This is a genomic window from Streptomyces nodosus (genome assembly GCF_008704995.1).
In the GTDB taxonomy this organism is placed as follows: Bacteria; Actinomycetota; Actinomycetes; order Streptomycetales; family Streptomycetaceae; genus Streptomyces; species Streptomyces nodosus.
In genome coordinates this window covers 1,083,275-1,139,613 of sequence record NZ_CP023747.1, presented here as the reverse complement: position 1 = coordinate 1,139,613, position 56,339 = coordinate 1,083,275, and the positions used below count along the sequence as shown (strand labels likewise).

Below are 56,339 nucleotides of genomic sequence, written 5' to 3'. Positions count from 1 at the left end.
TGAGGTCGGGAACTGGCACGACGACGGACAGGTCGCCTGGCTGGACGGCATCGGAGCCGATCTGTACCGGGGACACGCCCGGCTGGCCGGGCCGCGCACCGTCACGGTGACCGGCCCCGACGGCGAACAGCACGTCCTCACCGCCCGGCACGCGGTCGCCGTGTGCACCGGAAGTGGTGCCCGGCTGCCGGACCTGCCGGGACTCGCCGAGGTGAAACCGTGGACCAGCCGCGAGGCCACGGGCGCCAAGTCGGTGCCCGGCCGGCTGATCATCGTGGGCGGCGGTGTGGTGGCGAGCGAGATGGCCACGGCCTGGCACGCCCTGGGCTCCGAGGTGACCGTTCTGGTCCGCGGCAAGGGCCTGCTGCCGCGCATGGAGCCCTTCGCCGGCGAACTGGTCGCCGAGGCGCTCGCGGAGGCCGGGGTGGACCTGCGCACCGGGACCTCGGTGGAGTCGGTGCGGCGGGAGGGCGACACCGTCGTGGTCGTCACGGACTCCGGGGACCGCCTGGAGGCGGACGAGATCCTCTTCGCCACCGGCCGGGTGCCCCATACGGACGACATCGGACTGGAGACCGTCGGTCTGGAACCGGGCTCCTGGCTGGAGGTCGACGACACCCTGCGGGTCACGGACAGCGACTGGCTCTATGCGCTCGGCGATGTCAACCACCGTGCACTCCTCACCCACCAGGGGAAGTACCAGGCGCGGATCGCGGGCGCGGTGATCGCGGCCCGCGCGGCGGGCGTCCCCCTGCTGGAGACCGATCCCTGGGGCGCCCACGCCGCGACCGCCGACCATGCGGCGGTCCCGCAGGTGGTCTTCACCGACCCGGAGGCGGCGGCCGTGGGTCTCTCCCTGGCCGAGGCGGAACAGGCGGGCCGCCGGGTGCGCGCGGTGGACGTCGACCTGACCTCGGTCGAGGGGGCGATCCTGTACGCGGACGGCTACCGGGGCCGCGCCCGAATGGTCGTCGACCTGGACAGCGAGACCCTGCTGGGCGTCACCTTCGTGGGCCCCGGCGTCGGCGAACTGATCCACTCCGCGAGCGTCGCGGTCGCCGGCGAGGTGCCGATCGACCGCCTGTGGCACGCGGTCCCGTCCTTCCCGACGATCAGCGAGGTCTGGCTGCGCCTGCTGGAGGCGTACCGGGGCTGACGGCTGCGGCGTCGGTCGTACGGGGGGGAAAAACAGACGGTCCCCCCGTACGACCGCACACCGGGCCGGGCCCGCCCGGAGCCCGGCAGCGCGAGTGGGCGCCGGGGCGACCGCTGCCGGTGCCCCGGACCCCGGCTCAGCCGGGCAGGGGGAACCCCAGTTCAGCGGCGGCCCGTTCAGGTGTCGGCTGGGCCCAGCGCGCCGCCACCGCCTCATTGGTCGACAGCGAGCGCACCTCCGCCCGGTCCAGATAGAGCGTGCCGTCCAGATGGTCCGTCTCGTGCTGGACGATACGGGCCGGCCAGCCCGTGAACTCCTCGTCCACCTCTGCCCCGTGCTCGTCCAGCGCCCGCAGCCGCACCCGGGCGTGCCGGGCCACCACGGCCTGCCAGCCCGGCACGCTCAGACAGCCCTCGAAGAACGCGGCCCGTTCGGTGCCGACCGCCTCGTACGAGGGGTTGACGAGCACCCGGAAGGGCTGCGGCACCCGTCCCCGCACGGCCCGGATGTCCTCGGGCACGGGCGCCGGGTCCTCGATCACGGCGATCCGCACCCCCACCCCGACCTGCGGGGCCGCGAGCCCCACCCCGGGCGCGGCGTGCATCGTGGTGCGCAGCGCCGCCACGAAGCGGGCCAGCAGGGCGGGCGACAGCTGCCCCTCGAAGGGTTCGGCGGCACGGCGCAGCACCGGATGACCGGCGGCCACGATCGGCAACGGGCCGCCTGCCGCGAGGAGTTGCTCGACACGCTCGGCGATCGGGAGGGCGTGCGGGTCGGTGCGGTCGACTTCGGATGCCATCGCGCCAGCATGACAGGCGGATCACGGACGCGCACGGCCCGCCGGGGCCTCCGCGGCCTCGGGCCGGGGCGCCTCCGGGACGTGCCCGCCGGGCGTCGCGGGGCGGACGGTCCCTTCGGAACACGCCCCGAGGCGGCCGCCGGGTAGCGTGGTGCGGCACGCAGCACGCGGCAGGCACGCCGGAGGGAGACGGTCATGGCACAGCGCGAGCAACCGCGCCACGGATCCCGGCGGCGGGCACAGGGGGAGCTGGAGGGCCAGGTGCTCGGGGCGCTGCGCCAGGCCGACGCCCCGGTGACCGCGGCCTGGGTGCAGCAGCACCTGGGCGGGGATCTCGCCTACACCACCGTCGTCACGATCCTGACCCGGCTGCTGGCCAAGGACGCCGTCTCCCGGGAACGGCAGGGACGTTCCTTCGTCTGGACACCCACCGCGGACGTACCGGGGCTCACCGCGCTCAAGATGCGCCGGCTGCTCGACGGCGACCGCGACCGCGAAGCCGTCCTCGCCAGCTTCTTCACCGCACTGTCCCCGGACGACGAGCAACTGCTGCGCGCCCTCCTGGACGCCACGGACACACCGGACGCAGCGGACATGGCGGACGGCCGTACGGAGGGCTGACGTCTCATGGGGATCTTCGCCCTGCTGCCGCTGGTTCTGCCGCTCACCGCCTGGCCCGTGGCACGGCTGGCCGAACTGCATCTGCACCCGCGCACGGCCACCCGGCTGCTCACCGGTGTCGCCTCCGTCATGGCCGTGTGCAGCACCCTCTGTCTCGCGCTGCTCATGGTCGTCGGCACCGCCCGGCTGCCGGGCAATCCCCTGCCGGACGGCTGGTCCGGCCCCGAGGTGAGGAACGCCGTGCCGTACGACGAGATCGTGGGCACCGCGGCGATCCCGGCACTCGCCCTGGTCGTGGCCGGCTGCGCACGGGCGCTGTGGCGTCACCGGTGGACCGTCCGCCGGGCGCACCGCACGCTGGCCGGGCTGCCGGGCCGCTCGGTGGCCGTACTGCCCGAGACCGAGCCGTACGCCTATGCGCTGCCCGGAGGGGGGTCGCAGGACCGGATCGTCGTCACCACGGCCCTGCTCGACGGGCTCACCTCCGCAGAGCGCCGGGCTTTGTTCGCCCATGAGCGCGCCCATCTGACGGCCCGTCACCACCGTCATCTGCTGGCCGTACGACTCGCGGCCCGCGCCAACCCCTTTCTCGTCCCGCTGCGTACGGCCGTCGTCTACACGGCGGAACGCTGGGCCGACGAGGAGGCGGCCCGCGCGGTGGGCAGCCGCCGGGTGTTGGCCCGGGCGATCGGCAGGGCCGCGCTGCTGTCCCGCGGCACCCCGGCGCCGACGCTGGCGGGGCTGGCGACCGCGGGCCCGGTGCCCCGCCGGGTGGCGGCCCTGCTCGGTCCCGCGCCCGCGCCCCGCACCTGGCCCTCGGTGTTCACCTCGGCGGGACTCGCCGTCTGGGGCGCCGCCGCCGGCACCCTGCTGTCGGCGATGTCCTCGGCCAACTCGGCGGTGACCATGTTCCTGGTCCTGTGCGCGGCGGAGAGCCTCTGAGGAGCCGGATCCCGTGGGCCCCCTTCCGCGCGAGGGACGGCCCGTGCCCGAACACCGGGCACGGGCCGTTGACGTCCGTGGGCGTCCGTCGGCATCCGCCCTCAGCCGTCCACGAAGTCCCCCGCGAGCGCCGCGGCGATTCGCAGATGCGGCCCGGCCTCGTCGTCGCGGCCCTGACGCTGGAGCGTGCGTCCGAGCAGCAGCCGGGCGTAGTGCTCCACCGGCTCGCGCTCCACGATGGTGATCAACTCGGCCTCGGCGCGACCCAGTCGGGCCGAGTGGTAGTAGGCCCGCGCCAGTAGCAGCCGCGGCGCGGTCTGCTCCGGCACCTCGTCGACCAGACCCTCGAGGACCTGTGCCGCGGCGTAGTAGTCCTTGGCGTCGAAGAACATCCGCGCCCGCTCCCAGCGCTCCGCGGGCTCCCCGTGGTCGTAGTACGTCGTCTCCACCGAAGACCTCCTCACGGCGCCGTCAACCGGGGCGGACGGGTGAATATTCCATGGCCCCGGGCACGCCGGCGGCCGTCCGCGCGGTGGACGCCCGCCGCGCGGGCGAGCTTTGTGACGGGCGCGTGGATGGACTGACGCGGCTGCCCGCGCGGGGCTAGGTTGAGCGGTATGAGCAATCTTGATCGCGAGCCGGTGCCTTCCGAGTGCGGCGGCCGCGGGTTCGTGGTGGCGGAGCCGGTGCGTGAGCTGCTCAGCCCCCGTCGGGTACGGCTCGGCGAGTCGACGGAGGTCCGCCGGCTGCTGCCCAACCTGGGCCGCCGGATGGTCGGTGCCTGGTGCTTCGTCGATCACTACGGTCCGGACGACATCGCCGACGAGCCCGGTATGCAGGTCCCGCCGCATCCGCACATGGGGTTGCAGACGGTGAGCTGGCTGCACGAGGGCGAGGTGCTGCACCGTGACTCGACCGGCAGCCTGCGGACCATCCGCCCCCGGCAGCTGGGCCTGATGACCTCGGGCAGGGCGATCAGCCACTCCGAGGAGAGCCCCAGGCCGCACCAGCGCTTTCTGCACGGGGCGCAGCTCTGGGTGGCCCTGCCCGACACCCACCGGCATGTCGAGCCGCACTTCGAGCACCATCCGGAACTGCCCGTGGTCACCGCGCCCGGACTCCGGGCCACGCTGATCCTGGGCGAGGTCGACGGCGCCAGGTCGCCCGGCACCACCTACACACCGATCGTGGGCGCCGACCTGGCCCTGAGCCGCGGCGCGGACGTACGGCTGCCGCTGGACCCGGACTTCGAGTACGCGGTCCTGGCGATGTCCGGCGAGTCCCGTGTCGACGGCGTCCCGGTGCTGCCGGGCTCGATGCTCTACCTGGGCTGCGGCCGCACCGAACTCCCGCTGCGCGCCGAGTCGGACGCGGGCCTGATGCTTCTGGGCGGCGAGCCGTTTGCGGAGGAGCTCGTGATGTGGTGGAACTTCATCGGACGGTCAGCGGAAGACATCGTACAGGCGCGCCAGGACTGGATGGAAGGCCGCCGATTCGGCGAGGTACAGGGATACGACGGCGCTCCGTTGCCCGCTCCGGAGCTGCCGACGGTGCCGCTGAAACCCCGGGGGAATCGCCGCTGACCTGCGAAGGCGCCTGCCTGTTCGGTCGCCGGATGGGCCGGCTGCTCGTAAGGTCTTGCCTCTGTTCTGGGGGTGCTCGACAAAGCGGCGGCTGACTGGTCGGAGGGGCTGACCGAGGTGACCGCCGATCCAAAGTACCGCCGTCTGTGGGTAGCTGTAGGAGTCCCTATGCTGACCCAATGCTGATCTTTCTGACGCTGAGTCAGCTTGCATCAAGGCTTGCCCTCTGTAGTTTTAGCGCCTGCAGCGGGGTTTCGCTGGCTCGGCGGCGACCGAACCGCTGCTGACTCTGGAGGCGGCGGGCTGGGACTACATGTGGAAGTGGGGCGCCTGGCGACACGTTGTGGGGAGTCAACAAGATTCGGACCTCCTCCCTCTGCTTGCCGAACGCGGCATCACGCTGTCCACGAGCCAGGTCTACCGGCTCGTCGTCGAGCGACCGGAGCGACTGAGCCTGAAAATCCTCATGGCTCTGCTCGACATCCTCGACTGCACCATGGACGACCTCATCGAGCCGATCGCGGCGGCCGGGGCAGTGAAGAAGCCGAAGAAGGCAGCCGCCCGTGGCTCGGCGCCCGACGCGGAGGGGCTCGGCGGACTGCGTCCAAAGCGTGCTCGCATCAGAGGAGTTGATCGGCCTTGACCACGGCTGACCAGCTGGATCGCGCCGTCGCGGACCCGATCGGCCTGATCACAGACCTCGTCACCGATGTCGAGAAGGAACTCGGCGCCGAGAGGATCCGGGCCGTGGCCACCGTGGTCGCGGGTGGCCGCGCGAAGTCACGGAGCCTGGCCAAGGCCCTGGCGATGCGACCCGCGCTCCTGACCGACGGCCGGTCCCCGGCACCCCGGGCGATCGGTGATCTGCTCATCGCGCTCCGCAAGGCCGGCGCCTCGGCGATCGCGGCACCGGTCTGCGCCGAGTGCGGCAAGAAGCTGCGAACCCTCCAGCGCAAGGGCCAAGACTGGTACTGCGGAGTCTGCGGGCAGGAGAGAGCCGAGTGCACCGCCTGCGGCAACGTCCGACGCGTCAGCTTCCGCGACCGCAAGGGCCCGCCCCGCTGCAAGATGTGTCCCGACAACGACGACCGTGATCCTGCCGCGGTCGTCCACGAACTGATCACCGCGATCGCCCCTGGTGCCGACGGCGATGCGGTCGCCGAGGCCCTCCGCCGGTCGGCACCCCACCGACCTCACCATCGCCAGAGAGTGGTCTGGGTCCTGGAGGAAAACCCTCGCCTGCTGACAGGGGAGGGACACCTGGCGCCACACCGCGCCATCCTGCGGTTCATCGACCTGCTGCACGAGGCCGGGGTCGCCGGGATCGTCCGGCCCGGCTGCCCTCGCCGCCACCGGGTGGTCCGCATCGACAAGCCACTGGACGGGCAGCGCGTCTGCCGCAACTGCATCGCCAAGTCCCGCATCGAAGAATGCGTACGCTGCGGCGCCCGGCGGGAACCGGCCACCCGCGACGCCGACGGGCGACCACTGTGTCCGAGCTGCCTGGTCAAGGACCCGGCGAACCTGGAGACGTGCATCGTCTGCGGCGAGTCACGCATGGTCAGCAACCGCACCGCGGACGGGCCGATCTGCCCGAACTGCCGTCCCCTGCCCATCCTGCTCTGTTCGATCTGCGGTCGCACCGCACCCTGCATGCTCTCGAAGCTCACCGGCCTGCCTCGCTGCGGCGGCTGTGACAGGCGCCAAGCTCACTGCACCGGTTGCGGACGAATGCGCGGCATACACTCCGGCACCGCCGACGCCCCCGTCTGCGGCCCCTGCACCACGCCGGACGCCGAGCTCTGGCGCCCCTGTCCCACTTGCGGACAAGCCGAACGGCTGCACGCACCGGGACCGTGCCCCCGCTGCAGCCTCAAGCAGCGGCTCCACGAACTCCTCGCCGATGGCACCGGCTCCATAAACCCGAAGCTACAGCTCCTTCACGACGCCCTGGGCGACACCGAGCGGGCCGGCACCGCGATGCGCTGGCTCTCCAAGGGCATCGTCTCCACCGTCCTGTCCGATCTTGGCTCCGGCCGCCGGCCTCTCACTCACAAGGCCCTGGACGAGCTTCCTGAAGGCAAGGTCGTCGAGCACATCCGCAGCGTCCTCGTCGCCACCGGAGTCCTGCCCCAGCGAGATGAGCAGATGGTCCGTCTCGAACGGCACGTGAAGGACCTCGTCTCCTCCCACGCGACGGCCGAGGGCCGGAAAATCCTGCACCGGTACGCGACGTGGCATCTCCTGCGCCGGCTCCGCCGACGCAGCCGCGGCAAGGACATCACGCACTACCAAATCACGGTCGCCCGCCAGCATCTGCGGGCGGCAGTCCACCTCCTGGACTGGCTCGAAGAACATAACCTCACCCTGGCCACCTGCCGCCAGGCCGACCTTGAACGCTGGATGACCAGCGACGACGCCCGCCACCGCCGGGAGGCAGGCCACTTCGTGCGCTGGACCCTGGCCCAGAAGATCGCCCGCGATCTCAGCTTCCCGGCCGTCAGATGGAACGGCCCCTCCCAGGCGATGGACGACGAAGCCCGCTGGGACACCGCCCGCCGCCTGCTGCACGACGACACCCTCAAACCCGAAGACCGCTTTGCAGGGTTGCTGTTGCTCCTCTATGCCCAGTGGCCCGCGGCGATCTCCCGGCTCACCATCGACCACATCGAGGAGACGGACGGAGCCGTTCGCATCCGCCTCGGCGCCGTCCCAGTGGAGCTTCCCGCACCCGTCGCTGACCTGGCCCTGCAACAGGTCGCGGTTCGCCGCAGCCATGCTGTCCTCGCCCAGACGGACTCACCCTGGCTCTTCCCCGGCGGCCAGCCCGGCCGGCCGATCAGTGCCTGGGCCATGGGCGAACGGCTCCGCAAACTCGGCATCCGCCTCGCGGAAGCCCGCTCGACCGCGCTGTTCCAGCTCGCCACCGAGCTGCCCGCCGCGGTCCTCGCCCGCACCCTCGGCATCGACATCACCGTCGCCGTCAAGTGGCAGCGAGCCGCCGCCGGAGACTGGGCCGCCTACGCCGCTGAGGTCAGCCGCCGCACTTCACCACAACCTCCCATCCACAAACCAGGAGCACCGACATGAGACTCGACGATCACCGCGTGGTCATCACTGCTGCCGGACGCGATTTCGGACGCACCTTGGCCATCCGTCTCGCGGACCTCGGCGCCGAGGTCTTTCTCTCCGCGCGCACTCTTGCCGCCGCTGAACGTGTCCGCGACGAGGTTCACGGCCGGGGACACCAGCAAGTCCACGCCTTCGCTTGCGACCTGACGGACCCGGCCTCGATCCGCGACTTCGCTGTCGACGTCGCCCGGCACACCGACCGCGTCGACGTGCTGATCAACAACGGCTCCCGCTACCTCGAAGGACCGGACCTCCAATCCGCCTCCGACGCCGACGTCGTCGACACCATCGCATCCGGAGCCACCGGAACCGTCCTGACCGTGAAGAACTTCCTCCCTCTCCTGCTCAACTCGGATAAGCCGGACGTGGTGACCATGATCTCCGCCTGCGGAACAGCCGGTCATCACCGCTCGGACGCGCACGACGCCTTCTACGCGGCCAAGAGCGCCCAGGCAGGGTTCGCCGAGATCCTCTCCAAGCGCCTGCGGCCCCAAGGAGTCCGGGTGATCTCCCTGTACCCGCCCGACTTCGACAACCCTGACCCGTTCTCCGAGCAGTGGGAGAACACACCCCGCGAGGCCAATGACGCCCTCACCGCGCAGTCACTCGTGGAGTGCATCCTCTTCGCCGTCACCCAGCCCCGCGACTGTTTCATCAAGGCGTTCCACTTCGAACAGGCCTGACCGATTCCCGGCACGTCCACGCACGGCGACTCACACCGCGGTCCGGGCGGCACATGAGCCCCGGACCGGGGGCATTCAGACAGTTCCAATACCCGACTCCACCATTACATGTCCAGCAGACCCGGGTCGAGGACGCCTGGGTGGCCGGGCAGCAGCGGGCCGCGAAGCGGCTGGAAGGACTTCTGCGATGAAGTGGAACCTGCGGCTGACCGCCGCGAACAAGGGGATCTGGAAAGCCTCCGAGCTCCAGCGCAGCCTGGCCGAGCACGGCCTGGTCATCTCGGCCGGGAAGATGTCCGGGCTGTGGTCCGGCCAGCCGGTCTCCCTCAAGCTGGAGGATCTGGACGTCATCTGCGTCGTCCTCGGCTGCGAGATCGGCGACCTCCTGATCCCCGAGCCGGAGTAGGTGCACCGCCCCGGCCAGGAGGAGACGGTCCGGGCAGCTGTCGGCTCGGGGACCGCCGCGCCGAAGGTGATCCCCAAGCGCCGGGACGGCCGGTCGCTGCCGCCGGAGTGAGTCGGTGGCACGCTTCCCGAAGGGCTACGTCAAGCTGACCAGTTCCTGCCCGGGCTGCCTGGCCTGGGGCGACTTCCGCGGACGGCTCTGCCACACCTGCTACATGTTCGGCCGGGGGCACGACGCGGCGCAATGCACCGGCTGCCGTGCGTCCAGCCGTTGAAGTGGGATTACTGCCGTTTGTGCCGGTGCCAGGCCCGCCTCGGCGCGAAGACAGTCGACGGCCAGCCGGCGGAAGGGGCAGACGTGCGGGAGCGGCTCGCCGCCGTCCGGCACCATGTTCTTCGTCGGGATGCACTACCGCAGAAGACCGACGCCTCCACCCGGCGGAAGGCAAGACGGCGTGGCCCCCGCGCAAACCGCCTCCCGCGCCGGACCCCGGCTGGCGGCAGCCGCCGCTGTTCGAGCAGATCCCCCGGCACTTCGGTTGGCTCGACCCGGCCGATGCAGACCTGGCCAGCCCGTGGCTGGCCTGGGCGAAGTACCTCGCCCACCGGCTCGCCGAGGCCCGCGGCTGGGGACGCAACATCCGCTTCGCGGTCAACCGGGGCCTGGCCGTCGTTCTCACCGGTCACGTCGAAGGCGACGCCATCCGGCACACGGAGATCTTCTCCCCGCTGCGGGCCCTGGACCTGCCCGTCGGCCACGTCGTCGCGGTCCTGGAGGAGATGGGGATCTTCGAGGACGACAGCGAGCCGTCCTTCGAGCGCTGGCTCGTCGGACGCCTGGAAGGGCTGGCAGTCGGCATCCGTTCGGAAGCCGAGCGCTGGACGCGAGTCCTGTGCGACGGCGGCCCCCGCAGTCTCCCGCGAAGGGAGGGCACGGCCTGGCTCTCCCTCAACCAGTCCGTCCGGCCTTGCTGGAGTGGTCGAACCGCTACGACCACCTGCGGGAGGTGACTCGCGACGACGTCCTCGCCCACATGAAAACCGTGGAGGGCCGCCATCAACGTGATCAGCTTGTCGCTCTGCGGTCCCTGTTCACCCGGGCCAAACGGCAGGGGCTGATCTTCCGCAACCCCACCAGCCGGATCAAGGTCGGGCAGCTCCTCGTCCTCCCAGCCCGTCGAGAGCGCCGTGCGCGCCCGGGTGACGTCGGGCCCCTCGGGCTGCCACACCTCTTCGAGCACCGCCAGTCCGGCGGCTCCGCCCCACCGCCAGGCCTCGACCGCCCGGTCCAGCTCCTCCGGCCGGTCGCAGGAGTCCCGCAGCCGCGCGGGCACCCGGGGTGCGGGGTGGGTGGCGGCGATCCGCACGGTGTCCTGCCACCGGCCGAGCGGCCGGGGCGGCTCGCCGCCCGCCCCCAGGATGTACGCGAGGAGTTCCCGGGCGCGTACGGCGGCGTCGGCGACCAGCTGCTCCAGCGGGTCCGCCTCGATGCCGGTGACCGGCTCTGTGTCGTCGTCCGGCGGTTCGGGCAGCGGCGGGAGTGCCGGAAGCGGGGCGGCCGGGCGGGTGTACGCCTCGGCGGCGGGGATCCCCGCAGCGGCCGGACTGTCCGTCAGTTCGTCCGGCTGTCCGCCTGCGAGGTCCGCGCCCTCGCTGGTGTCCTCCGCGTCCCCGGCGTCCGGGACGTCGTCGGCCTCGGTCCCTTCGGCCAGGGCGCGCAGAAGGAGGACGGACTTCAGCTCCTCCAGCGCGGTCGGCCAGTCCCGGCCGCGGACCAGCAGCAGGAGCTGTGGTTCCTCGTCGAGCAGCCAGGAGAACTGGTAGCCGAGCGCGACCGCGTGCGCGCACGGATGGTCCGGTTCGTCGCAGCCGCAGTCCGGTTCCAGCTCGCCGTAGCCCGGAAGCAGCCCCAGCCGGGCGTCCTCCGCGGCCTCCAGGAGGTCCGGCGGCAGCTCCCCGGCGAGCAGCGCCTCCGTCTCCGCAGGCCGGTCCGCGGTCCGTTCCCAGAGCGCGTCCCACTGCTCCTCCGCCGGTTGCGGAAGTCCGAGGACCACCGTGTACGGCTCGTCCGCGCCGTCGTAGACCTGGGCGGCGATGCGCCCCGGTCCGACCGCGAGGGGCCCGAGGCGGCCGGAGCGGGCGACGGTCCGCCCCTTCTTCAGCGGCTCCTCCTCGGGCCAGGCGTCCTCCATCGACTCCACCCAGGCCCGGTGTTTCGCAGCGGGGGCGTGGGTCTAGAACGTTCTGCCTCAACTCCGTAAGAGACGAGTTCGGGAAATGTCTTGACGCTCGGTCGACGCTGTTTCTGACGGAGCGTGAGGTGGTCGTCCTGGATCAGATGGCGCGGGTCAATCGACTTGTCGGGCTCAACCCGTCGAGCAGCGCGTTAGGGCTGTTCTTTGGGCTCGGGCCATACGGCGACAGGTCTCGGGTTGACGTGTGCTGATTGCGCTGGCCTCGTTACCTTGTGTCGTAGGGAGTGCCGAGGTATGCGGGGGCAGGGATGAGCACGGGGGATGCGGTGCATCGAACAGCCGCGGTGGAGCGGGGGATTGCGTCCGCCGATGCGCTCTTCTCTCTGGAGGGCATCCCAGAAGGAGCCGTCGTACCAGAGCCGGAGGGCTTGGCTGCGACTGAGGCAGCAGTCGAGCGACTCGGTAGCCGGTTTGCCGGACTGGACGGTCAAGTACGGCACGCGCTGAGACGTACCCGAGATCACGCAGGCAATCTGTCCAGCGACCGTCTCCAGGGACTCTCGGAGATCGTGCAGAATGCCGAGGACCTTGACGCCACGGACGTACGCATCCTGACAAAGGAAATAGACCACCGCGCGAGCCGGGAGAAGCCTGCGGCGGCGCTCGGCTCTTCCGGTCAACTCCAGTACTTCGTCGACTACTTCAGGTGTGATCTCCTCGGTGAGTACGCCGAGTCGGATTCGGTCGCCGAACTGCGGCTCCAACCGCTTTCGGGGGCTTCGAGGTGGCACCGGCCGGACCGCCGTGGTGACGGCTGGGGCAACAGCGATGGCAGACTGAGCGCCCAACAGGGCTCCCTCGCAGACAAGCGCCCAACAGGGCTCCCTCGCAGACAGTCGGATCTTGGTCGATCTTCTGTCCTACTGGAGCCCCGTTGCCCCGTCCCGAGATCACCTGGCACATCACCAGATCGTGGCGGGCCGCCTGTGCATCCCAGGGTTCTACTCACCCAGAACAGTCGTCATCGCGCGCTCTACCTGCGCTGATGCGCTAAATCACCGGCATTGCAGGTCAGGGGCACTCTCCGCGATTCTGATCACCCACTGGACGCCCTGCCGCGTGAAAGCGCGAGGCTAGATCACCGCTGGCCCCCTTTGTCAGCATCGGGCGCCAACGGCCGCCGTGGCCGTGGGCCGTCTCGACACTCGACGTTCGAATCCGTCTTGACTCCCGCCGCCATTGCCGAGGTCGAGGCGCAGTTCGGTGTCGCGCACCCCGACGAGACCGCACGTTTCTGGCAGAGGTCGGAGCCGGCGGCCCCGGACCGGCGTTCGAGCCCACGTCATTCCGCCGAATCGAGGGAAAGTGAGGATGGGCCTGGGAGAACGACGAGGAGCATCCCTGGCTGCCGGATCCGAGTGCGTTCGTCGAGACAGAAGACTGGGCCGACCAGCAGATAGCGACCCTTCGCGCCGCCGGGTACGAACCCGCCACACGTGACGAAGACGAGGACTACCTGGACGACTACCGCAAGGTCTTCGTGACGCCGGCGACGATGCCCGGTTCCTGGAATGCGGGCGCGGCGCGATGCGACAACGGATGCGGGATGACCGGCCAGCTCATCATCGTCCCCCGCGCCGCGGGGATGACTGGGACAGCGGGGTCACCCGCCCTTCGAGCCGTACGTCGATGCAAAAGGAAACCGTCACACCTTCCGCAGCTGGTACCTCGAATGGCTTTTAGCAACGCGAGAGGGCAGCTCGATGATCAAGGGTTGGTGACCCAGGCCCGCCCACGCGCAGCGGCCAACTCTACCCTTCCCTCCAAAGGAACTGCACCCAATCAGCTTCGCCCCTCGGGTCATGCGGCAGGCCCTGCCGCATGGTGGTGCTCACGGGCAGGGCCTGGCGGTGGCGATGACGAGGTGTTGCGGAAGCGCCTCGCCGCTTGCTATGCGAGGCCTTCCAGACCGTGGGCGCGGGTCCCCAGAACGCGTCGCGACACTTCTGCTTCCATCGTGCCGTCGAACGGCGTTGCCGATGCTGCTTCGCGGGCCTCGGTGGCACGTCGGGCGTCTTCGAGGATGAGGTCCATATTGATGGCGCCACCTGCGGTGTTTCCGGCGCCGGCGGACTGGGGCACGGCAGCGAGGACGTCGCTGACGTTCCCGGCGGCCCACACGCCCTGGACGCCGGTGAATCCGGAGGGGTCGACGGCGACCTGGACGCCGGGGACGGCGGGGTGGGGGTTGAGTGTGAGGCCGAGGTCTTCGAGGAAGCCGCCACGGGCGGAGAAGGCCGGCGCGACGACAAGGGTGTCGAGGGGGATGACGGTGCCGGAGGCCAGGCGGGCCCCGGTCAGCTTGTCTTGTTCGGTGTCGGTCTCGAGGGCGGTGACGGCGCCGTGGATTACTTCGATGCCGAGGGCGGCGAGCTGTTCCCACTGTTCGTCGGTGAGCTCTGCCTGTGCGTGGTGGGCGAAGAGGGTGACCTGGTCGGTCATCTGACGGAACAACAGAGCTTGATGGAAGTTACCCAGGACGCCGACCTTGGTTTCGCGGGCTTCCCAGCCGTGGCAGTACACGCAGTGGATCACGTCGTGGCCCCACCTCTCGGCCAGGCCGGGGATGTCGGGCAGTTCGTCGATCAGGCCAGTGGTCACCAGGACGCGCCGGGCACAGGCGCGCTGTCCGTCCTGGGTGGTGACGGTGAACGTGCTGTCGCCTCGCTCGACGCGCTCGACTCGGCCGTTGACGACTTCTCCGCCGTAGGAGGCGACTTCCTCACGGCCTGTGCGAAGGAGCTCCAGGGGGGAGATGCCTTCGCGGCCCAGGATGTTGTGGGCGCCGACTCGCGCGGCGGGGGCGTTGCGGGGTTCGCCTGCGTCGATGACGAGGACGGAGCGCCGTACGCGAGTCAGCAGCAGGGCGGCGGACAGGCCGGCGACGCCCCCGCCGACCACGACGACGTCCCAGGTACGGCCTTCGGTGCTCTTCAGCTCATTGGTGTCCATATCGGCACTGTCACCCCGCGCTACCGTCTACGGCAAACAGCCTTGCTATTTCCGCAAAGTATCGGTTCACCCGGTTGCAGCCGGGTCGATGAACTCATCTGCCGCGCTCTCCCGGCAATCAGGCCCTGCGCCAAACAGTCTGGTAGCCGCACTCCTCGAACAAGGCGACGGCCGGCAGCAGGTGGACCACACCCCGGCGGGAAGCTTCCGCAGCCGCTGCTGGGTCGCACCGGTCTTGGCAAGAGCCTCATCGACCATGTCGAACGGGGCGATCTGGGTGAGTTGTCCCAGATGAGTAGGGCGAACAGGCCATTAGTTACCGTGATTTCACGTGTGATGACTCACTATCGGACAGCGGAGCTCCCGGGTTGGAATGATGAGTCTTGGTCGACACGTCGTCCTACCGGGGCTCCGCTTCCAACGTCGGCGTTCACGCAGATCAGGACGCACTTGCGTGCAGCCTGCGACCGTAACTTCACAGCCTTGTGCTCGCAGGCATCAGTCCACCTCAAGGAGGGTGAAGCCGGACGCGCTTCGCGCGCTCACCTACTTGCGACAAATCTCGCCCTCGAAGCGGACAACGCCGACAGCGTGCTGGTCTATCCCGTTTTCGCCTTCCCGCATGCTGAGCCAGCCGCGACTGCGAAAGGCGCCGCCGTAACCCGCGAATCTCCCCGTGGCCTCAACCACGGTGTACTCCACCTCCAAGGTACTGACTCCGTCTTCCGTGGAAGTCTGCAGGACGGCACGGTCCTGCGTGCGCAGCTTCGAGCCACACTTGTCGAGAAAGACATGACACATCGTGTACTCGAACCTGCCATTGCCGACGCTGTTCAGGTCGCTGGTGTTCTCCCCGTAGGCCGCACCGTCAATCGTGCCCGTCATGGCACCGATGCCAGACCTCTCGGTCATGGTGAAGAGGTTGGCTGTGCCGCCCATGCTGATGCAGTCGGGCGCCTCGGTATGACGCTGGATCGCCATGTGGTTCGTCCTTTCCAGGTATGGAAACGCGCGTCAATCGCCTGGCCATGGTCAGCACCAACCCAGTCAACGGACAACAGACGTTGCGGTACCGGCAAAACGAACTGGACCGATACCCCGGGGTCAGAAGCCCCACGGCGGTGCCTTCGTGCAGCGGAGCTCGCAGGTGACGACCTTGCCGTGCACCTGTTGGTGACCTCTTCTGCAGCCGTACTTCCTCAGGCCTCCTGACGACACCCTCCCTCCCCGGCTCCCGCCGTTTGCAGGATCAGCAACGCAGCTTGCCTACGGAGCGGCGGGTGAGGACTTTGGCCACGAGGGGCCGCCTTCCGCGCTTGTAAGGAGATCTTGATGACCACACCCGACAGCATCGAGCCGGCCCGGTTCTGGGAGGACCGCTACCGCAAGTGCGGACGCATCTGGAGCGGTCAGCCGAACGAGCTGCTGGTCCGCGAAGCGGGCGATCTGGCACCGGGAAGTGCACTCGAGCTGGGCTGCAGCGAGGGCGCGGACGCCTTGTGGCTGGCGTCCCGGGGCTGGCAGGTGACCGCTGTCGACATCTCCACCACAGCCTTGCGACGGGCCGCCGCCCAGGCGATCGAGCTGGGCCTATCCGGGCAGGTCACCTTTCAGCACCACGACCTCGGACAGACGTTTCCCGGCGGCAGCTTCGACCTCGTCGCCGCGCAGTACCTTCAGTCACCAGTCGCTTTGGATCAGACGGCCATCCTGCGGCTGGCGGCCCGTGCCGTCGCACCGGGCGGCACATTGATCATCGTCATGCATGCCGGATGGCCGACCTGGAGCACCGCCGCGCAGCAGCCCGCCGATGTCGTCTTTCTCACCCTTGAGGGCCTGCTGACCACCCTTGCCCTGCCTCCCACCTGGAAGGTGGACACCCTCGCCAGCGTCCAGCGGTCCGCCCCCTCATCCGAGGGGCGCCCCGGCACGCGCACCGACCATGTGTGGCGCCTGACCCGCACCACCTGAACCGCCCCGCCCCCGTACTCCCGCAGCGAGCGGAGCCCCCACCACCCCGCACGACGAAGAAGAGAGCCATGCCCACCACACCGACCGACGACCAGCTCGTTCACGACACAGAGGCCGTGCTCGGCTCGGTCGGGCCCCATCTGCGCGACGCCCGCCAAGCCCGCCAAATGACGCTCTCGGACGTCGCCGAACGCACCGGCATCTCCATCAGCACCCTCTCCCGCCTGGAGAGCGGCAGGCGCCGCCCCAACCTGGACCTGCTGTTGCCACTGGCCCACGTCTACCGGGTCGCCCTGGACGACCTGATCGGTGCCCCGCCCACCGGTGACCCCCGCGTCCACGTCAAGCCGATCCGCAACAACGGCACCACCTTCGTCCCTCTCACCCGCGGCAGAGCTCCCGTGGAGGCCTTCAAGATGGTGCTCCCGCCCCTGCGGATCGCCCCGAAGCCCTCGCTGCGCACGCATGGCGGTTACGAATGGCTGTACGTCCTGACCGGCGCCATCGACCTCACCCTCGGCACCACGACCACCCGCGTGCACGCCAGCGAAGCCGTCGAATTCGACACCCGCATACCCCACGCCCTGACCAGCGCCGACCACGACGCGGCAGCCGAAGTCCTGGCCCTGTTCTCCGCCAGCGGCGAACAACTCCACGTCCGCCAGTGCTGACCACGAACACGTCCTGCGTCTGCGACAGACGCAGCGCCCCGACCGCAAACGACCATGGTCTCCGTCACCTCGCTGCTCGGCGTCCTGGACTTGTCCATCGTCAACATCGCTCTGCCCCATGAGCAGAGGGACCCGCACATCAGCGACGCTGACCGGTCGTGGGTGGCCATCGCCTTTGCCCTGGCCGAGGTGTCCGCGAAGCTGACAGGATGGAACCTGGAGGAGATGGCATTCACTGCCGAACTGATCATCAGCGAACTGGTCACCAACGCCATCCGCTACGGGGTACCGCCTGTCCACATGCGACTTCTGCGCGGGACACACCTGGTGATGGAGGTCAGTGACGGCAGCAGCACTTCCCCGCACCTGCGCTACGCAACGGCCGTTGACGAAGGCGGTCGCGGAATCTTCCTCGTCGCCCAGTTCGCCGAGCGGTGGGGAACCCGCTTCACCCCCAACGGGAAGATCGTCTGGGCCGAGCAGTTGGCCTTGGCATCGGTTGCGTAATGGGGCCGTATTAGCCGAAGCCCTCTGAGGGCCTGCTGTCCGTGCCAGCTGTTCGAGGCGGGAGCCGCAAGTCCGACTACAACACAATGGTGCCGCGCTGGGTGGCGCGGACAGGTCGCACAGTGCGCGCGAGTCGGTATGGTTCCCGCTCAGCGCTGGTCGGCCGTCTGCGGTGCCTCGGGCTCACACGAGGCTCGAGATCAGGTGCGGGGGCGGATGGTGCCCATCTCAGACATGAATACCGCGGGATCGCTGTCGGACCCGCAGATCATCTTGCGCATTTCCCACGCGCCGGAGTCGCTCCTGGTGAACTCCGCGACCGTTGTCGCTCGCGCTGCTGCCACGCCCGAGAAGTCATCGGTGAGCAGTTCCTGGTAGCCCTCGACGACCACCACGCCGGCGTTGGACATGTCACCAAAGGTGCGGGGATCCGGCTCCTGGTGGATGATCACGCCGACCACCACCCGTGAGTAGGCGGCGGACAGACGGCCGAACTCAAGGGACATCACCTCGACGAACCCGAAACCCATGCCGGTCTGGCTGTGCCGGTTCATGTTGATCGTGCCATCCGGCGAGCGACTGTCGTAGTGCACGACGTACACCGACCTGCCGAACGGATCGTCCACGGAATAAGTCGCGGCAACGATGTCGAGGTGACGCGGCGACTCCCCCAGTGGACTCGGGTCCCATTTCAGCCGTACTTCGGCCTTTTCCAGCCCACTGCCGACAGCCCCCACCGGTCGTCCCCTTCCACAATGCCGCACGCCTGCGGAACCTCCGCACGCCCTCAAGTATGTCCTGTGACCTGCACTTTGATGCCACGTTAACCTCGAAGTTTCGTGACGGTCCGCCGACGGAGTCGGTGGACCGTTTTCGCGCGGTGCGCTGAGGCTGGGCAGGACCAAAGCCCGAGTGTCGCCTCGGGGTGGCGCCCGGGTTCCACTGTTCCGGGTGTTGAGGTGCTGTCGTAGGGACGGGGAATCCGTCGGTCAGCCGGGGTCCGGCAGCTGGGTGAGCCGGTCGAGGGCGGCGGTGATGTGGCTGGTCCAGGGCCGGTGCCGGGCCAGGCGGAGGACCCGACGGCGGCCGGTGGTTACGAGCTGTCCGGCCGCGGTGAGCAGGCGGAGCCGCAGGCGGCGGGGCTCCCAGAGTCTGTCCTTCCCGGTCAGCGCGAGCATCGGCATCCAGGCCAGCAGGTCCAGCGCGATCTGCACGATCTCCAGCCGGATGCGGTTCTGGGCGGTGTCGTGCAGGGGGAGGTTCCGCAGCCCGGTGGCCCGGGCGGCCCGGATGCGGTCCTCGGCCCGGGCCCGCAGCCGGTGACGGAGCTCGAGCTCGGCGATCGGCTGGCCGGAGGTGTTCGTGGCGAAGCAGGTCAGTCGCATGCCGTCCGCGTCGATGAGCCTCAACTGGGCCCCGGGGTGAGGCCGTTCCTTCCGAACAATCAGCCTCATCTCCTTCGGCCGACCCTCCAGGACGTCGCCGGTGAGTTCGGCGACCCAGGCGCCGTCGCGGATCTCGCCGTCCGCCTCGACGGCCGGCGTCCAGGCCGATACCGGAACCTTCACCACGTGTTCGTGGATCGCATCTGTGATCACCATGCCGACCGAGTAGGACAGCCACTGGCCCCGCTTCGCGAGCCAGGCGACGAAGTCATGGGTGCCGCCCGCGGAGTCGGTGCGGATCAGGGTCTGCCGCCCGCGCCGGTACTTCTTCGGCAGCTGGGCCAGGGCCAGGCGGGCTGCGGTGATGTGGTCGGCGGCGGTGTTCGAGCCCGCGTTGCCCGGCCTGAGCAGGGCCGCGACGGGTTCCCCGGTGCCGCCCGCGCCGTGGTCGACGAAGGCCATCAGCGGGTGGTGGCCGTAGGTCCGCTTCCAGGTCGGGGCCGCGTCCTGTTTGTCGGAGTGCGCGATCACCAGCACCCCGTCGAGGTCGACGGTCACCCTCCCGCCCGTGTCAGGCGCCCTGTCACCGGCCAACCGCCAGACACGTCTTCGTGGAAGGCGAGGTTGTCTTCCTGCATCGAAGCTGGACCGGCTACGGAGTCTTCGCGGCGACCTTCGCGCCGGTCGATGGCGGTGGCTGGCGGATCGCCAGTGCCGTGGTAGAGCGTGATGCCGAGCGCTATGGAGGGACGGACGATGCCTACGACTGCGTCATGCTTGCGTTGGTGATCACCGCCATCGTGCTTGGTGAACCAGCGCCTGCCCTTCGATCGAAGCTGGTGGAGTTGACTCGTCGGAAGTCGCGCTCTGCTGATGCCCCGGCTGGCCTGATTCAGCACAGCGCTCTGGGACTGCGCTCAGACTCCTAGTCGATCACTTGGAGCGGCCGGATAGGCCGACCATCGCCACCCGGTGACAGTCCGCGTCCACCCCGCGCAGGGCCTTTTCGGCCGCCGTCCGTTTCCGGACGTCGCCGCGCACCTACGGCGAGCCGCCCCGGTATTCCAGGACGGCGGCCGGCTCAGGGACTTCGTCCACGTCGCCGGCCTGGCCGCCGCCGACCTTGCGGCGCTCGACGACATGGAGTGCGCGTGTCCGGCACGCGCACCCCGTGCCCGCACTCGATGAGCGCCTGGATGATCCGGGCCCCCCATGAACCCGGCCCCTCCTGCGACGAGGACCAGCAGGTCTCCGAGGTTACGGCCGGATCCGACACGCGGCGCCGCGAGGCGGATCCGGCGCGTTCGCGGCTGCCACTGTGGCGGGTGTGGGAGTACGCACGCTCTGCGCCACGACGCTCCTCGCCGCCCTTACGGCCGTCGTGGCCTTGACCGTCCGCACCGGCGGTGACCTCGGCCGTCCGGATGCGCTGCTGTGCTGGTATGCCGCTGCCTGGGTGCTGTTCGCCGGCGCGGCATGGACCGTGCGCCGCGTGCCGGTGCGTACCGCCGTGGTGCTGATCCTTGTCGGCGGGACTGCCCTGTGTGTGGCGGCGCTGTCGGCTCCGCCGCGCACCAGCGACGACATGTACCGCTACGCGTGGGACGGCCGCGTACAGGCCGCGGGAGTCTCCCCGTACGCCTACCCGCCGGACGCGACGCAACTTGCCCGGTTGCGCGATCCCTGGCTCTTCCCCGCCGGGACCGCGTGCCGTGAGTGGGACCTCCACACAGGGGCGGGCGTGTGTACGCGCATCAACAGGCCGTCCGAACGCACGATCTATCCGCCCGTGGCCGAGGGATGGTTCCTGCTGGTGCACGCCGTCTCCCCGGCAGGCGGGCGGCACAAGCCACTGCAGATCGCCGGTGCGGTGCTCGCCGTCGCCACGACGGTGGCGCTGCTGCTGGTGCAGCGGCGCAGGTCCGGTGATGCGCGGCGGGTGGCACTGTGGGCGTGGTGCCCGGCGGTGCCGTTCGCCGCGGTCAATGACGCACATGTGGACACGCTCGGAGCGCTGCTCACGGTGGCCGCGCTCGGCACGGCCGCAGGAGCGCGCCGCGGAGCGCTCCTCGGGGCGGCGATCGCCGTCAAACTGCTGCCCGTGCTCGCCCTTCCGGGCGCGCTTTCCGGGGTGCTGGCCCCCGGACGTGGCCCGCGCGCCCGGCTGCGGGAAGCGGCGAGTGTGCTGCTCGCAGCCGTCGGTGTGGTGGCGCTCACCTATCTTCCCTACCTGCTGGCGTCCGGTTCCGCGGTGGTGGGTTACCTCCCCGGCTATCTGCGGGAGGAGGGGTACGAGCCGGGTGCCGTCGGCCGGTTCGCGCTGCTGCGGCTGGTGCTGCCGGACGCGTGGGCCGGTCCGGCCGCCGCCGCGCTGGTCGCGCTCAGCGCCTGGTACGTCCTGCGGCGAGGCGATCCGAAGCGGCCGTGGCATGGATCGTTGCTGGTCACGGGTACGGCCCTGTTGGTCATCTCGCCCGCGTACTTCTGGTACGCACTGCTCGTCGTGGCCCTGGTGGCCATGGGTGGCCGATGGGAGTGGCTCGCCGTCGCCGCCGCTGGCACCGCGCTGTATGTCGCGGACGCACTGCACTGGCATGGCGTCCAGGCCGCCGCATACGGGCCGGCCGCCGCGGCGGTGCTCGCCGGCGCACTCCTCCGGGCGCGGGCCCGTGCCGGCAAGGACCGGCGACGGGACGGTGCGTGACAGCAGTGGTGCAAGCAGCATCGGGCGCGAGGAGTCATCGGTGACGGTGTCTGAAGACGACCATCCGCAGGACGGTGAAGCGCACCACGGTCACCAGAGCGAAGCTCGGTACGAGCACCAGGGTCTCCGCCGCTGGTGAGGCGGTGGGCCGGTAGTGACGGAAGAGCAGGACAGCGCCCGAGGTGACCAGGTACGCCAGGACGAACAGGCCACCCGCGGCCAGATGCGCCTGGAGGACCCGGACCACGGACCCGCGAAAGGTCAGCCGCCGGTTGGCCTCCGTGTTGAGGACGGTGACGACGAGCAGAGAGACGAAGTTGGCCAGGACGGGCGGCGACCAGTGGCGCAGAACCCAGTACAGCAGGGCCTGGGCCACCGTGGAGGCGACGCCGATCACGACGAACCAGAACACTTCCCTGGTCAGCACGGCGCGGCCGGGCCGGGTGGAGGCGCTGCGCCGTGGGCTCAGGCGTCGCACCCCACCATCATGAGGCCACCGTGCGACCTGTCGAGCCGTGCAAAGCGCCGGTTCGGCCGTTCGGCTTGCGGCGGACACTCGTATGCACGTCAGACGCGGAGAGCCGACCCGATCTGTGTCAGCTTGTGGCTGACGGGTTGACGAGCACTGACGGCCGGGTGGGGTTTGATCCACCCTTTGGGAGTCGGCCCGGGGCAGAGGAGGCAGCCGATGGACAGTGGCGGACGGCCACCGGCCCCGGGCTCCGGCGGGCCGCGACGCCCGAGATCGGACGAGGGTCAGGCGCAGGGGCGCCTCGGGCGCATTCGCGCTGCCGCGACGGCGCGGGGCACCGAGGTGGCGGCTCGTGCCCGGGCCCTCGTGCGGCGGGTCGAACAGGCTCCTCCTCCCCCGGGACCGTTCCGCCCCGGCTTCTGGCGCAGTCCCCTCCGCGGGCCCTGGCTGACGTCCGTGTTCGGCCTGGCGCTGCTGATCGGCATCCCGCTGCTCTTCGTCACCGGGATGCTCTCCTACGCCTCCTACAACCCGGGACTGAACCCCATCAACGACCAGACCCCGGACAAGGGCCTGTTGGGCTTCTACCTCTTCGCCTGGCCCACCCGTCCTTACTGGCTGTACCGGCTGACCCAGGGCGTGCACGTGACGCTCGGCGTGGTCCTCGTGCCCGTGCTGCTGGCCAAGTTGTGGTCAGTGATCCCGAAGCTGTTCGAGTGGCTGCCGGTCCGCTCCGTCGCCCACGGACTGGAGCGGTTGTCCCTGCTCATGCTGGTCGGCGGGGTGATCTTCGAATTCGTCACCGGCATCATCAACATCCAGCTCTTCTACGTCTTCCCGGGCTCCTTCTACACCCTGCACTTCTACGGCGCCTGGGTGTTCATCGCCGCCTTCCTCGTCCATGTGTGCCTCAGACTCGGCCGGATGACCCGCGCCCTGCGCTCCCGCAGCCTGGCCGCGGAACTGCGTACCGACCTCGCTCACACCCGGCCCGAGCCGCCCGACCCCGACGGCCTGGTCCCGACCGCTCCCGCGCCGCCGACGATGACCCGGCGCGGCGCGCTCGCCCTGGTGGGGGGTGGATCGCTGCTCCTCCTGGTGGTCACCGCGGGACAGAGCATCGGCGGCCGGCTGCGGAGCACCGCCCTCCTTGCTCCGCACAACCGAACTCCGGGCAGCGGTCCGAACGCCTTCCAGATCAACAAGACGGCCGCTTCCGTCGGCGTCACCCCCGCGCACGTCGGCCCCGACTGGCGGCTGGAGATCCATGGCCCCGGTGGGACGCTCGTCTTCACCCGCGCGCAGCTCCTCGCGATGCCCCAGCATGGCGCCGCACTGCCGATCGCCTGCGTGGAAGGGTGGTCCACCACCAACCAGCAATGGAGCGGCCTTCGGCTGGCCGACCTCGCCGCCCTTGCGCGCCTCCCCGACGCCGGAAGCGTCCTGGTGCGATCCGTCCAGCCGCACGGCCCTTACAGCTCGGTGGTCCTGCGGGGCAACCAGATCCACGACCCTCGATCGCTGCTCGCCCTGCACGTCAACGGCGCGGACCTCTCCCTCGACCACGGCTACCCGGCCCGCGTCATCGTCCCGGCCAACCCCGGCGTGAACAACACCAAGTGGGTGCACCGGCTCACCTTCAGGACGTGACCATGGCGCGCTTCGTCCGCTGGTACGGCTCCAGCCCCCTCCACCTGCTCGTCCTGATCGCCTCGTTCGCGATCACTGGCTACGCCCTGGTACGTCTGTTCGCCGTCCGCCCGCTCGAGGTCGCGATCTGGTTCGTCGGTGCGGCGATCCTCCACGACCTGATCCTGCTGCCCCTGTACTCGCTCGCCGATCTGTCGGCACACGCCGTCCTGCGGCATCGCGCCACCCGCATGCCACAACCGCCGTGGATCAACTACCTGCGTGTGCCCACCTTCCTCTCCGGTGTCCTCCTGCTCGTCTGGTTCCCCCTCATCTTCGCCTTGTCGACCCCCTACCCGGGTGCCACCGGGCTGTCCATGGACGTCTACCTCGGCCGGTGGCTGGCCATCACCGCCGTGCTCTTCGCCGCCTCAGCCCTGGCCTTCGCTCTCAGGCTCCGCCGCGTCCGGCGGGCCGCCCGCGCCGCCCAGGAACGACCTGCACCAGGTCACGACGGCGCATCGTGACGACCGACGAGGACGACTCGCCCTGCGCCGGGGGAGACCCCTATGCGCTCGCCCTGAGGACCGGCCGCGGACCGGTGTACCTGCGGATGGCGGACGGGCGCAGGATCCGGATGCCGGTGCACTGCTGGTATGCGCAACCCACCCTGGCCGACGAATCCGTACTGGCACGCTGTGTGAGCCCCGTTCTCGACGTCGGTAGCGGACCAGGCCGGCTGTGCAGAGCGCTCCTGGGCCGCGGAGTCTTCGCGCTCGGCGTCGACGTGGCTCCCCGCGCGGTGGCCCACACCATCGCACTCGGCGGAATCGCACTGTGCCGATCGGTCTTCGACCGGCTACCGGCCGAGGGGGGCTGGCAGACCGTCCTGCTCATCGACGGCAACATCGGCATCGGCGGCAACCCGCGTACCCTGCTGGGCCGCTGTATCCAGCTCACCGCTCCGACGGGGCTTCTCCTCGTCGAGGTCGACCCCGCCGATGTCGAGGAGCGCTGCACCGCCCGCTTCGAAGACATCCATGGCCACGAGGGTCCGCCGTTTCCCTGGGCACGTCTGGGAGCACCGGCGCTCCACAGACTCGCCGAGAGCCTTGCCCTCAGCGTCATCGACCAGTGGAGACACGGCCACCGACGCTTCCTCGCCCTCGGCCGCCAGGATTCGATTCCCGGGACGTAGCTGCTGAGGCGGGGCAGGCCATGCGGCGGTGGGGAACACAGACGTACGCCGAATGGACGCCGGGCGTGGGGCATGGCAGCAGGTCGTGCCACCCGGTCGGCGCAACCGCCCTCAACCGGCATCTGCGACCCGGGCCTCGCGCTGATTGGCTGGTGCCGTGACCGAAGGGCTTGCCGTACAGCCAGTACGCGGGCGAGGGGCCCGCCTCGCGATGTTCCCCCACCGCCCGAACGGTGAAGCCTTCCGGTCATCGCGCAGGGGTGAAACCGCTCTTCAGGGAGGTTGTGATCCATGACACGCGTGAGGCGTCCGGAGCGAACTGCGGCGCAGGCGAGTGCTCACGTCGTCCTGGCCGGGCCGCTTCGGGCCCGAGGCGGACGGGCTGCGACGCATGAGTGCGCGACCGATCGGTGGCCACGTGCGCGACCGATCGGTGACCACGCCCTGTTGGCCGACTGCCGCTCGGCCGCGCTGGTGACCTCGGACGGCTCGGTGGATCGGCTGTGCCTGCCCCGGTTCGACAGTCCGGCGGTCTTCGCCCGACCACCCGTGTCTACGCCAAGCGTTCCGCCGATCCACCCGCTCACGCAGGCGCACGTGAACCGCAGCCGCCCCAGCAACGGCCGGAACTCCCTCCAGACGGCCGGGGGCGTGCAGGGCCCGGGCGGCGACGACGATCGAGCAGGTCCGGGCTGATCCCGGCTCGCCGCTGCGGTCAGTGCCGTGTGTAGCGGGTGACCAGCACCGCAGTGGCGTCCGCCTGACTCCGTAGTTCTTTGAGGGTCCGGCTCGGCGTGGTGTTCCGGCCGAAGGACGCCGGCAGGGGGTTGCGTAGCGCGTACAGCGTCAACTGGTACCGGTGCGTGTGACCGGCGGGCGGGCAGGGGCCGTCGTACGTTGCTTCGCCGAAGTCGTTCAGGAGTTCACGGGCACCGGGCGTCAGGGTGTGCCCCTGGATTCCGGATGCCGTCGCGGGAAGGCCGATTTGCAGCCAGTGGATCTTCTGGTTCTCCAGGTCGACCATGGACAGGGCGAGTTCGGCGGTGCCGACGGGGATATTTTCGAACCTGAGCCCAGGGGAATAGTCGTGGGGGCTGTCACAGGTCATCAGGGGGAGGAACGCGCCCGACGCGTCGAAACCCTGGCCCCGGCCGAGGGTGAAGGGCCCCGTGGGTACCGCTGTCGTCCGGGAGGACGCGGTGGACGGAGCCGACGTCGCCTGGGTGTGCCCGGAGGTTGACGAGCACGCGGCGGTCGTCAGCAGCGCGGCTGTGGCGATCGCGCCTGGAGCAAGGGATCGACGCGTCATGACGGAACGGTATGACGGGCGGGTACCGATTGCCCGTACCGGCATACGGTTTCCTGACCTTCGGTTCTCGGCCCCGGCTGGGCCGCAGGCAGCGGAAGGGCCGACCCTGTCGAACAGCGACCAGGCATCCTTGAAGGCCCCCTGCCCCGCTCGGCCTCCCCGTACACCCCCGGGGACAGGCTGAGGAAGTGGTTCGGGCTCGCGGGGCTCGGGCTGAGGCCTGGTCGCATGGTGGCGCTGCCTGGTCTCCGAGCGGGGGAGCTTTCCGTGGTTGGTGACCGGCATTCGACGAACAGTTGTGACCGGGCGTGGCCGGGCCGCCTCGTGCGGGACACGGTCACTGGCCGGGCCGGCGTGGATCCCGGTCCACGGACTGGACCGTCCGGAGTCCAAGGGCAGACCACGATCGCCTGACCAGGTGGTGTCCCTGCGGCCCGAGAACGGCGGCTGCGAGTGGACGGCTGCCTCGGAGAACGTCGAGCCGCTGGCGCTGTGAGGCAGTTTCGCTCCGGTGCTTGTGTGGAAGCGCCGTGGCGTTGTGCCGAATCCTTCCTACCGGGCGTTCGATGGCGATCATGGCGGCATCGTCATCCAACTGGCCTCCCGCATGTGCCAGCAGGTCGGTGCGCAAGTGCTCCAGGAGTTCCTCGGGGCGCTTCCCGCTCCAGGTGGCGGCGCGTTCAGTGAGGGGATAGAAGTCGCCGCGGGGGTTGCGGGCTTCGGTCACGCCGTCGGTGTACAGCAGGAGCAGGTCGCCCTGTCCGAAATCGAATGTGTCGACACAGTGACCGGGTATGTCCAGCTGCAGGCCGAGAGGGGGGCCGGCCTGGTGGGCGCACAGCGCGGTGGCCTGTCCCGGGCGTAGCCGCAGCGGCGGGGGGTGACCGCAGTGGACGATCTGGACCGTGGGTGAGTGGTCGGGGATGTCGATGAGCATCGCGGTGACGAAGCATTCCTGTGCCAGATCTTTCTCACCGGGCTCCGCCAGGTTCCAGCACACGCTCGCGTCCAGGTAGGTGGTGAATTCCGCCAGGCTCGTCTGCCGGTGTGCGGCCCCTCGGAAGGCGCTCAGCAGCAGCGCGGCATCGCTCACGGCGGTCAAGCCCTTGCCGCGGACGTCCCCGATGAGCAGACGGGTGCCGTGGGCGGTGCGGGCGGCCGCGTACAGGTCGCCGCCGATCTTCATCTCGCGCTCTGACGCCAGGTACACCGCGGCCACCCGCAGGGGCCCCATCCGTGGGGGGAGCGGGCGCAGGACCAGATTCTGGGCGATCTCGGACACCTGGCGCACCCGGGTCAGCTCCCGTGCCTTCCGTTCCCGTGTCCCGGACAGGAGCGCGGCGAAGGCAGCGGCCGCCACGACGGCGAAGATCTGCGTGATGCGCTGCGCCGAGTGGAGGTCTCCGAGAAGGACGGCAAAGATCATCTGGTCCGCCCAGGCCAGCACTCCGGTCAGTGTGGTCAGCCATGGCCCCAGGGTCACCGCGGCCAGCACCGGCGCGACGATCAGGAGCGGTCCGGCGTACGGGTGGCCGGGAGTGGCCAGGTTGACGCTGGTGATCACGACGATCAGCGCAAGCGGAACGGCAACCAGGCCACGCGCCTCGTACCATGGCCGACGTCGACTCGCAGGGCGCTTTTCGGAGGCCATACTTCCGTGTACCCGTTATTGCGGCCGACCACTGTCCGACTTCCGCCGACACGGTCATCGCGTCCAGACCGGCCTCGCACAGCGGCCAGGTCGGCCGGTGGTGTCGGCGGGACGTACGAACTCCACCAGGCACCCGTCGACGTCGCGGATGAACTCTTGGTCATCACGCTCAGGGCACCCGCGCGGGACTGCAAGCCGCCGGCTCTGACCTGGGCCTTTCGGCGGCCGGCCCAGGCCGACAACTTCCGATGACCTCGCACGTGGAGTGCATGGCATTTTTGGAACCTGCGGGATTGTCGTCCATGGCGAGCACGCATTTCACGCCACCGAGTCTCGCACCAGGGTTCGACGGTGGGTGGGAGCGCCAGCGGGCGTCAGCGTTCCCTAAGAACGCCAGAGCACTTTTGTCGCTTTCGTCCCCTTAGGGTGAGTCGGGTGACCGAGACATTCCCTCCTTCGCCTGCTCCTGTGGACGTGGTGCTGCCCTGCCTCGACGAGGCCGAGGCCCTGCCATGGGTACTGGAACGCATCCCCTCAGGCTGGCGCGCGATCGTGGTCGACAACGGTTCCACCGACGGCTCGGCGGACATCGCCCGCTCCCTCGGGGCGCATGTTCTCCACGAACCACGACGTGGCTTCGGAGCCGCCTGCCACGCGGGCCTGACCGCCGCCACGGCCGACGTCGTCTGCTTCTGCGACTGTGACGCGTCCCTCGACCCGGCGCGTCTGCCCGCCATTGCCGGGCTTGTCCTCGACGGCTCTGCCGACCTCGTGCTGGGGCGCCGCAGACCCGTCACACGTCATGCCTGGCCGTTGCACGCTCGCCTGGCCAACCTGGAGCTGGCCCGTCTGATCCACCGGCGGACCGGGCTGCGGCTGCACGACCTGGGCCCGATGCGCGCGGCGCGCCGCAGGCCGCTGCTCGCCCTGAACTTGACCGACCGGCGCTCCGGCTACCCGCTGCAGATGCTGGTTCGCGCCGCCGACGCAGGCTGGCAGGTGATGGAGACGGACGTGCCCTACCGTCCGCGCACCGGCCGGTCCAAGGTCACCGGCACCTGGCGCGGCACCTGGCAGGCGGTACGGGACATGCGTGCTGTCCTCGCCGAACGTCCTGCCGCGGGCAAGGTCCACGCGGAAACCCCCAGGGGGGCCGGACGATGAGTGGCCTGCACCTGTCCACAGGGCCGGCCACGCTGCTGGTCCTCGCCAAAGAACCTGTCCCGGGGCGGGCCAAGACTCGCCTCACCCCGCCCTACACCCCCCAGGAGGCTGCAGCGCTGGCCGAAGCGGCTCTCACCGACACCCTGCACACCGTGCTCTTGGCTCCCGCCCGGCGCCGTATCCTTGTTCTCGACGGTGCTCCCGGTCCCTGGCTGCCGCCCGGATTCGACATCGTGCTCCAGGAACCCGGCGGTCTGGACGAGCGGATCGCCGCCGCCTTCTCCCACTGCGACCGGGGACCGGCCCTCCTGGTCGGCATGGACACCCCTCAGATGACCGCGGACCTTCTCGCGGGTGTCGGACGGGACCGCCACGACGCCTGGTTCGGCCCGGCCGTGGACGGTGGCTTCTGGGCGCTGGGCCTCGCGGCGCCTTCGGGCGCCGCGACTCTGGTGTCAGGCGTACCGATGTCCGCCGACAACACGGGAGAAGTACAGCGGCGCCGACTTGTCGAGGCAGGACTCAACGTGTGCGACCTGCCGATGCTGCGCGATGTGGACACCGCCGCCGATGCGGCCGCGGTCGCTACCTGCTGTCCCTCCGGCTCGCGTTTCGTCGCCACATTGAACTCGCTCGCCGAGGCCGGTCGGTGAGCGGTACGGATCCTGCCGCCGCCCAGCGGACGACGCAGACCGCGGCAGAGCGCCCGCCGACCGTGGTGGCGTGGTCTGCACAGCTCCCTGTGCAACCGCATCCGGCCGATCGCTCGAGGCCGGGCGAGCCGCGGAGGGACGACACCTACGCCGGAGCCTTGCGCACCGGACACCACCTTCGAGGAGCGGTGCAGGAACGCCTGCGCGAGCAGCCGACCCGTCGCACGGAGGTACTTCCCGGTGCGAAATACTCTCCCGATGAGTTCACGCACTTCCCCGATCGGCCGGCCGATCACGATACGGAGGGCCGTCGCGCGGGATGCCAAACGGCTCACGCGGCTTGTGCGTGGCTCAGGCGCCTACGCGGGTAAGTACGCAGCCGCAGTCGCGGGCTACCGGGTCGGTCCCGATTACATCGAGGCCCACCGCGTCTTTGTGGCCGTCGGCGCCGACGAGCATGGAGGCCGGGTCCTCGGGTTCTATTCGCTCGTGCTCGCTCCACCGGAGCTCGACCTGCTGTTCGTCGCCGACGAAGCGCAAGGACGGGGTATTGGACGGCTGCTCGTCGCGCATATGCAGTCCGAGGCCCGTGCCGCCGGGATCGACCGTCTCAAGGTCGTGTCGCACCTTCCCGCGGCGGACTTCTACCACCGCGTCGGTGCGGTGCGGACCGGGACCGCGTTCGCAAACCCGCCCGCCGTGCCGTGGGACCGCCCCGAATTCGAGTTTCGCATTCCTTCGGGGTGACGCGGGATGCCTTCGGCTGCCCGTACCCGTACCCAGAGGCGATCGGTATCAGCGGCGCGAGGTCATGCCATGTGTTAGTGTCACGCTTTTGCGTGGTCGTCGCGGTGGGCGATTCTGCCTGTTCGGTTCCGCTTGTGCGTGGGCTGTCAAACCTGCCGGGCCTTCCTCGGTACGTTCCCTCGCGGAAGGCTGTTCATGAAGCATCCCGATGACTCCGGCATCGCTCACGGCGGGCCCGCCCAGCCCGGGGCAACGACCCCGGCGCTGCTCCCGGCCGTCTCCTTCGCCGGCCTGGAACTGCCGACGGAGGTGCTGCGGACACTGAGTGAACTCGGGGTGCGTGAACCCTTTCCGATCCAGGCCGCCACACTGCCCGATGCCCTGGAGGGGCGCGACATCCTGGGACGCGGGCGCACCGGATCGGGCAAGACACTCGCCTTCGGCCTGCCGCTGCTGACACGTACAGCCGGTCGGCGCGCCGAACCGAAGCAGCCCCTCGCGTTGATCCTTGTGCCCACCCGCGAGCTGGCCCAACAGGTCACCCAGGCGCTGGCGCCGTTCGCCGAGGCATTGCGGCTGCGGATGGCCACGGTCGTCGGCGGCATGTCGATCGGCCGGCAGATTACCGCGCTGCGCCAGGGAGCCGAGGTGGTTGTCGCCACCCCCGGACGCCTGCACGACCTGATCGAGCGCAACGCCTGCCGCCTGGGACGGGTGAGAGTCACCGTGCTGGACGAGGCCGACCAGATGTGCGACTTGGGATTCCTGCCGCAGGTTGCCGACGTGCTCGACCAGGTGCACCCCGACGGTCAGCGGATGCTCTTCTCGGCCACTCTCGATCGCGACGTCGATCAACTGGTCAGCCGCTACCTCCACGACCCCGTCGTCCACTCGGTCGACCCGGCCGCGGGCACGGTCACGACGATGGAGCACCACGTTCTGGTGGTCCACGGCCCTGACCGCTACGCCGTCACCACGGAAATCGCCGCCCGCGACGGCCGCGTATTGCTGTTCCTCGACACCAAGCACGCCGTCGACCAGCTCACCCGGCATCTGCGGGCCAGCGGGGTGCATGCCGGGGCCCTGCACAGCGGCAAGTCCCAGCCGCAGCGCACTCGGACCCTGGCGCAGTTCAAGAACAGCCAGATCACCGTTCTGGTGGCGACCAATGTCGCGGCTCGTGGCCTGCATGTCGACGACCTCGATCTCGTGGTCAACGTCGACCCGCCCACCGACCCCAAGGACTATGTGCACCGGGCGGGCCGCACCGCCCGCGCCGGTGAGTCCGGCCGCGTGGTCACGCTCGTACTGGCGGGCCAGCGCCGTGAGACGAGCCGGATGATGGCCGGGGCCGGCATCGAGCCGACCGTCACCAAGGTGCGCTCGGGCGAGGCGGAGCTGAGCCGGATCACCGGCGCCAGGACTCCCTCCGGCATCCCGCTCGACGGCGGGCCCGCCGTCCCCCGACCCAAGAACAGCAACGCTCCCTTCCGCGGCCTCGGCACCAGCAAGGACACCTCCCGCGGCGCCGGCGGCAGGTCCCGAAAGGCCGCCGAGGCCCGCAAGCTCGCCGAGGCCCGCAGGGCCGCCCTCGTGCGTCGCAACGGCTGAGAGCCATTGCCCCGGCAACCTGGCCACGGGATCGACGACCCTCGGCCCTGCCCGAAGTCGTCCTGTGCGCCTTGCCTGCGAAGTCGACGCCTTTGGCCGCGAGAGGGATACCCGCCGAAACGGGGCAAGATGACGTTGCCGGCCCCTCGCACCGCGCTCAGCATGACAAGCTGTGCTTGCCCACCCCCGAACCCAGGAGATCACCATGACCGCAGAGCCCGTATCTACCGAAGGTTCGGAGCCGGCTGCCCCCGAGACGTCCCCTCTGGAGCCGGACAGCGACGGCAACTACGACCTCAAGCGCAAGTTCCGTGAAGCCCTGGCGCGCAAGCGCGGTGCGCAGGCGGACGCCGCCGACATGGCCGCCAAGTCCGATGCGTCGAAGGTGCGTTCGGCGCACGGCCCGGCTGCGAGCCAGCGGTCGTTCAGGCGCAAGAGCGGCGGCTGAGCCGATGAGCCCCGCGATCTGACCGCTTCACCGGCACTCGCGCTCCCCACTCGCGCGTCCCGTGCAGGCGATGGTCTTGTTCAGCTGCTTCTCGTCGGTAGCCTCGACCCTCTTCGGCTCGGTTGACGGGACCGGCGTCGCTGCGGCGCGGGGCTATTTTTCGGGCCGCCCGATCTGGTGCACGGTCCAGCCGACCGTGCGCCAGCGGTCGGCGTCGAGGGTGGTGCGGCAGTCGACCATCAGTGGTTCGGCCGTACGGTCGGTCAGCGTGGTGGGGTCGATCCCCCGGTATTCGGGCCACTCGGTGGCCAGCACCACCGCATGGGCACTGTCGACGGACTGCTCCAGGTCGTCGGTGTATTCGAGTTCGGGGCTGCGGCGCATGGCGGTCCGGACGGCCTGCGGGTCGTGCACGGTGACCAACGCGCCGGCCTGGTGGAGGGCCTGCGCGAGCGCGAGAGCGGGGGACTCGCGGACGTCGTTCGTACCGGGCTTGAACGCGGCGCCCCACACGGTGATGGCCGCCCCTGCGATCGGACGGCCGAGTGCCTTCGTCACGATGCCGACCGCCATGGCGGTGCGCGACTCGTTGACCTCCTCGGCGGCCCGTAGCAGTGTGGCGGCCCTGTCCGCGCCGAGCTGCCGTGCGGACGCGGTGAAGGCTCGGACGTCCTTGGGGAGGCAGCCGCCTCCGTAGCCGATCCCGGGGGACATGCTGCCGCGTCCGATACGGCCGTCGACTTCGAGAATGTCCACGATCTGGGAGATGTCGCCGCCGGCGGACCGGCACATGTCCGCGACGCCGTTGATGTACGAGATCTTGAGGGCGAGGAAGGTGTTGGCAGCCCCCTTGGCGAGTTCGGCGGTTACCGGGTCGGTGATGAACAAGGGGACACCCGTGACCTGAAGGATCGGGGCGTAGACGTCCCGGATCGCCTTCTCCGCCGCGGTGGTCGTCAGCCCGGCGACGATCCGGTCCGGCCGCAGGGTGTCCTCGACCGCGTGGCCCTCGCGCAGGAACTCGGGGTTCCACACGACGTCGACCTGCTCGCCTGCCGGGGCCAGGCGCTGGACGAGGCGGGTGAGCCGGCGGGTCGTGCCGACGGTGACCGTGGACTTTCCGACGATCGTGCAGGCCCGGGTCAGGTGAGGGGCGAGCTGGCGGACAGCGCCGAAGACCTGCCTGGTGTCGTAGGAGCGGCCGTCGGAGTCGATGGGTGTGCCCACGCCCAGGAAGTGCAGCTCGGCGAAGGCGGCGGCTTCCTGCGGGTCGGTGGTGAAGCGCAGCCGCCCATCGGCGGTGTGCTTCGTGAGGAGTTCGGGCAGGCCCGCCTCGTAGATGGGGCATTCACCGGCGTTGAGCCGGTCCACCTTCGTGTGATCGGTGTCCACACCGATCACCTCGTGGCCGATCTCTGCCATGGCCGCTGCGTGGGGGATACCGAGGTGTCCACAGCCGATCACCGAAACGCGCATGGCTCTCCTTGGTGTGAGCGATTGTCCTGGAGGAACCAGGGAGGTGCCTCCATGAAGCTATCGGCCCTGGAACAGAGTGAGTTGAGCCTTGGCAGGGCGATTGTTCGGACGCCGAGGAAGGAGACGCCGTCAGGGCTGGAGCGGTGTTCTGCCGCCGTCAGCCAGTGACCGGCCGACCGCGCATCAACCCGGCTCCACTCATCAGGCCCGCTGGGAACGAGCATCTAGGCTGGCGCGGTGAGTGATGAGCAGGAGCAGGTGCAGCCGTCGGGAGTGTGGGCCACTGCGGTGGGGGTGGCCAGGGTGCGGGCGCTGGAGACCGAGCGGGAGAACGCGCTGTTCCGCGACCCGCTGGCACAGGCTTTCGCCGCCGCCGGCGGCCTGTGGCCCTCCTCGCCGCCGCGGCCCGATGACGAGGCCGCGCGACGCCGCCGGCGAGGCGTGGCGTTCTCCATCGTCATCAGGACGAAATTCCTCGATGACCTGTTGCGGCAGGCCTCCGCGTCCGGTGTCCGGCAGGTCGTGCTGCTCGGTGCCGGCATGGACAGCCGGGCCTTCCGGATGGACTGGCCCGAGGGCACCCGGCTGTTCGAGGTCGACACCGCCGCGCCACTGGACTTCAAGGCCTCGGTGCTGCGCCAGGAGCGGGCCGTCGCGCGCTGCGAGCGGATCACCGTCGCGGTGGATCTGCGTGAGGACTGGCCGGGCGCGCTGGCCGCCGCGGGCCACGACCCGGCGGCGCCGACCGTGTGGATCGCCGAAGGACTGCTGATCTATCTGCCCGAGGACGCGGTGGAACTGCTGCTGGCCCGGATCAGCGCGCAGTCGGCGCCGGGCAGTCGGATGGGGCTGACATTGGGCTCGCGCGGCGTGATCGAGCGCTTCGGAGCGGACGCCGCGCCGGGATCGGCGGCGTCCATGTGGGTCTCGGAGACGCCCGACGACCCGGTGGGCTGGCTGGCCGGGCACGGCTGGGAGGCCGTCAGCCACACCCTGCGCGAGTGCGCTGCCGCCTACGGCCGCCCGATCAGCACCCCGCCGCAGCGCGAGGAGCGTCCCGGCGGACTGATCTCGGCGGTCCGCCGGTAGAACGCCTCGTGCCGCAGGGACGGACGGCGTGCCGCAGGGGCTGATGGGAAGGGGGGAGATGGAAATGAAATTTATGCCCATCAATCCGCTCCAGCCGTGCTCATGAGGCTTAGCGATGGGTGCAGCGGGAAACGACTATCCCCGAACGATCGTCGGAGCGACGGTCGGCCGACAGAGGAAGGGGAGGGGGCTCGCATGGATGCGCCCTTGTATCTGAGGCCACGGGTGGATCCGCCGCTCGCCTCGCTGCTGAGGGCCGGAACGTTTCTGCACTCGCTGGTCGACGCGCTGGGGTCCCCGCTCAACGTGCTGCTCCCCGAGACCGTCGCCGAGAACGCCCGGCGCTTCCGTGCCGTCTACAGCCGTCACCGTCTCACCGGGCGCGTGTACTTCGCGCACAAGGCGAACCGGTCCAGCGCGCTGGTGCGGAGACTGGCGGCGGAGGACGTGGCCGCCGTCGGTGTCGACGTCGCCTCGCTCGAGGAACTGCGGCACGCCCTGAGCTGCGGGTTCACCGGTGACCGGATCCTGGCCACCGGCCCCAAGGACGCGGAGTTCTTATGGCTGGCGGCACGGGTGGGAGCCACGGTGAACCTCGACTCGCCGAACGAGCTCGAACAACTCTCCGCCCTGGTGCGGACGCACGGTCTCGGCCGTGTCGCCGTGCTGGTGCGGCTGTCCGGATTCGAGTCGGCCGACGGCCACGGGGGAGCGGGCACCCGCCTGCTCTCACGGCGCAGCCGCTTCGGCACCCCGCTGCGGGATGCGGAGGAGCTGCTGTCGGCCCTCGAACGGAACGCGGACGCCGTCGAGTTGACCGGTGTCGCCTACCACCTGGACACCACCGGCGTGGAGGAGAAGGTCCGGGCCCTGGAGCAGTGTGTGCTGTTCATGGACACCTGCCGGGCGCGTGGCCTCGCCCCGCGCGCCGTCGACATCGGCGGCGGGTTCGGAATCGGCTATGTCGCCGAGGCCGGGGAGTGGGAACGGTGGACCACCGCGCTGAGCGAGGCGGTGCTCGGCAGCCGCCCACCGCTGACCTGGCGCGGCCATGGTTACGGGCTGCGCAACGAGGGCGGCACGGTGCGCGGGGCCGTGGCGCTGTATCCGGGCCACCGTCCCACCGCCGGCCCCGGCTATCTCGACGAACTCCTCTCGCTGCCCGCACCGGTCCTGGGCCGGTCGTCGGCGAACCTCCTCCTGGAACACCTCCACGACCTCTACATCGAACCCGGTCGTGCCCTGGTCGACCAGTGCGGGCTGACCCTCGCACGCGTGCTGGACGTGCGGCTCGCGGACGCCGACTCCGGGCATCACCTGGTGCGCCTCGGGATGAACGCGGGGGACATGAGCCTCGAGGAGCACGGCGTCCTGGTGGACCCCGTGCTGCTGCCGCGCGGGAAGCCGGAGGAGGGCGAGGAAGGTCCGGTCGGCGTCTTTCTGGCCGGCAATCTCTGCCTGGAGGCCGATCTGATCACCCGCCGCCTGGTCCACCTTCCCCGGCTGCCGCGCCCGGGCGATCTGCTGGCCTTCGCCAACACCGCCGGCTACGCGATGGACTTCCACGCCCACCGAGCGCAGCGACAGCCGTTCGCGAGAACGGTCGCGGTGGAACGGCAGGGCGACGACGACTGGCGCTGGTGTCCGGACGAGGACTACTGGCCGATCCCATCCCCGGGGGGAACAAGCGCATGAGGTACGACAGCATCACGGAGGCCATCGGCAACACGCCGCTGGTGCGCATCGACCCCGCCGTGCACGGGCTGCGCAACATCGACCTCTACGCGAAGCTGGAGATGCTCAACCCGTTCGGGTCCGTCAAGGACCGGCCCGCCTGGCACATGGCCAGGCCCCTGCTGGAGGGCGCGGCCGACGGCGACGGGACCGTCGTGGAACTCTCCAGCGGCAACACGGCCAAGGCCCTCGCCCTGCTGGCCGGCATGCACGGGCTGAAGTTCAAGAGCGTCACCAACCGGATGCGCGTCCCCGAGATCAAGGACCTGCTGCTGCTCCTCGGCGCCGAGATCGAAGAGCTCCCGGGACGCAGCGAGTGCCTCGACCCGACCGACACGGACGATCCGCTGACCCACTTCCACCAGGCGCTCTCCGACCCCGGCAGCACCTATCTGCACACCGACCAGTACTTCAACCCGCGCAATGTCGAGGCGCACGCGGCGGGTACCGGACCCGAGATAGTGAAGGACCTGGACGGGAAGGTGCCGGACTGGTTCATCGCCTGTGTGGGCACGGCCGGTTCGTCGACCGGTGTCGCCCGGGCCCTGCGCGAGCACGACCCACGGGTGCGGGTCCTCGGCCTGGTCGCCCACAAGTCGGACTTCATACCCGGCATCCGCACCATCGACGAGGTCCACCAGGTCGGCCTGTTCGACCCGGCGACCTACGACACCATCGAGTCGGTGACCTCGCACGAGGCCCTCGACGGGATGATCACCCTCATCCGGCGCTGCGGGCTGCTGTCGGGGCCGACCGGAGGCGCCGCCTACCAGGGGGCGGTACGGCATCTGCGGCAGGCCGACGCCGAGTTGGAGGACACCGGGCAACGCCGGACGGCGGTCTTCATCGTGTGCGACCGGGCCGAGAGCTATCTCAGCTATGTGCGCCAGCGCCGCCCGGAGCTCCTGGGCCGCGCGGGCCGGGGACACTCCGCCTCGGCCCTCACCGACGCCGAGGTCCGGGAGTCGGCCCGGGTCATCGGTGTGGACGAAGCCCTGCGCTGGACCACGACGGGCGAACCCCGGCCGCTGGTGGTCGATCTGCGCAGCCCGCACGCCTACGCCGCCCTGCACATCGAGGGTTCGGTCAATATCGTCGACGAACTGTTCGAGGACCTGCTCAGAGGCGGACTCCCCTTCAGCAAGCGGACGCCCGTGCTGCTGGCCTGCCCCGTCGGCGAGAAGTCACTGCGCTACGCCGCCGCGCTGACCCGGATGGGGCACCCGGACATCCGCAGTCTGGAGGGCGGCATAGTCGGCTGGCGGGACGCGGGCGCTCCGCTGGTGCGCGAATGAGCGCCGGACAGCCGCTCCCCGGCACGGGGCGGGACGGTGACACGTACTGGCAGCGGGAGTTGAGGGAGCAGTTCCCGATCCTCACCGCCGATCCGGAGCTGGCGTACCTCGACAGCGCGGCGACCTCCCAGAAGCCGCGGGCCGTACTGGAGGCCGTCCAGACCTATCTGACGACGTCCAACGCCAACGCCGGCCGGGGCACCTATCCCTGGGCCAACCGGACCACACATTTGGTGGAATCGACCCGGGAGCGGGTCAAGGAGTTCCTGCGCGATCCCGAACCGGAGCGCTCCGCCGTCCACTTCACCTCCGGCACCACCGAGGGGCTGCGCACCGTCGCCCGTGACTGGCTCGTCCCGTACCTCGGCGACGGGGACGAGATCCTGGTGCCGTTCGCCGACCATCGGGCCCAACTGGATCCCTGGCTGGAGGCCCGGCGGCTGCTGGCCGAGCGCGGCATCGACATACGCGTACGGGCACTGCCGTACCAGGAGGCCTCCGGCGACTACGACCACCGTGCCCTCGGCGATCTCGTGGGTCCGCGCACCCGGTTCGTGGCCGCCACCCATGTCCACCACGTCTACGGCGGTGACATGAATGTGCACCGCATCCGCGAGGCGGTCGGTCCGGAGGTCCCGATCTGCCTGGACGCCGCGCAGAGCATCGGTCATCTGCCCGTCCACCTCGACGACCCCGCCCTCGACGTCGACTTCGTGGTCTTCTCGGGGCACAAGGCGATGGCCCTTCCCGGTACGGGCGCGGTGTGGGCCCGCAACGCCCGGGGGCCACTGTTCCGGCCGGAGGGCTGGCAGGGCACACCCAACACGGTGGGCATCGTGTCGCTGCGGGCGGCCCTCGACTGGCTGCATGCGGCCGGCCCCGACCGCATCGCCCGGTGGACGTCCGGTCTGGCGACCCGGCTGACCGACCGGCTGCGGCACCTCGGTCCGTACGAGATCCTCGGCTGCCCCTCCAGCCTGGCCGCCGACTCCGCGCTCCCGGCCTCCCAGCGTCGGCACGGCATCGTCACCTTCCGGCACCGTGACATCCCCTCGGACGACCTGGGGTTCATCCTGTACAGCCACGGCTTCATGGTGCGGGCCGACAGCCTCTGCCAGGCCGGTGCGGGGGAGCGGGACGGATCGGTGCGGGTGAGCCTGCATGTGTACAACACGGAGGAGGAGATCGACCGACTGCTGACCGTCCTCGCATCGCTGACCTGAGCCGGCCTGAGCCGGCCTGAGCCGGCCTGCGTGGTAAATGAAAACCGTTTCCAGCTGTAGATTCGTGATGTCGACGGACAGCCGAGAGACGGAAGAGGTGTCGCGGGGTATGGGTGTGAGCATGGGAACCGCCAGGGCGTGGGTGGAACGCTGGGAACGGCAGCAGGAGCGGTACGCGGTGGACCGTGAGGAGCGGTTCACCGTGATCGCGGACGTCGTCGAGCACATCACGGCCGGCCGTTCCCGGCCGCACCTGCTCGACCTGGGCTGTGGCCCCGGCTCCCTGGCGGCCAGGCTCGCCGACCGCATTCCGTCCGCGGAGATCGTCGCCGCCGACATGGACCCCCTGCTGCTGGAGTTGGGGCGGACCCATCACGCCGACGCCGCCCGCTATGTCGACACCGTCATCGGTGAGGAGGGCTGGGCCGACGCCCTCCGGCTGGAACGCCCCCTGGACGCCGCCGTCTCCACGACCGCCCTGCACTATCTGTCCGAACCGGTGCTGCTGCGCACCTACCGCTGTCTCGCCGGACTGCTGCGCCCCGGCGGCGTCCTGGTCAACGGCGACCACTTCCCGCCGGACGGAGCACCGTCCGCGGACCTCACCGCGTATGTGGGCCGCCGACGGGCGGAGCGGACCGGCGGCCACGCCCACGAGGACTGGCGGTCCTGGTGGGACGCGGCGGCCCGGGACCCGGAACTGGCCGATCTGTTCCATGAGCGTGAGCGGCGTCTGGCGGCCCTCGGTGGAAGCGGCTGCGACGGCCATCTGGCCGCGGGCCGCCACGCCGAGTTGCTGCGCCGGGCGGGGTTCGGCCATGTCACACCGGTCTGGCAGTTCGGCGACAGTGCCGTGCTGGTGGCGGTCAAGGGGGACGCGCCTGGAGCAACTGCCGTCGGACGGCCATGACTTCACACGGCGGGGCAGGGCTTCACGGGGGCTTCACAGGGTCAGGGTCATCATGATGTCGTCACGATCGTCGCCGGGCGCCACCCGCAGCGCCCCCGGCCACCGGCCGACCTCGGTCCAGCCGGCCTTGCGGTAGAAGTCCTCGAGGCCCAGACCGCTTCTCGCGCTGAGCTGCAGTCGTTCCAGGCCCATCTCCTCGCGTGCGACGACCGTGGTGTGCCGCATCAGCGCGGCGCCGATGCCCAGGCCCCGGAAGCGGAGGTGTGTCTGGACGTGGTTCACCACCCCGCAGTGCGCCACCAGGGGATGCTGCTCGCGGCGCAGCAACAGCCAGCCCGCCAGCGCGCCGTCGACGGTCGCCAGCAGGAGCCTGCTCCGCTGCGGGGAAAGACCCCGCACGATCCGTTCCATCGCCGGTTCGAGCACCGGAGCGGTCACCGGAGGCAGGGGGCAGTCCATGGGGACCACCGCCCCACCGTCGTTGATGACCGCCGTCCAGCAGTCGGTGAGTTCCCGCCTGATGGCCGCTGTGGCGTCCTGGGCCCGGCTGATCTGTGTGATCGCCGGCGCGTGCACTGCTTCATGCGCTGTCACACCCGGCAGCCTGCCAGCCGGCCGGAAGGCCCGGCCCATCCGGCCCCCTCACGTGGGGCCGGAGGGCCGACGCGGATGCCCGGATCGTCCTGTTACCGTGAATACGCCACACGAGGGACATACCTCGCGCGACGGAAGAAATCAACGCAAATGCGGGCGTCAACAGGCGAAGGGGTCGGCTCAAAGTGAAGGCTGCACGCTACTACGACCGGGGTGACATCCGTGTCGAGGACATCCAGGAACCCACGGTCCAGCCGGGCACGGTGGGCATCGACGTCGCGTACTGCGGTATATGCGGCACCGACCTGCACGAGTACCTCGACGGACCGATCTTCGTCCCGCCGGCCGGCCATCCGCACCCCGTCTCGGGCGAGTCCGCCCCGGTGACGCTGGGCCACGAGATGTCCGGTGTCGTGTACGCGGTGGGCGAGGGCGTCGAGGACCTGAAGCCGGGTGACCGCGTCGTCGTCGAGCCCTACATCCTGCGCCCCGAGGTCGACACCGGCGAGAACAACCCGACCTACCATCTCTCACCCGACATGAACTTCATCGGGCTGGGCGGCCGCGGCGGCGGTCTCGCGGAGAAGATCGTCGTCGAGCGCCGTTGGGTGCACCCGGTCGGGGACGTCCCGCTGGACCAGGCGGCCCTCATCGAGCCGCTGTCGGTGGGCTATCACGCGTTCCAGCGCTCGGGAGCGAAGGCCGGCGACTTCGCCCTCGTCGGCGGCGCCGGCCCCATCGGACTGCTCACCTGCGCGGTGCTCAAGGCGATGGGCGTCGAGGTCGCGGTCTCCGAACTCAGCTCGCTGCGCCGGCAGAAGGCCCTGGACACCAAGGTCGCCGACCATGTCATCGACCCCTCCGTCACCGATGTCGCCGCAGAGGTCCGGCGTCTGACCGGCGGCAAGGGCGCGGACGTCGCGTTCGAGGCCACCTCCGTCAATGTCGTCCTCGACACCCTGTTCGACGCCGTGAAGCCGGGCGGTGTCATCACGGTCATCTCCATCTGGGGCAAGCCGGCGTCCATCGACATGCAGAAGCTCGTCCTCAAGGAGGTCGACCTGCGCGGCACGATCGCCTACGTCAACTCCCACCCGGGGACCATCAAGCTGGTGCAGGAGGGCCGCGTCGACCTGGCGCCGTTCATCACCAGGACCATCGGCCTGGACGACCTCGTCAGCGACGGCTTCGAGACCCTGATCCACCACAACGAGACGGCCGTCAAGATCCTGGTGGACCCCCGCCTCTGAGCACCCGGTCGGCCCCGGCGGCCAGCCGACCGCACGGCGTGGCGGTCCGGCGCCCCGGCTCCTCCGGGGCGCGCCGGGCCCTCCCGGGCGGATGCCGTCTCAACCCTCCTGCCGGAACCGGGCGATCCATTCCGAGGTGGCCCCCAGCCCGCCGAACGTGTAGAAGTGCACCTTCACCACACCGTGGCGCCCGGCGTCGTAGCCATCGGCCAGGGCGCGCAGAAACCGGTCGGGGCCGGCCGTACCCATCAGGTTGGTGAGGGAGAATCCGTACTTCCGGGCGATGGCGGCACTGGTGCCGACGCCGAAGCGGGCCGCGTACGTCGTGAGCCGCCTGACCCCGGCCGGCCCGGGCACCCCGATACGGATCGGCAGGTCCATGCCTCGCGCGCGGGTCTCCTCCACCCAGGCGAGCACGGGGTCGACGTCGAAGCCGAACTGTGTGATGACGTCACCGGCCAACAGCTCTTTCCCCAGCGCCGCGTGCTTGTCCGTCAGTGCGGACCACAGCACGGGGCCCGTGATGGCCGGGTGGCCCTCCGGGTAGCCGCTGATCCCGGCATGACGCACCCCGTGGTGCCGCAGCAGTCCGGTGCGGATGACGGCCAGCGCGTCCTCGTACGGTCCCTCGGCGCGGGCGGGGTCGCCGCCGACGACGAACACGTTCTCCGCGGTGCCGTCGGCCTTCAGCCCGGCCAGGAACTGCTCCAGCTCGCCCCGGGACTTCAGGCGCCGGGCGGAGATGTGCGGTACGGGTACGAAGCCGAGCCGCTTGACCGCGCGGGCGGCGGCCAGGCGCATCGGCAGATCCTCGTTGCCGAGGAAGGTGATGTTGATACGGGTGCCCGGAGGGATCGTGGGGTGGGCCTCCTCGAGTCCCGCTATGTCCTTGGCCGTCATCTCGAGGGAGAAGTCGTCCAGCAGCGATGTGCCCACCGCTGCCGGAACCGTGGATCCGGCGTTCATGATGCTTCGTGCGGTCGGGCGGGAGCCGTGGGCCCGGTCGATGCCGTCCTGGAGGCGGGAAGGCGTGGCTGTCATACGGCTCTCTTTCACGATCGTCCACGGAAACGATCCGATACTAGGACGATTCAGTGACGCTCCTGGCGCCGAGGGTCGGCGTCCGAGCGGGAGCCGTCGGCCCGACGACCCTGCTCGTCGGCCGAAGGAGCCGGAGGAAGGCCGACGGGTCAGGCAGAGGGGGCGGTCCACGGGGCGATCACGCGGGCACGCCTGCGGCGGTCGGGCAGACCTGGTCGATCAGGGCGAGGGCGGTGGGCGCCGGTCACTCCAGGCAGCCGGTGAGACGCTCATAGCTGTGCCGGGCCTCCGCCAGGAACGACTCGGCGGCAGTCGGGCCCTCGCAGCCCGTCACCCGCCAGTGATGACCGGGGTCGAGCCGGTGCAGGACGGTGGCCAAGGTGTCCGCGTCGGCGTGCCAGGCGGGCAGCGCGCCCGGGGCGGTGAAGGCGGCGAAGTTCGGGTCGTGCGCGGGTACGCACAGCACCTCGGCCCGTGGGCTCCCGTCCACCAGGGCATGGACCAGGGCGACCGGACGAGCCCGGACGGACTGTCCCGGCAGCGCGGGCTCCTCCATCAAGAGCAGAACGGCGGTCGGCTCACCGTCGTCGGTGAGGGTGTCGTCCACCCGGCCCGCGCCGACCGGGTATCCGGTCACCCGGATCGATCCGACGCTCACCAGGTCGTACCCGTCCGATCCGTCCTGCGGGGCGAACGGCGAACCGGCCGTCGCCGTCACCGCCACCGTGACCTCCATCGCCGACACCTCCCATGAGCCGTTCGTCAGGGAGAGGCCATCAGCACGGTCGGTGCTCCGGTCGTGCGGTTGCGGCGAGCCTCATCGCCACCCCCTCCATTGTCCTCTCGGCCGGCCCGGAGACAACCCGGCAGGGGAGGGGCGCTGCGGAGCGACGGTCCTACCCGGAGGGGGTCCGTCGCCGCGGCCGGTGGAAGACCGCCGAGGCCGTGCGCCGGCGCAGCGACTCGACCACATCGGCCTGCTCATGGGCCCGGTGCAGCAGCTCCTCGAGCCGGGCCTCGTCCAGTTCCGCCCTGTCCTGGGCCACCTCCCGCAGCGTCCGCCACAGCAGCGTCTTGCCCTCGATCCCGAGCCGCAGCGTCTCCAGTTCGATGACCGTGCTCAGGCCCGGCCTCCGGATCACGCGCCCATTGAGTTTGAGCAGGCGGGCGGTGACGGCGAGGCGTCCGGCGTACACCTTGTGGTGGCGTGCGGGGACGCCGAGGGCGTCCATCAGGCCGAGAAGCGTCCGCCGGTCCTCCGCGATCCCGTCGGCCACCCGGCGCAGTTCGCCTCCGTAGGGCGAGGAACGGTGGTGCTCGGCCAGGCGGTGCGAGAGGAGCTGTCCGGCGGTGGAACCGGCCAGATGGTCGTTGAGATAGATCCCGAGAGCATCGCACTGCATGGCGGCTTCCCCTGTGTGGTGTTCGATCCCGGAGGGACGGGTGACGAGCGCACGCTCGGGGACGACCTCTGCCACGCTTCTCGCCGGGTTCCGTGCGACCGGGGACTCCGCCGACGGCCGGGAGTGGTCTGCCCGCCCGATCGACCCGCTGGGGGCACGGGCGACCACCCTCGGCCGAGGAACGGAGACTCGGAGAACGATGCTCGCCGACGTCAGCGGATGCGACGCGTCTTCACGCCGTCGGCCTCGAAGTCGTAGATGTTCTGGTTGATCCGCAGACCGTCGACGGCGCCGATCCACATGTGGTCGCGGCCCTTGCTCACGGCGGCGCTGAAGATGACCGGCTGCGGGCCGCCGTCGTTGAGCGAGGCCTTCAGCTGGGCGAAGGTGCAGCGGGCGGCCTGGGTGCAGGCGGTCTCGCCGCCCGAGAGGAACCAGAAGCCGGTCCGGGTGGCGTCGATGTAGGGGCTCCAGCGGTCCGTCACCGGGGCGGCGTCCGGCACCCACACCATCGAGGTGTAGTGGTCGGTCGGATGAGCAGCCACATTCGGGTCGATCTCGAACCTGATGTTCGGCATGTTTTCCGGACCGCCGTAGGTGATGTTCTCGTTGGTCTGGAACACATGGAACCCGACCTGCTGCAGACCGAGCACCCGATCGCCGAAGAAGTCGACCTCATTGCCGAAGTCGACGCTCTCGCTGGGGGGAGCGAGGGTGGTGGCGTTGTCCGCCACCTCGATCCCCAGGCTGCCCGTGCCGAACGGCGGTCTGGCGGAGGGGCCCGTGACGCCGAACGAACCGAACGGGCCGTTCCTCAGGGCCGCGACGGGGGAGCCGATCGTGTTGCGGGTGATCACGCCCCAGTGGTCCGAGTGGCTTCCGTCCGCGGCGACGGCGGCGGACGCCGGGACGGTCGAGGACACGATCGCGGCCAGTACCGCGGCGGCCAGTGCTCTTCCCCGGCTCATGCTGAAACGAACGTTCACACTCACTCCTGCCGATGGGTCGAAGGTGGGTTGTCCGTCGGTTCGGGCCGACGCGACGCACGTCACCGTAGCTGACGCTCGGTAGCGGCACTGGGTGCGACATACTTCGCAAATTGGGGAAATATGGACCCCTGTCATGGGGTTTGAGCTGCTGATGTCACCGTCCGTGATGTGCTCGCGGTCATGGCGCCGTTCCCTGGGAACCCTTGGGGCGGGCCCGGCGCCTTCCTCGGCGCCTCACAGGGGCAGGGTGATCCAGATGCTCTTGCCGCCCCCGTCGGCGTCGCCGCGGACGACGGCGGTTCCGCCCAGGAACAGGGTGAGTTCGACGACCGTGGCCAGCCCGCCCCCGGTGTTCCCGGTGCCCGCCGCGTACAGGGGCGGCTGATAGGGGTGGCGGTCATGGACGGCGAAGGCGAAGGTGTCCTTGCCCGCGGCGTAGATGACGGTCACGTTCCCGGACACGGCGGCGGCGTGCCGGACGCTGTTGGTGACCAGCTCCGAAAGGATCAGCAGCGCGGGGTCCACGCTCGGATGACGGCGGGCGATCCCCCACTCCGTCAGCACCATCTCCGCCGTCTCCCGCGCCAGTCGTACGGCCGATCCCACGGTGGGCATGGTCAGTACATGGCGCAGCGGCAGCGCTTCCAGCCGGGGCGTCACCAGAAGGCCCCCGCCCCCGGCGCCTCGGTCGTCGGACGCCGGGCGGGGAGCACGGTCATCGGGCGGCCTGCCGTGTCTGACGGGGGATCAGCAGCCCGGCGTGCTCCAGATGCTTGCGAGCCCCGGCGATCGCCTCGGGGGTGGTCTCGTACTCCCGTCCTTCCAGACGCAGTCGATCCAGCACCTGGACGGAGTCCAGCACCTGGCGCTGGCCGGGCCGGATCCCGGAGATCATCACCACGATGCCGCGCCGGTTCAGCTTCTCGATCGCGTCCTTGAGGACCAGGGCACCGGTGGCGTCCATGGTGGTCACCCGGGACATCCGCAGGATCACCACCCGGACGCCGGAGACCTCGGACAGCTCCAGCAGAAAGCGGTGTGCCGCGGCGAAGAACAGCGGACCGTCTATCCGGTACGCCACGATGTGCTCCGCGAGCAGCGCGTGTTCCTCGTCGCTGTGCTCGCCGGGCAGATCGGGGCGGAAGTCGACCTGGTCGAGACGGGCCTGGCGGGCCACCGCCCGCAGCGCCAGCGCCCCGGCCACGATCAGTCCGATGAGCACCGCGTACACCAGGTCGAGCGCCAGGGTGGCGGCGGCGGTGAGGACCAGCACGACCGCGTCGTTACGGGTCGCGCGCGTCATGGCGCGCAGGGAGCCGACCTCGACCATGCGCACGGCGGTCGCGATGAGCACCCCGGCGAGCGCGGCGAGCGGGATCTTCGACACCAGCGGGGCGGCGGCGAACACGATCACCGCCAGGATCGCCGCATGGGTGAGGGCGGCCAGCCGGGAGGAGGCGCCGCTGCGGACGTTGACCGCGGTACGGGCGATGGCGCCGGTCGCCGGCACACCGCCGAACAGCGGTGCGGCGATGTTCGCCAGGCCCTGGCCGAAGAGTTCCTTGTTGGGGTCGTGCTTCTGTCCGACCGTCATGCCGTCGGCGACCTGTGCGGACAGCAGGGACTCCAGCGCGGCCAGCGCGGCGACCGCGACGGCCGGCAGCAGCAGGGTCTCCAGCGCCGACAGGTCGAGGAAGCCGAGGGAGGGAGCGGACAGTCCCGAGGGCAGATCACCGATCGGCGCGGCGGCGTCCAGATGGAAGAGCTGCGCGACGAGGGTGGCGGCGATCACCGCGAGGATCGAGAACGGCACGGCCGGCCGCCACCGTGCCCCCACCAGCATCACCGCCGCCACCGAGGCGGCCAGTGCGACGGCGGTCCAGTTCGGTGCCTTCGCGAACGCCTCGACGGCGCGCCAGGTCACCACGAGGACCTTGTCGCCCTCCGGCTTGGCGACACCGAGCGCGCCCGGGACCTGCTGGAGGCCGATCACCAGCGCGATGCCGAGGGTGAAGCCCTCCACCACCGACGCGGGAACATAGGCCATATAGCGGCCCAGCCCCGCCACGGCCATGCCGAGCAGCAGCACACCGGCGATCAGACCGACCGTCAGGACACCGCCGGCGCCGTGCTGGGCGACGATCGGCACCAGCACGACGGTCATCGCCCCGGTCGGACCGGAGACCTGAAGATTCGACCCGCCGAAGACGGCGGCCAGGGCTCCCGCCACGACCGCGGTGGCAAGTCCCGCCTCGGCGCCCAGGCCGGAGGACACCCCGAAGCCGAGGGCCAGCGGCAGCGCGACGATCGCCACGGTCAGGCCGGACAGCAGGTCGCGGCGGGGATCGCGGCGTACCACCGCGAGGTCGGCACGCGAGGGCAGCAGGGAACGGACCTGGGCGGCGCCCCGGGTCACAAGAGTGCTCACCGGTTCGGGACCTCGGCCTTCTTCAGCTCGGCCAGCAACTCGCTCTGCCCGGCCAGCATCTCGGTCAGGATCCTTCGGGCGGCGCGCATCAGCTCCGCCACATCCCCGCCCGCGAGTTCATAGACCACGGTGGACCCCTCGCGGACGGAGGTCACGATCCCGGAGCGGCGCAGCACCGCGAGCTGCTGGGACAGGGCGGCGGGCTCGATCTCTATCTCGGCGAGCAGATCGCGCACCGGCATCGGCCCGTCCTGCAGCAGTTCCAGGATGCGGATCCGCACGGGATGTCCGAGCATCCGGAAGAACTCCGCCTTGGCTTGGTACAGCGGGACCGGCACTGCCGTGTCTCCTCCTGGTCGGGGGTTGCTTGGGTGCACGCGGTCGTGCGGTGCCGGGAGGAGGGCGCCCTGGCCGCGTCGCGGCGGCGCCGGCGCGGCCGGTGCCTGCCGTCTGCGTGGGGTCGCGCTCGGTGAGGACGGCGCGACCAGGTATCCATGATGTAGGAAATTGCAGAATTTTGCAATTGTGCAAGGTTGCACGACCGGGCGGGCGGTCACCGGCCCCGCGCGATCGGTGGTCGCCGTGCCGTGGCGCGCATGGCTCCCTCATGACGGGACGTCAGAAGGGCTCCCCCATTCGGTGTGTTGTGACTGACGCCGCGCCAGTCGCTTCGTTATGTCCCTTTTATTGCCTTTATATGGATCTCGATACGGCTGACGCTGCGCAGCCTGACGCGAATCGAGATCGAAGAGGAGAGTGAACAAAGATGACGACGTCGCCAAGATGGCGGGTTGCGCTGGCATCGGCGGCATCAGCTGCCGCACTCATCGCCGGCCCGCTGATGGGGGCGCAGACTGCCTCTGCGCACCCGGGCCCGTATCCGCCGCCGCCCCCGAGTCTGTCTCTCAGTCGGACCGTGGTGCCGGCCGGCTGCTCGGTCGGCTTCATCGGCAGGGGATTCACCAGACATCAGCGGGTCACCGCGGAACTGCGGTCCCGCACGATCGTTCTGGGCCACTTCCGGGCCAACCGCGAGGGCAGGGTGACCGGGTCCGTCACCATCCCGAGGCGGGAGCGCCCCGGCTGGCACACCTTCAGACTCACCGCCCGCAGCCCCTTCCGGAGCGTCTCCACCCGTATCCGGGTGGTGCGGCACGGATCCTGCCGGCACGACAGGCACCACCACCGCTGGCACGACGGGCGGGGTCACCACCACTACGACAGGCTCGCGGCCACGGGCAGCGAGCGGACCCTGGCCGTGGGCGGAGCCGCCGCCGGCCTGATCGCGGTCGGCGGAGGCACCATGCTGGCCGTACGCCGTCGCCGCAACGCGTAACACCGCGGGCACCCGCCCCCAGAGACTCGGCGTCCCGGCCCCGGCCGGGACGCCGTCCGCGTGCGGGGCCGCACGCGACGCCCGGTCCGCGCGGAACCGGCCCGCGCGGAACCGGCCCGCCCCCGGCGCGCGCCTCGCCTCGCCGGGGAACGCGACCGGGCGACTGGAGGAAAATGGAGGCCGGGCCGTCCCTGGGATTGGGTGGCTTGCCCTTCGAGACCGCCGAACTCCGGCTGCCCGAGGGGAGCCGGCTGGTCCTCTGTGCCGACGGGCTCATCGTGGGTCGCGACCGGGACATCGGCGTCGGCCTGGAGCTGCTGCGCGAGGCACTGGCCCGGCCCGTCCGCACACCGGAGGAGACCTGCCGGGCGGTGCTCGAGGCCCTGCCCCCTCCTGTGCGGGCGACGGCATCGCCCTGCTGGTCGCGCGCACCCGCGTTCTCGCTCCCGGGCAGACGGCCGACTGGGACGTGCCCCGCGAGGCCGAGGCCGTCCGCCGGGTCCGTCTGCTGCGCGACCGCACCCTGATCTGCGAGGTCTCAGACGGCAGCAGTGGTCCGACGCGGAGTGGTGACCCCGCGCGTCAGGCCGTGACCGTCGGGCACCGGCATCCCGCTTCCCCGCGGTGGAAATGGGATCCCCCTCACCCCGAAAATACCCCCGGGGGTACTCGTGCTACCGTCGACGACATACCCCCGGGGGTAATCAATCGGTGGAAAGGAGTGCCCGGCATGTTCTTCGTCGACACCATCGAGGTGACAGGACTCGGCAACCGCGGCTATCTGGCCGGCGGTGCCCGCACGGCGGTGGCGGTCGACCCGCCCCGTGACATGGACCGGATGATCGAGGCGGCCACCCGGCGCGGGGTGCGGATCTCCCATGTCGTCGAGACCCACCTCCACAACGACTACGTCACCGGGGGCCTGGAGCTCGCCCGGATCACCGGCGCCGCCTATCTGGTGCCGGCCGCGGCCACGGTCGCCTTCGAGCGGATACCCGTGCGGGACGGCGACACCACCGTCGTGGACGCCGACGCGGGTGTCTCTCTGCGGGCGATGGCCACGCCGGGGCACACCCCGCACCACACCTCCTATGTGCTGGAGGAGAACGGGACGGCGGTGGCGGTGTTCACCGGCGGTTCGCTGCTGATCGGCACGGTCGGCCGCCCGGATCTCGTCGAGCCGCGCCTGACCGAGCGCCTGGCCCGCGCCCAGCATGCCTCCGCCCATCGACTGGTCGCCGAACTGCCCGACGAGACACCGGTGTTGCCCACCCACGGCTTCGGCAGCTTCTGCTCCGCCGGCCGGGCCGAGGGCGGTGAGACGACGATCGGCAAGGAGAAGGCGGCCAACGAGGCCCTCACGCTGGACGCGGACGCGTTCGTCGCCGCCCTGCTGGCCGGCCTCGACGACATCCCCGCCTACTACGCCCACATGGGGCCCGCCAATGCCGTCGGCCCCGCACCGGTCGACCTCACCCCGCCCGCGCCGGCCGACGCCGAAGAGATCGCCGCACGGCTCGAGCAGGGGGAGTGGGTGGTGGACCTGCGCAACCGGGTCGCCTTCGCCGCCGGGCATGTGGCGGGATCGTTCAACTTCGAGGCCGAGGGACAACTCGCCACCTATCTGGCCTGGTTGATCCCCTGGGGCAAGCCGGTGACGCTGCTCGCGGAGTCCGCCGGGCAACTGGCCGCCGCCCAGCGCGAACTGGTCAGGGTCGGCATCGACCGCCCCGCCGCCGCGGCCACCGGCGACCCCTCCGGCTGGGTCCGCCGGGGCGAGGAGACGCGCTCCTTCCCCCGCGCCGTCTTCGCCGACCTCGCCGTGCGACGCGAGGCCGGGGACATCGTCGTCCTCGATGTCCGCCGTACCTCGGAGCGGGCCGAGGGACACATCGCGGGCTCGGTCCACATCCCGCTGCACACCCTGCACCGCAGGCTGGACGAGATCCCCGGCGGACCGGTGTGGGTGCACTGCGCCGGCGGTATGCGCGCCGCGATCGCCGCCTCCCTGCTGGACGCGGCGGGCCGGGACGTCGTCGTGGTGGACGACGCCTACGACAACGCGGTGCGGGCCGGACTCACCGGCCGGACGGCCTGAGGCACCGGATGCCCCAGCGGCCGGGGCGTGGCACGCCCGCAACGAGCCGGCCGCGCACCCGGAACGAAGCGATGAGGAGCATCAAGGCGATGAGCCGGTTCACGACTGGCCCGGACGAGGCACGGGACGGCAGCGGCGGCATACGGCACCAGGCGTGGAGCGGACGGCCCGCGGCGGATCGGCGCGGCAGGGACGGCGCGGCCGTATGAGCGTTCTGCTGATCGCCCTGGCCGCCGGGGCCGTCATCGGTCTCGCCCTGGGCGCACTCGGGGGCGGGGGCAGCGTACTGGCCGTGCCCGCCCTGATCTATCTGCTCGGCTTCACCCCGGTCGCGGCCGGCACCGCGAGCCTGGTCATCGTGACCGTCACCTCGGCCACCGCGCTGACCGCACACGCCCGGGAGGGCCGGGTCCGCTGGCGCACCGGACTGCTGTTCGCGGCGGCGGGCATCGGTCCGGCCCTGCTCGGCGGTGCCGTCGCAGGGCGGCTGCCGCAGGCGGTGCTGACCACGGCCTTCGCGGTGACGGCGGCGCTGGCCGCGCTTCGGATGCTGCGTCCCCGTCCGGACGAGGCGTCCGGCCCCGTCCGGCCGCTCCGTGCGGCCGGGGCCGGCGCGGGCCTCGGAGCCCTGACCGGGGTCCTGGGCGTCGGCGGCGGCTTTCTGGCCGTACCGGCCCTGGTGGGAGTGGTCCGCCTGGGGATGAGGGAGGCGGTGGGCACCAGTCTGCTGGTCATCACCGTCAACTCCCTGGCCGCGCTGATGATGCGCACCGGCACCGCCGACGGACCGGACTGGGCCGTCATCGCCCCGTTCGCCGGGGCGGCGATCCTCGGTGCCTGGGACGGCAGACGCCTGGCGGCCAAGGTGTCCGGCCCCGCCCTCCGGCGGATCTTCGCCCTGATGCTGCTGGGAGTGGCCGCCTTCATGCTGATCGACGCCGCACTCCGATGACCGCCGTGCACGTTCTCCGCTCCACCGTCCCCCCGCTCCCTACCCCCAGCGGCACCGAACGTCCCGGTCCGGGACACAGTCGACGATCAAGGATCACCCAGCCATGAGCATTCCCGTCACCCCCGTCACCCTCGGCATCGACCAGGCCCGGAGCCGGTTGCACGAGCTGACCGTCATCGATGTGCGCACCCCCGGTGAGTACGCCTCGGGTCATCTGCCCGGTGCTCTCAACATCCCCCTGGACTCCCTGCGGAGCGCGCTGCCCGAGATCCGTGCCGCGGCCGGACGCGCCGATGTCCTCGTCGTATGTGCTTCCGGCAACCGCTCCCGGAACGCCTGCGCACTCCTGGCCGAGCACGGCACGGCCGCCGCCACCCTCGTCGGCGGCACCAAGGCCTGGGCCGCCGCGGGACATGACCTCCAGCGGCCCGCCGCCTGCGCCCCCCGGTCCGGCTGGAGCATGGAACGCCAGGTCCGCCTCACCGCGGGCACCCTGGTCCTGACCGGTCTGGCACTGGGTCAGGCCGTCCATCCGGCCTTCCTGCTGATCTCTGCGGGCGTCGCGGGCGGTCTGGTGTTCTCGGCGCTCACCGACACCTGCGGAATGGCGGCCCTGCTCGCCAGGCTGCCCCACAACCGGCCGCGTACGACCGACCTCACCGCCACGCTGGCGGCGCTCCGCACACGCTGAGACGACGGGCCTTCGGCGCGGTGCGCGCCGAAGGCCCGTCGTCCTTGTGCCGGAGCCGTCAGGGAACCAGCTTGACGGGCAGCCTCTCGAGTCCCCGGAACGCGGGGAACGGGACCTTGAGCCATTCGGCCTCGGACGCCTCGGAGGCCAGCTCGATCTTCGGGAACTTCTGGAAGAGCGTGGTCAGCGCCGTGCGCATCTCCATGCGCGTCAGCGGCGCACCGAGGCAGTAGTGCGGCCCGCTGCCGAAGCCCAGATGCGTGCTCTGCAGACCCTGCCGACGCACATCGAAGCTGTCGGGGCAGGAGAACTTCTCCGGATCCCGGTTCGCCGAGGAGAGCGCGATCTGCACCAGGGAGCCCTTGGGAATGAGCGTGCCCCTGATGGTGATGTCCTCCAGGGCGTGCCGGAACGTGCCGTTCTCCACCGACCCCTCGAAGCGGAGGACCTCCTCGATCGCGTTCGGCAGAAGGGCCGGGTCCGCCAGGATCTCCTCCAGTTGATCGCGGTGGTTCAACAGGGTGAAGACGGCGTTGCCGATGAGGTACGCGGTCGTCTTGTGGCCGGCGAAGAGCAGCACCCACAGGGTCGACAGAAGTTCGCCGTCGGTCAGGGCCCCTTGCTCGTCCTGCGTCCGGATCAGATCGCTGAGAAGGTCGTCGGAGGCGTTCTTGTGCTTCCGTACGATGAGGCCGGCGAAATAGTCCCGCAGCGTTCCCTCGGCCTGTGCCAGTTTCTCCTTGTCGGCTTTGCTGAATCCGGTGCGCGCGACGGTGGCGCACCATTGCTGGACCTCCTCGCGCTCGTCCTCGGGAATTCCGATGAGCTCGCAGATCACGACGAGGGGGAGCGGGAAGGCGAACGACGACAGCAGGTCGATGGGTGCGTCGGTGGGACAGCGCTCCAGCAGTTCATCGGTGACCTGCTGAATGCGGGGATGCAGCGACTCGATACGGCGCGGACTGAAGGCGCTGTTGACGATGCGGCGCAGCCGGGTGTGCTTGGGCGGGTCCGAGAAGAGCATGTTGTCGTCGAGCGCGACGGACGAGTCACCGAAAATGGTGTGGTACGCGTCCATCGCCGCGTACATGTCCTTGCTGATGCGCGGATCCGTCAGGGCGGCCTTGGCGTCGTCGTACCGGGTGATCAGATAGGTGTCCACGCCGTGCGGGGGAGACAGCCGGCACACCGGGGCGGACTCGCGCAGCCGCGCGTACACCGGATAGGGATTGGCGCGATACTCCGCCGCACCGCGCGAGGCCGCCGAGACCGCGTCCGCTGTCGAGTCCGTCATATCTCGTTCGTCGAGCTGAGTCATCGTCCCGGCCTTTCTCCGTGGTGCTCCCGCCCCGGCAACGGGACAGCAGGTATATGAGGTTCGATCCACCAGTCCCCGGCAACTTCCCCCGGGTAAACGCGATTAGCCCGATCGCACCTGCCGTGGGATTTCGACGGCTGTCCAGGCCCATGGGTGGGTACGCGGTGAGGCGGATCATCCGCTGTTCAGGTGATCGCTGCATATCGGCTCGCCCCGCATGGCAAAAGAAATGCGAGCGAGCCACGGAATTCCTCGGCCACCGCGCTGCGGAGACGCTGACCCCGGAGGAGAAAAACGCGATGAACGATCGCGGCAACGAGTATGTGCCCGTCCTGGTCGTGGGGGGCTCACTCGTGGGCCTGTCCGCATCTGTTTTCCTCGGGCGCCTGGGCATCCAGCACTGCGTCGTCGAGCGTCATACCGCCACGTCGTCGCATCCGCGCGGGCGCGGCAACAACATGCGGACGATGGAACTGTTCCGGACCGCCGGCCTCGAGCCGGGGATCCGGAAGGCGGCGGAGACGCTGTCGAAGAACAACGGAATCCTTCAGGTGGACACCCTGCACAGCGGGAACCGGCGATGGCTCTCGGGGCGGATCACGGGCAGGGCGCCGGAGGCCGACGTGTGCTCGGCGAGGCGGTGCGCGTGCAGCCAGAACGATCTGGAACCCGTACTGCTGCAAGGCGCCCGCGACCTGGGCGGAGATGTGCGCTTCCGCACGGAACTGCTGTCCTTCACCCAGGACGCCGACGGGGTGCGGGCCGTTCTGCAGGACCGGGACTCCGGCGAGACATACACGATGAGCACCGACTATCTGCTCGCCGCCGACGGCCCCCGCAGCCCGGTGCGTGAGCGGCTCGGGATCGAACACTCGGGTTCGGGAGATCTTTTCCACAACGTCAGCGTCACCTTCCGCAGCAAGTTCCTGCGCGAGGTCGCGGGGGACGACCCGTTCATCGTCTGCTATGTCACCGACCCCACCGGCGAAGGTGTGCTGCTGCCCGTGGACAACGAGGACCAATGGGTCTTCCATGTGCCCTGGTTCCCCGCGCGCGGGCAGACGCTGGACTACTTCACCGACGACCGGATCGCCGAGCACATCCGGGCGGCGGCCGGGGTGCGCAATCTGGACGTGGAGATCACCGGGAAGGCGACCTGGCATGCGGCGGACCGCGTGGCCAACAGCTACCGGGACGGGCGCGTGTTCCTCATCGGTGACTCCGCCCACGAGATGCCGCCGACCGGGGCGTTCGGATCCAACACCGGTATCCAGGACGCGCACAACCTCGCCTGGAAGGTCGCCGCGGTCCTCCGTGGCTGGGCGGGCCCGGCGCTTCTTGACAGCTATGAGTCCGAGCGCCGGCCGGTGGCACAGGCCACCAGCGCGCGAGCGACCCTTCAGGCGGCTCGTGAGCAGCACCCCGGCTACTCCGTCAGGACGGAGTCGAACGACCCCTCGGACGATCTGATGACCGTGGCGCTGGGCTATCGCTATGACTCGCGGGCGGTGGTGGGCGCACCGGCGGAGGATTCCGTCATCCCGGACGTCCTGTGCCTGAACGGCGAGCCCGGAAGCCGTGCACCGCACCTCTGGGCCGGCCACAAGGGGGCGACCGTCTCCACGATCGACCTGTTCGAGCGCTCCTTCGTGCTGCTCTGCGGCGGGCCGGACTGGCGCACCGCCGCCCGCACCGTGGCCGCGCGGCTCAACGTACCGCTGGACGCCTACTCCATCGGCGACGGAGCGGAGTACGACCTGGACACCGGTGGCGCCGCGGACTGGTGCTCGGCGTACGGCACGAAACCGGAGGGCGCGGTGCTGGTACGGCCGGACGGCTTTGTGGCCTGGCGGGCCGAGGGCGA

At 70.3% G+C, this 56,339-nt stretch carries 53 protein-coding genes, 4 pseudogenes and 1 riboswitch (2 of these 58 running past the window's edge); of the genes and pseudogenes, 35 read left to right on the top strand and 22 right to left on the bottom strand.

The window, feature by feature from the left end; genetic code table 11:
- Positions 1–1,156: the 3' portion of a dihydrolipoyl dehydrogenase family protein gene (locus CP978_RS05120; protein WP_043437898.1), read on the top strand. 272 nt of this gene lie to the left of the window's left edge; only the last 1,156 of its 1,428 coding nucleotides appear in the window; its start codon lies beyond the left edge, outside the window; the stop codon is at positions 1,154–1,156.
- A gap of 136 nt (positions 1,157–1,292) precedes the next feature.
- Here the strand turns inward: CP978_RS05120 and CP978_RS05115 are convergent, their stop codons facing one another.
- Positions 1,293–1,955, bottom strand: a complete 663-nt coding sequence (locus CP978_RS05115; protein WP_043437896.1) for a peptide deformylase — start codon at positions 1,953–1,955, stop codon at positions 1,293–1,295.
- A 195-nt stretch (positions 1,956–2,150) separates the two neighbouring features.
- Between CP978_RS05115 and CP978_RS05110 the strand changes: the two genes are divergently transcribed.
- Positions 2,151–2,576 carry a BlaI/MecI/CopY family transcriptional regulator gene (locus CP978_RS05110; protein ID WP_043437893.1) on the top strand — a complete coding sequence of 142 codons (426 nt, stop codon included), beginning with the start codon at positions 2,151–2,153 and terminating at the stop codon, positions 2,574–2,576.
- Positions 2,577–2,582: 6 nt separating this feature from the next.
- Positions 2,583–3,518, top strand: a complete 936-nt coding sequence (locus tag CP978_RS05105) for a M56 family metallopeptidase (RefSeq protein ID WP_043437890.1) — start codon at positions 2,583–2,585, stop codon at positions 3,516–3,518.
- Between the two features lie 101 nt (positions 3,519–3,619).
- Here CP978_RS05105 and CP978_RS05100 read toward each other — a convergent pair whose 3' ends face one another.
- Positions 3,620–3,967 (bottom strand): tetratricopeptide repeat protein, encoded by a 348-nt coding sequence (locus tag CP978_RS05100; RefSeq protein WP_043437888.1) that lies wholly within the window; start codon positions 3,965–3,967, stop codon positions 3,620–3,622.
- 168 nt (positions 3,968–4,135) lie between these two features.
- On the opposite strand from CP978_RS05100, the gene CP978_RS05095 reads away from it, so the two are divergent.
- From CP978_RS05095 to CP978_RS35530, 6 genes and pseudogenes are all read left to right on the top strand, one after another.
- Positions 4,136–5,101, top strand: coding sequence for a pirin family protein (locus tag CP978_RS05095; protein WP_043437885.1), 966 nt, complete (start codon positions 4,136–4,138; stop codon positions 5,099–5,101).
- Positions 5,102–5,414: 313 nt separating this feature from the next.
- The gene (locus CP978_RS05090) at positions 5,415–5,744 is read left to right on the top strand and encodes a helix-turn-helix domain-containing protein (protein ID WP_043437882.1); all 330 of its coding nucleotides are present in this window, start codon (positions 5,415–5,417) and stop codon (positions 5,742–5,744) included.
- Entirely contained in the window at positions 5,741–8,191 is a 2,451-nt protein-coding gene (locus tag CP978_RS05085; protein WP_043437880.1) for a site-specific integrase, read from the top strand. The genes CP978_RS05090 and CP978_RS05085 overlap by 4 nt, the downstream gene beginning before the upstream one ends.
- Positions 8,188–8,916: an SDR family oxidoreductase gene (locus tag CP978_RS05080; RefSeq protein ID WP_043437878.1), complete on the top strand. Its 729-nt coding sequence runs from the start codon at positions 8,188–8,190 to the stop codon at positions 8,914–8,916. The genes CP978_RS05085 and CP978_RS05080 overlap by 4 nt, the downstream gene beginning before the upstream one ends.
- Before the next feature lie 187 nt (positions 8,917–9,103).
- A pseudogene (locus CP978_RS05070) lies at positions 9,104–9,433 on the top strand (helix-turn-helix domain-containing protein).
- Between the two features lie 4 nt (positions 9,434–9,437).
- Entirely contained in the window at positions 9,438–9,596 is a 159-nt protein-coding gene (locus CP978_RS35530; protein WP_227745323.1) for a hypothetical protein, read from the top strand.
- Positions 9,597–10,004: 408 nt separating this feature from the next.
- On the opposite strand, the gene CP978_RS05060 is transcribed toward CP978_RS35530, so the two are convergent.
- The 5 genes from CP978_RS05060 to CP978_RS05040 form a co-directional block, all read right to left on the bottom strand.
- The gene (locus tag CP978_RS05060; protein WP_227745322.1) at positions 10,005–11,522 is read right to left on the bottom strand and encodes an SWIM zinc finger family protein; all 1,518 of its coding nucleotides are present in this window, start codon (positions 11,520–11,522) and stop codon (positions 10,005–10,007) included.
- 185 nt (positions 11,523–11,707) lie between these two features.
- The gene (locus CP978_RS05055) at positions 11,708–12,307 is read right to left on the bottom strand and encodes a transposase domain-containing protein (protein WP_227745611.1); all 600 of its coding nucleotides are present in this window, start codon (positions 12,305–12,307) and stop codon (positions 11,708–11,710) included.
- Positions 12,308–13,466: 1,159 nt separating this feature from the next.
- Positions 13,467–14,528: an NAD(P)/FAD-dependent oxidoreductase gene (locus tag CP978_RS05050; protein WP_043437876.1), complete on the bottom strand. Its 1,062-nt coding sequence runs from the start codon at positions 14,526–14,528 to the stop codon at positions 13,467–13,469.
- Positions 14,529–14,594: 66 nt separating this feature from the next.
- Positions 14,595–14,819: a transposase domain-containing protein gene (locus tag CP978_RS36350; protein ID WP_107070348.1), complete on the bottom strand. Its 225-nt coding sequence runs from the start codon at positions 14,817–14,819 to the stop codon at positions 14,595–14,597.
- A gap of 255 nt (positions 14,820–15,074) precedes the next feature.
- Entirely contained in the window at positions 15,075–15,509 is a 435-nt protein-coding gene (locus CP978_RS05040; protein WP_043437874.1) for a hypothetical protein, read from the bottom strand.
- 351 nt (positions 15,510–15,860) lie between these two features.
- Here CP978_RS05040 and CP978_RS05035 point away from each other — a divergent pair, with 351 nt between their 5' ends.
- The 3 genes and pseudogenes from CP978_RS05035 to CP978_RS05025 form a co-directional block, all read left to right on the top strand.
- Entirely contained in the window at positions 15,861–16,499 is a 639-nt protein-coding gene (locus tag CP978_RS05035; protein WP_043437872.1) for a class I SAM-dependent methyltransferase, read from the top strand.
- A 68-nt stretch (positions 16,500–16,567) separates the two neighbouring features.
- Complete coding sequence (locus CP978_RS05030) at positions 16,568–17,170, top strand: helix-turn-helix domain-containing protein (protein ID WP_052454023.1); 603 nt, start codon at positions 16,568–16,570, stop codon at positions 17,168–17,170.
- Positions 17,171–17,359: 189 nt separating this feature from the next.
- Positions 17,360–17,677: pseudogene (locus CP978_RS05025) on the top strand (ATP-binding protein); the annotation flags it as partial.
- 200 nt (positions 17,678–17,877) lie between these two features.
- Here CP978_RS05025 and CP978_RS05020 read toward each other — a convergent pair.
- Positions 17,878–18,414: a TerD family protein gene (locus CP978_RS05020; protein ID WP_043437867.1), complete on the bottom strand. Its 537-nt coding sequence runs from the start codon at positions 18,412–18,414 to the stop codon at positions 17,878–17,880.
- Between the two features lie 252 nt (positions 18,415–18,666).
- Positions 18,667–19,689, bottom strand: a pseudogene (locus tag CP978_RS05015) (IS1380 family transposase); the annotation flags it as partial.
- Here CP978_RS05015 and CP978_RS05010 point away from each other — a divergent pair.
- Together CP978_RS05010 and CP978_RS05000 are read left to right on the top strand one after the other, a co-directional pair.
- Entirely contained in the window at positions 19,674–19,991 is a 318-nt protein-coding gene (locus tag CP978_RS05010; RefSeq protein WP_227745321.1) for a hypothetical protein, read from the top strand. The pseudogene CP978_RS05015 and the gene CP978_RS05010 sit on opposite strands and share 16 nt — an antisense overlap.
- A gap of 398 nt (positions 19,992–20,389) precedes the next feature.
- Positions 20,390–21,766 carry a glycosyltransferase 87 family protein gene (locus CP978_RS05000; protein WP_150478145.1) on the top strand — a complete coding sequence of 459 codons (1,377 nt, stop codon included), beginning with the start codon at positions 20,390–20,392 and terminating at the stop codon, positions 21,764–21,766.
- A 34-nt stretch (positions 21,767–21,800) separates the two neighbouring features.
- On the opposite strand, the gene CP978_RS04995 is transcribed toward CP978_RS05000, so the two are convergent.
- Positions 21,801–22,244, bottom strand: a complete 444-nt coding sequence (locus CP978_RS04995) for a GtrA family protein (RefSeq protein ID WP_227745320.1) — start codon at positions 22,242–22,244, stop codon at positions 21,801–21,803.
- A 450-nt stretch (positions 22,245–22,694) separates the two neighbouring features.
- On the opposite strand from CP978_RS04995, the gene CP978_RS04990 reads away from it, so the two are divergent.
- The 4 genes and pseudogenes from CP978_RS04990 to CP978_RS35525 all read left to right on the top strand — a co-directional run.
- Positions 22,695–23,888: a molybdopterin-dependent oxidoreductase gene (locus CP978_RS04990; protein ID WP_107070346.1), complete on the top strand. Its 1,194-nt coding sequence runs from the start codon at positions 22,695–22,697 to the stop codon at positions 23,886–23,888.
- A 2-nt stretch (positions 23,889–23,890) separates the two neighbouring features.
- The gene (locus CP978_RS04985; protein WP_043437862.1) at positions 23,891–24,394 is read left to right on the top strand and encodes a hypothetical protein; all 504 of its coding nucleotides are present in this window, start codon (positions 23,891–23,893) and stop codon (positions 24,392–24,394) included.
- Entirely contained in the window at positions 24,391–25,065 is a 675-nt protein-coding gene (locus CP978_RS04980; RefSeq protein WP_043437861.1) for a class I SAM-dependent methyltransferase, read from the top strand. Before CP978_RS04985 ends, CP978_RS04980 begins: the two co-directional genes overlap by 4 nt.
- A gap of 429 nt (positions 25,066–25,494) precedes the next feature.
- A pseudogene (locus CP978_RS35525) lies at positions 25,495–25,605 on the top strand (trehalase-like domain-containing protein); the annotation flags it as partial.
- Positions 25,606–25,780: 175 nt separating this feature from the next.
- On the opposite strand, the gene CP978_RS04970 reads toward CP978_RS35525, so the two are convergent.
- Positions 25,781–26,374, bottom strand: coding sequence for a YbhB/YbcL family Raf kinase inhibitor-like protein (locus CP978_RS04970; protein WP_144401431.1), 594 nt, complete (start codon positions 26,372–26,374; stop codon positions 25,781–25,783).
- A gap of 337 nt (positions 26,375–26,711) precedes the next feature.
- Positions 26,712–27,938 carry a PP2C family protein-serine/threonine phosphatase gene (locus tag CP978_RS04965; protein ID WP_063839041.1) on the bottom strand — a complete coding sequence of 409 codons (1,227 nt, stop codon included), beginning with the start codon at positions 27,936–27,938 and terminating at the stop codon, positions 26,712–26,714.
- Between the two features lie 522 nt (positions 27,939–28,460).
- Between CP978_RS04965 and CP978_RS04960 the strand changes: the two genes are divergently transcribed.
- The 5 genes from CP978_RS04960 (at position 28,461) to CP978_RS04940 (ending at position 32,648) form a co-directional block, all read left to right on the top strand.
- Positions 28,461–29,189: a glycosyltransferase family 2 protein gene (locus CP978_RS04960; protein ID WP_376697911.1), complete on the top strand. Its 729-nt coding sequence runs from the start codon at positions 28,461–28,463 to the stop codon at positions 29,187–29,189.
- Positions 29,186–29,842: a TIGR04282 family arsenosugar biosynthesis glycosyltransferase gene (locus CP978_RS04955; RefSeq protein ID WP_043437856.1), complete on the top strand. Its 657-nt coding sequence runs from the start codon at positions 29,186–29,188 to the stop codon at positions 29,840–29,842. Before CP978_RS04960 ends, CP978_RS04955 begins: the two co-directional genes overlap by 4 nt.
- 258 nt (positions 29,843–30,100) lie before the next feature.
- On the top strand, positions 30,101–30,589 hold the full coding sequence (locus CP978_RS04950) for a GNAT family N-acetyltransferase (RefSeq protein ID WP_079162010.1): 489 nt from the start codon (positions 30,101–30,103) through the stop codon (positions 30,587–30,589).
- Between the two features lie 195 nt (positions 30,590–30,784).
- Positions 30,785–32,200, top strand: a complete 1,416-nt coding sequence (locus CP978_RS04945; RefSeq protein ID WP_043437854.1) for a DEAD/DEAH box helicase — start codon at positions 30,785–30,787, stop codon at positions 32,198–32,200.
- 205 nt (positions 32,201–32,405) lie between these two features.
- Positions 32,406–32,648: a DUF5302 domain-containing protein gene (locus CP978_RS04940; protein WP_043437852.1), complete on the top strand. Its 243-nt coding sequence runs from the start codon at positions 32,406–32,408 to the stop codon at positions 32,646–32,648.
- Between the two features lie 153 nt (positions 32,649–32,801).
- On the opposite strand, the gene CP978_RS04935 is transcribed toward CP978_RS04940, so the two are convergent.
- The gene (locus CP978_RS04935) at positions 32,802–34,124 is read right to left on the bottom strand and encodes a UDP-glucose dehydrogenase family protein (protein ID WP_043437850.1); all 1,323 of its coding nucleotides are present in this window, start codon (positions 34,122–34,124) and stop codon (positions 32,802–32,804) included.
- Positions 34,125–34,397: 273 nt separating this feature from the next.
- Here CP978_RS04935 and CP978_RS04930 point away from each other — a divergent pair, with 273 nt between their 5' ends.
- From CP978_RS04930 to CP978_RS04910, 5 genes are all read left to right on the top strand, one after another.
- Positions 34,398–35,213: a class I SAM-dependent methyltransferase gene (locus CP978_RS04930; protein ID WP_043437848.1), complete on the top strand. Its 816-nt coding sequence runs from the start codon at positions 34,398–34,400 to the stop codon at positions 35,211–35,213.
- Positions 35,214–35,408: 195 nt separating this feature from the next.
- On the top strand, positions 35,409–36,908 hold the full coding sequence (locus CP978_RS04925; protein WP_043437845.1) for a Y4yA family PLP-dependent enzyme: 1,500 nt from the start codon (positions 35,409–35,411) through the stop codon (positions 36,906–36,908).
- Complete coding sequence (locus tag CP978_RS04920; RefSeq protein ID WP_043437843.1) at positions 36,905–38,242, top strand: pyridoxal-phosphate dependent enzyme; 1,338 nt, start codon at positions 36,905–36,907, stop codon at positions 38,240–38,242. The genes CP978_RS04925 and CP978_RS04920 overlap by 4 nt, the downstream gene beginning before the upstream one ends.
- Positions 38,239–39,465, top strand: coding sequence for an aminotransferase class V-fold PLP-dependent enzyme (locus CP978_RS04915; RefSeq protein ID WP_043437842.1), 1,227 nt, complete (start codon positions 38,239–38,241; stop codon positions 39,463–39,465). The genes CP978_RS04920 and CP978_RS04915 overlap by 4 nt, the downstream gene beginning before the upstream one ends.
- A gap of 109 nt (positions 39,466–39,574) precedes the next feature.
- Positions 39,575–40,375 carry a class I SAM-dependent methyltransferase gene (locus tag CP978_RS04910; protein WP_043437841.1) on the top strand — a complete coding sequence of 267 codons (801 nt, stop codon included), beginning with the start codon at positions 39,575–39,577 and terminating at the stop codon, positions 40,373–40,375.
- Positions 40,376–40,408: 33 nt separating this feature from the next.
- On the opposite strand, the gene CP978_RS04905 is transcribed toward CP978_RS04910, so the two are convergent.
- The gene (locus tag CP978_RS04905) at positions 40,409–40,969 is read right to left on the bottom strand and encodes a GNAT family N-acetyltransferase (protein ID WP_043448174.1); all 561 of its coding nucleotides are present in this window, start codon (positions 40,967–40,969) and stop codon (positions 40,409–40,411) included.
- 185 nt (positions 40,970–41,154) lie between these two features.
- Between CP978_RS04905 and CP978_RS04900 the strand changes: the two genes are divergently transcribed.
- Positions 41,155–42,219: a 2,3-butanediol dehydrogenase gene (locus CP978_RS04900; RefSeq protein WP_043437840.1), complete on the top strand. Its 1,065-nt coding sequence runs from the start codon at positions 41,155–41,157 to the stop codon at positions 42,217–42,219.
- A gap of 99 nt (positions 42,220–42,318) precedes the next feature.
- Here the strand turns inward: CP978_RS04900 and CP978_RS04895 are convergent, their stop codons facing one another.
- The 7 genes from CP978_RS04895 to CP978_RS04865 form a co-directional block, all read right to left on the bottom strand.
- Complete coding sequence (locus CP978_RS04895) at positions 42,319–43,185, bottom strand: methylenetetrahydrofolate reductase (RefSeq protein WP_052454527.1); 867 nt, start codon at positions 43,183–43,185, stop codon at positions 42,319–42,321.
- A 319-nt stretch (positions 43,186–43,504) separates the two neighbouring features.
- On the bottom strand, positions 43,505–43,996 hold the full coding sequence (locus CP978_RS04890; protein ID WP_043437839.1) for an inorganic diphosphatase: 492 nt from the start codon (positions 43,994–43,996) through the stop codon (positions 43,505–43,507).
- Positions 43,997–44,020: 24 nt separating this feature from the next.
- A riboswitch (Fluoride riboswitch) is annotated at positions 44,021–44,094 on the bottom strand.
- 62 nt (positions 44,095–44,156) lie between these two features.
- Entirely contained in the window at positions 44,157–44,738 is a 582-nt protein-coding gene (locus CP978_RS04885; RefSeq protein ID WP_227745319.1) for a hypothetical protein, read from the bottom strand.
- Positions 44,739–44,875: 137 nt separating this feature from the next.
- A complete protein-coding gene (locus tag CP978_RS04880) occupies positions 44,876–45,631 on the bottom strand; it encodes a hypothetical protein (RefSeq protein ID WP_043437837.1) in 756 nt (251 codons plus the stop codon).
- A gap of 255 nt (positions 45,632–45,886) precedes the next feature.
- On the bottom strand, positions 45,887–46,267 hold the full coding sequence (locus tag CP978_RS04875; protein ID WP_221501120.1) for an ATP-binding protein: 381 nt from the start codon (positions 46,265–46,267) through the stop codon (positions 45,887–45,889).
- Between the two features lie 100 nt (positions 46,268–46,367).
- Positions 46,368–48,080 carry a SulP family inorganic anion transporter gene (locus tag CP978_RS04870; RefSeq protein ID WP_043437830.1) on the bottom strand — a complete coding sequence of 571 codons (1,713 nt, stop codon included), beginning with the start codon at positions 48,078–48,080 and terminating at the stop codon, positions 46,368–46,370.
- Positions 48,077–48,418: an ArsR/SmtB family transcription factor gene (locus CP978_RS04865; RefSeq protein ID WP_043437827.1), complete on the bottom strand. Its 342-nt coding sequence runs from the start codon at positions 48,416–48,418 to the stop codon at positions 48,077–48,079. The genes CP978_RS04870 and CP978_RS04865 overlap by 4 nt, the downstream gene beginning before the upstream one ends.
- Before the next feature lie 578 nt (positions 48,419–48,996).
- Between CP978_RS04865 and CP978_RS35520 the strand changes: the two genes are divergently transcribed.
- From CP978_RS35520 to CP978_RS04845, 5 genes are all read left to right on the top strand, one after another.
- Positions 48,997–49,416 carry an LPXTG cell wall anchor domain-containing protein gene (locus CP978_RS35520; RefSeq protein ID WP_052454021.1) on the top strand — a complete coding sequence of 140 codons (420 nt, stop codon included), beginning with the start codon at positions 48,997–48,999 and terminating at the stop codon, positions 49,414–49,416.
- A gap of 206 nt (positions 49,417–49,622) precedes the next feature.
- Positions 49,623–49,943, top strand: a complete 321-nt coding sequence (locus tag CP978_RS35515; RefSeq protein WP_376697910.1) for a SpoIIE family protein phosphatase — start codon at positions 49,623–49,625, stop codon at positions 49,941–49,943.
- Between the two features lie 203 nt (positions 49,944–50,146).
- Positions 50,147–51,514, top strand: coding sequence for an MBL fold metallo-hydrolase (locus CP978_RS04855; protein WP_150478373.1), 1,368 nt, complete (start codon positions 50,147–50,149; stop codon positions 51,512–51,514).
- 205 nt (positions 51,515–51,719) lie between these two features.
- The gene (locus tag CP978_RS04850) at positions 51,720–52,466 is read left to right on the top strand and encodes a sulfite exporter TauE/SafE family protein (protein WP_043437820.1); all 747 of its coding nucleotides are present in this window, start codon (positions 51,720–51,722) and stop codon (positions 52,464–52,466) included.
- Positions 52,467–52,569: 103 nt separating this feature from the next.
- On the top strand, positions 52,570–53,157 hold the full coding sequence (locus CP978_RS04845; RefSeq protein ID WP_043437818.1) for a rhodanese-like domain-containing protein: 588 nt from the start codon (positions 52,570–52,572) through the stop codon (positions 53,155–53,157).
- A gap of 58 nt (positions 53,158–53,215) precedes the next feature.
- Here the strand turns inward: CP978_RS04845 and CP978_RS04840 are convergent, their stop codons facing one another.
- Positions 53,216–54,451, bottom strand: coding sequence for a cytochrome P450 family protein (locus CP978_RS04840; protein ID WP_043437816.1), 1,236 nt, complete (start codon positions 54,449–54,451; stop codon positions 53,216–53,218).
- 323 nt (positions 54,452–54,774) lie between these two features.
- Here CP978_RS04840 and CP978_RS04835 point away from each other — a divergent pair, with 323 nt between their 5' ends.
- A protein-coding gene (locus CP978_RS04835; RefSeq protein WP_043437815.1) for an FAD-dependent oxidoreductase crosses the window boundary here: on the top strand, positions 54,775–56,339 show its 5' portion. Its footprint extends 58 nt past the window's final position; 1,565 of the gene's 1,623 nt are visible here — the first part of the coding sequence; it begins with the start codon at positions 54,775–54,777; its stop codon lies beyond the right edge, outside the window.

Excerpts from the sequence above, each read along its gene's own strand:
- CP978_RS05115 (WP_043437896.1), bottom strand. The coding sequence starts at position 1,955 with ATGGCATCCGAAGTCGACCGCACCGACCCGCACGCCCTCCCGATCGCC.
- CP978_RS05110 (WP_043437893.1), top strand. The coding sequence starts at position 2,151 with ATGGCACAGCGCGAGCAACCGCGCCACGGATCCCGGCGGCGGGCACAG.
- CP978_RS05105 (WP_043437890.1), top strand. The coding sequence starts at position 2,583 with ATGGGGATCTTCGCCCTGCTGCCGCTGGTTCTGCCGCTCACCGCCTGG.
- CP978_RS05095 (WP_043437885.1), top strand. The coding sequence starts at position 4,136 with ATGAGCAATCTTGATCGCGAGCCGGTGCCTTCCGAGTGCGGCGGCCGC.
- CP978_RS05090 (WP_043437882.1), top strand. The coding sequence starts at position 5,415 with ATGTGGAAGTGGGGCGCCTGGCGACACGTTGTGGGGAGTCAACAAGAT.
- CP978_RS05080 (WP_043437878.1), top strand. The coding sequence starts at position 8,188 with ATGAGACTCGACGATCACCGCGTGGTCATCACTGCTGCCGGACGCGAT.
- CP978_RS05050 (WP_043437876.1), bottom strand. The coding sequence starts at position 14,528 with ATGGACACCAATGAGCTGAAGAGCACCGAAGGCCGTACCTGGGACGTC.
- CP978_RS05040 (WP_043437874.1), bottom strand. The coding sequence starts at position 15,509 with ATGGCGATCCAGCGTCATACCGAGGCGCCCGACTGCATCAGCATGGGC.
- CP978_RS05035 (WP_043437872.1), top strand. The coding sequence starts at position 15,861 with ATGACCACACCCGACAGCATCGAGCCGGCCCGGTTCTGGGAGGACCGC.
- CP978_RS05030 (WP_052454023.1), top strand. The coding sequence starts at position 16,568 with ATGCCCACCACACCGACCGACGACCAGCTCGTTCACGACACAGAGGCC.
- CP978_RS04985 (WP_043437862.1), top strand. The coding sequence starts at position 23,891 with ATGGCGCGCTTCGTCCGCTGGTACGGCTCCAGCCCCCTCCACCTGCTC.
- CP978_RS04970 (WP_144401431.1), bottom strand. The coding sequence starts at position 26,374 with ATGACGCGTCGATCCCTTGCTCCAGGCGCGATCGCCACAGCCGCGCTG.
- CP978_RS04955 (WP_043437856.1), top strand. The coding sequence starts at position 29,186 with ATGAGTGGCCTGCACCTGTCCACAGGGCCGGCCACGCTGCTGGTCCTC.
- CP978_RS04950 (WP_079162010.1), top strand. The coding sequence starts at position 30,101 with ATGAGTTCACGCACTTCCCCGATCGGCCGGCCGATCACGATACGGAGG.
- CP978_RS04945 (WP_043437854.1), top strand. The coding sequence starts at position 30,785 with ATGAAGCATCCCGATGACTCCGGCATCGCTCACGGCGGGCCCGCCCAG.
- CP978_RS04940 (WP_043437852.1), top strand. The coding sequence starts at position 32,406 with ATGACCGCAGAGCCCGTATCTACCGAAGGTTCGGAGCCGGCTGCCCCC.
- CP978_RS04935 (WP_043437850.1), bottom strand. The coding sequence starts at position 34,124 with ATGCGCGTTTCGGTGATCGGCTGTGGACACCTCGGTATCCCCCACGCA.
- CP978_RS04925 (WP_043437845.1), top strand. The coding sequence starts at position 35,409 with ATGGATGCGCCCTTGTATCTGAGGCCACGGGTGGATCCGCCGCTCGCC.
- CP978_RS04920 (WP_043437843.1), top strand. The coding sequence starts at position 36,905 with ATGAGGTACGACAGCATCACGGAGGCCATCGGCAACACGCCGCTGGTG.
- CP978_RS04915 (WP_043437842.1), top strand. The coding sequence starts at position 38,239 with ATGAGCGCCGGACAGCCGCTCCCCGGCACGGGGCGGGACGGTGACACG.
- CP978_RS04910 (WP_043437841.1), top strand. The coding sequence starts at position 39,575 with ATGGGTGTGAGCATGGGAACCGCCAGGGCGTGGGTGGAACGCTGGGAA.
- CP978_RS04895 (WP_052454527.1), bottom strand. The coding sequence starts at position 43,185 with ATGAACGCCGGATCCACGGTTCCGGCAGCGGTGGGCACATCGCTGCTG.
- CP978_RS04890 (WP_043437839.1), bottom strand. The coding sequence starts at position 43,996 with ATGGAGGTCACGGTGGCGGTGACGGCGACGGCCGGTTCGCCGTTCGCC.
- CP978_RS04880 (WP_043437837.1), bottom strand. The coding sequence starts at position 45,631 with ATGAGCCGGGGAAGAGCACTGGCCGCCGCGGTACTGGCCGCGATCGTG.
- CP978_RS04875 (WP_221501120.1), bottom strand. The coding sequence starts at position 46,267 with ATGCCCACCGTGGGATCGGCCGTACGACTGGCGCGGGAGACGGCGGAG.
- CP978_RS04855 (WP_150478373.1), top strand. The coding sequence starts at position 50,147 with ATGTTCTTCGTCGACACCATCGAGGTGACAGGACTCGGCAACCGCGGC.
- CP978_RS04850 (WP_043437820.1), top strand. The coding sequence starts at position 51,720 with ATGAGCGTTCTGCTGATCGCCCTGGCCGCCGGGGCCGTCATCGGTCTC.
- CP978_RS04845 (WP_043437818.1), top strand. The coding sequence starts at position 52,570 with ATGAGCATTCCCGTCACCCCCGTCACCCTCGGCATCGACCAGGCCCGG.
- CP978_RS04840 (WP_043437816.1), bottom strand. The coding sequence starts at position 54,451 with ATGACGGACTCGACAGCGGACGCGGTCTCGGCGGCCTCGCGCGGTGCG.